The organism is Poriferisphaera corsica (assembly GCF_007747445.1).
GTDB lineage: Bacteria > Planctomycetota > Phycisphaerae > Phycisphaerales > Phycisphaeraceae > Poriferisphaera > Poriferisphaera corsica.
Map to the genome: position 1 here is coordinate 2,537,545 of NZ_CP036425.1, position 57,671 is coordinate 2,595,215.

Consider the following 57,671-nt stretch of genomic DNA (forward strand, 5'->3'; position numbering starts at 1 on the left):
AGCCATGAGTAGCTCTGCGAGTTGTAGGCGCGGCTGGGGATTGTAAGGCATGGTTCGAACGAGTGAAATGAGTGCGGAGCCGAGTTGTTGTGTGGTTGCGCCGAGATCACTAATCAATTGATAGGTAAGAAGAGCGGCATCAGGATTGGATTCATCAAGGCTGGAAGCTTCGCGAAGCCAAAAAAGTGCTTGGCGGCGTTGCCCCATTTCATTCGCAGAACTGGCGGCATAGACAGCAAGTCGGCTGCGTAATGGTTTTGAGAATTGATTGGCAGATTTTGATTTGAGAATATTCTCGATTTTGGCAGAGCGGCCATCAATGGTTTGCTCTTTGTTCACAATCTTGATGATGAGATCGTATTGTGCGGCATCGTCTTGTGGAACGAGTCGAAGATAATTGCGGAGTGCTTTGATCGAAGCATCGGGATTGTTTTCGAGGTTGGCTAGTTCAGCGCGAAGAAGCCAAAGATTTGGGCTGTCGGGGTTGAGTTGTGTTGCGAGGTCAAGGAGGATTCTTGCGCGAATGATTTGATCTTGCCGAACGTCATCTTGACCAAAAAGAACGAAACTCGCGAGCTGCGCATATTGCGAAGCGAGCATTTGTTTCTGGGTTTGCGCGGGGGGGGAGGCGGTTTGTGCGTTGAGAGAAGTCAAGCAGAGGCATGCGAAGAGTGCGACGGAGAGTGTGGCGATACGTTTGCGTGAGAACAATCGAAGGTACACGGATCCAATCCCTTTCAGCGCGAGGTACGCGCGAATCTGAGTGATACTCGGCGTATGGCCGAGATGTTTCTGAAGTATAGCCTCCGTTAAGACATGCACGAAGTGTTGGCTACTCAGGTGGGAAAAGACGGACTGAGAGACAGTGATCGGGCTATATCCCATTGAGGGCGTAGGTGCCGATTGCGGATGCGGTGGCGAGGAGCAGCGTGGTGATGGTGATGAGTTTTGCGGCTGACGTGTATTTTACGTCGGCTAGCGGGCAGAGTTCGTCTGCGACCAATGTCATGGTAATGAATTCGGCGGCAGCAATCATGGCCACGGCGACGAGTTTAATGAGTGGTGAGTTTGCGTGGGCGAAGCAGCTCAGACCAATGACCAAAAGCATGGTCGCCCAGAGAGCTCCGAAGATAATTGAGAGAGAATGTCGTACTGCCTTTGAAACCCGCATCGGCAATCCTCAGCCCCGGCTATTGAGGTGATTGAGGTATTCGACCAATACCAAGGTCGTGACGGGGTTATAACCGTCAGTTTCGCGATACACAGACAGCAGTTACAGCCACTACAGGCTGCAATGTTGACCTATCTTAACATCAGATGTGTGATCAGGTTAAGAGGAAAATGAAATGAATGTGCAAATTGCATGAGGGTGGTTATGGACGCAGGCCGGTTGCTAGCTGGGCGGTAAAGTCTTCAGCAGCTTGTACGACTGCGTCGGAGCCGTTTGCTCGGTTTTCCGAGACGCGCCGAACCAGTGCTGAGCCAACGATGGCGGCGTCGGCGACGTCAACGACGGTGCGTACTTGTTTGGCGCTGGATATGCCGAAGCCTACTGCGATGGGAAGATCGGTCACTTTGCGTAGCGCGGAGATACGTTCAGGCAACTCTGGCGGCAAATCAGTAGATTCGCCGGTGATGCCAGCACGTGACATAAGGTAGACGAAGCCGCTGGAGAGCTTGGCGATTTCCTGAGCTCGCTCGATCGGCGTATTGGGTGAAATGAGCATGCTGATGATCAGGCCGGCGTCTTGGACGCGTTTGGCAAGGGTTATGCTCTCCTCAATGGGTGCATCGGGGATGATGAAGCCATCGATACCGGCTCGGGCAGCACGGTCGATAAAAGCTTGATCGCCCCAACGATGAACGATTGAGTATGAGACCATGGCTACGAGGCCGATGTCGAGCTGCGAGCGGCGTTCTTCAACCATCTCGAATATTTGCTCGATTTGGAGATTCCGTGACAGCGCGTAATGCATGGAACTTTCAATGACAGGGCCGTCGGCGATTGGGTCGCTGAAAGGGAAACCGAGCTCGCAGATGGAAGCACCGCCACGCTGAAGTGCGGAAAGAATTTTGCCAGTGGTTGGCAGATCGGGGTCGCCAACGGTCACATAAGGCATCAGGGCGCGGCCTGATGCTGGATCAGTCGTGCGTGATTCGGCCAACTTGCGGAAAATGCTCTCAATTCGATTCATGTGAATAGTCTAAACTGGTGCGGAGATTGATTCAACGCGTCAATCAGGATGGTTTGATCTGAAATTCTTTTTTGAGGCAGCCATCGAAATTGAGGATGTGCTTGAGAGCTATAAATTGAAACATTTGTTACATGAAATCCACATTTACCACTTGCGATCGCAGTAATCACATAAATACTAGCTGGGTCACAACGGTGCGATTACAATAGATTGTGGGGAAAGTGACAGTCGGGATTCTATAAGATTAAGCATGTATTAAAGAGCATGTTCCGGGACATCTCAATGCAGGTCAAGTGTGGTGTGAACATCTCTATATTAGAGAAATGGTTTTGTAATGATCACGTCAAGGAAATTTAAATCGAAAGCTACGTTGCTTCTTCGTTCGTGCCAATCGATTGTGATTACTTCGTTTGAAGATTTTGAACATCGTTCTGTACTGATTGCTGATTTGGAAAATAAACGGCAGTTGAGTATTTGGGATAGGCTCATGTTTATCGCGGCGACTGCGACAGCACTGCTGCAACTTGAATCACGGATGAAGGCAAAGGACTTTCAAGGGTTTTTCAAGGTGCTGTGCGAACAGCTTCGTAAAGTGGATCCGAAGGGTGACGAGATGCTCACGCATTTGGTGATGTTTATTCATCAGCGGGCAGAATATGGGGTGCCATTTGAGACCTCAATTGGGAGCTGGGTGATCTCGAATATTAAAGGGGCAGCCCCTACTGAAGCTGAATTGATTGTGGCACCTCAAATTGGCGAATATTTGGCAGATTCACTTAATTCATGGTGGACAAGAATTTAGTCCTTCATTGCGTGTTAAGTGTTGGGCGAGCAGTTTTACAAACATCTCTAAAAAGCTTCACACCTGAGCAGTTTTTTCGCGTATAGTCTTGATCATGCGAGAGCGATTACTCAAGCAAACACCGACGCTGATTGCAGCGTATTTCTTGTTGGGATGCCTAGCACGGCTTGCATCCTCACCAACACTTGAAATGGATGAGGCTGAACAGGTTTTGCTTTCGCAACTGCCGATGCGATGGGTCTATGGTTCACAACCACCTTTATACACATGGCTACAAAAAATAGTGATGGCCATGTTCGGCCAATCATTGTTTTCATTGATTGTTCTAAAAAATGCATTATTAGCGTCAACGTTCTTGCTGACCTGGGCAACGATCAAACGACTCACACAATCGCATCTTTACGCTGCAATTGGCGCGTTGATGCTGATGCTTGTGCCGCAATATATATGGGAATCGCAACGAGATTTAACGCATTCTGTACTGGTGACAACGTGTACCGCATGGACAGTTTATCTGGTCGTTCGCATCTACCAAACGCAATCACTGAGTAGTTACATGATGCTTGGTATTGCGATTGCGGCAGGAATGTTGTCTAAATACAACTTCGTCTTTCCTGTCGTAGGGTTAATGGTGGCAGCCTTATTTTTCAAGAACACTCGTGAATGCATCTTTAACTACAAAGCGATCAGCACGGTAGGTATTGCCGCCCTTGTAATCGGGCTGCAGGTCTATTTTATCTTAGACGCAAGAACTGAAGTACAAACGAATATTTCAGATTTCGCAATCTCTGGTATCTCTGTGAGTAGTATTTCGAAAGGCATCTATTCGTTTATTAGTGATTCCTTTGCTTTTACGATCTTACTGTTCGGGGTTAGCTTGGGCGTCTTGTATGGCACGACAGAACATGAGGAACTTGATGAGGATTCATTTGAGATAAGACGTTATTTTGGGATGTCTTTAATCGTAATTGTGCTGCTACTGGTGATCGCGTTTGCTGTGACAGGTGGTACGGATATTAAAGATCGCTGGTTGCAACCGTTGTATTATTTGCTGCCACTGTATCTTTGCTTGCGTTTGGCGCCGTATTACGATGAACATCGCCAGAATGTTGTGCTGCTCATACCGACGGGTATTGCGTTGATCATCTTTATCGTATTACCACTGCAGCCATTAATTTCAGCAGCAACGGGTAAACCATCACGCAGGAACGCGCCCTATCGCGAATTGGCTGAACAGTTGATTCGTAAAGGTGATAATAAACCCCAGATCTTGGCAGCCGACCGGAAGATTGGTGGGAATTTGAAGTTGATTATGCCGGGGGCGACCGTGATTTCGGCTGATTTACCGTCGTTAGATATGTCGATCAATCCCTCGTTGCCGACACTTGTGATATGGGAAAAGAAGGATACGGGGATGGCTCCGCAGCGATTGTTTGATCTTGTGAGTCAAGGGTTGCAGGTTACGTTGCCAGACGTACCACTTGATGCGGTTATGGCGGATCAGTATTACACTTCAAAGCATCAGATGACGTTGAATTATGACGTGATTGACCCGCAATGATACTGAATCACTTCTCAATATTCGGGTTACATGAATAGTTAGATTGTATGAATGCGAAATGATCAGCTTTTGATTGTATGGAGAAGGTATGCGCTGATCGGAAGATTGATAATAACGGGTAGCCAAGCGGCGCTGGCAGGCCCGAGATAGCTGCTTCCGGCTTGAAGGACGAGAATACCACCAGCCCACGCACCGACACATGCACCGGCGGCTTTGAGACCTTGCTTGAGCATGTTGCCAGGGATACGAGTGAGGAAGTATGGGAGGCCGATGACTAAGACGATGACGTTGAGGATAACGAGACTGAATCGGCTCCAAATGATTCGAGTTATGCCTTCGGCCGCATTGCCACTTAGTGCAGGGTTGCTGCGCATGGACTGCAGATTACCGATGGACAGAAGGTTGCGATAAAAGCTGGTTTGCCGCAGTTTCAGAACCGTGGGAGAAAGGTCCGTTTTGAAGAAATCAATCGCTTCTGGCGGCGAAATTTCCATCGGATTGTCGGGTGTCACAAAGGCGACACCTTGGACAAGCTTCCAACCGCCACGGTTGTCATCCCACGAGGCCTGCGACGCGCGGATCTGCTGAAGCGTGAGTCCACTGTCATCACGAACCAGAATACTGATGCCTTTATCAAATTGCTCTTCGTCTTTGAGGAAGTTCGCACCACTGATGAGATTCCCTTCGCCATCGCGTGCAAAAACGATGGGGATATCACGGGTTTTGTTTCGCTTAAGGTCGAGTTTATCGCGGGTGATGCGTTCGGCCATCGCGGGGATAGCGTATTCTTGAAGCGGCAGATTAATGATACTAAGAACACCACCCACAAGAACGATTGGCATGGCAATGCGATACAGGCTAATACCACTTGCGATAATCGCAGTGAGTTCGCGCGCGCGGATCATGGCTGAGAAAGTGAACCCCATGGCTGCGGTGACGATGAGCCCCGAGAAGAAGATGTATATCAAAAGCATAATGGGCGTGTAGTAATCAATAATGTAATACATCACGCCGATAAAACTCATAAAGCTGCCGGGCTGAATGGCATGTTTAATTTGCGAAACCTGATTGACATTTAGATCGAGCTCACTGGCAATCAGTGGATTGCTTGCCCCATCATCAAGTAATTCTGTGAGCAGTTCGCCTGAGACGTTGTATTCGCTGGCAACCGAAGTCACATTCTGCATCTTTGCCCAGTTACCACCGGCTTTGACAAAGTCATCCATATTGATGGTCAAGTCAACCAGAATAAACAGCAGCATCAACACCGAGAGCAGGATCACGAAGTTAACGAGGAAGTTCTTAATGATGTAAAGACTCAGTGTCTTCATTGATTGTTATCTCATGGCTCATCCGAGCAGTCATTCGTCCATCCGTTAATTTCGAGCCAAACGGCAATAGCTCACGCTAATCACAGCCAAAAGAATGAGGTTACCTGTCCATAACAGGCCAAGACTCATCGCAAGCGGTACTTCGACACGACCAGCCATATTCTGTCCAGAGTTCATGACGATAATGCTCAGTATGGCGAGCATGAAACTCCAGAAGTAAACGACCAGAGGCATTTGGTGTTTGAAGAGCAAACTGAGGATCGCACCGAGCAGCAAAAGGAGACTACAGGCGACTGCGGATGCGGCTCGTTCGTGGAGGTGGCCACGTATTCTGTGTGACAGCTTTTTCAGGCCGTCCGTCATACGGGCATAAGCGTTAACGACAGTACTGGATCGTTGGTACTGCGTGGCACCGGCTTCAACACGGTGCATCACATCGCTGACTTTCATATCTTTGGCAGGCATATCCAAGAGCGAATCACCGGCCCAGATAATTTTGGGCAGATCAAAGCTTTTTCGTTCGCCTGATCCGCTGTCGTTGGCGACCTGAACACCATCACCATCATCACCTAACTTGAGTGTCAGATATGGAAGGCCTGGCATCTTATCATTCACATTGACTTTAACTTCTGCTCGCTCGGCCATGAACATACTGCTGGGGTAACTTTGGCCTTCCAGACGCTCAGCAACAATGACTTTATCATCACCCATTGAGCGTAACATCAGCTTGTTATCAAAAACGACTGCTGAGGGTGCGCTGACTTCATAGAGTTTGTTTTCATCGTAACCAATACCTCTGAAGAGCAGTGGTTGCCCTCCCGGTACAGCGCTATCTTTGATTCGCTGCTCCAGATCTTCCGCTGCTAGTGCTTTAATGAGGTTTTGTTTTCGGTTGCCGATATCTTCGAATCGTTCGGGATTGCGTTCAAGTTCGAAAAGCTCAGGAAGGGATTGAAACTTCGGTTTATCACGGAAAAAACTTTGCTGCACCAGTGGCGGGAGCTCTTTCCAACCTTCCATTTCTGTCCTTACAGAGCCGGGATCATTGTAGTACGCATCAACCAGTACGACTTGTACGGTTGATTGATCTTGCTCATTATCGTGACGCATGTACAACCATGCTTCACGCGCACTGCCATCGTTATTCATCTGCCCATCTCGATCCATTTGAGCGACGGCGACGCCTTTCAAACGGATAATCTTAGTGAGCATTGGATCTTCGGTGAGCGTTTTATCTGTGATGGGTATTTGATCAGCAGAATTGGCATATATCGCAAAACCATTTTGAACGTACGGTTGGCCCTCGTTGAGACTTGTCACCAAACCGGTAATGAGGTCTTGCTGTATGGTTTTTTCAGCCTGCTTAAAGAAGGCTGGAATGACAAAATTGGAAAGCCCAAAGAGGCCCATCGTGAGTACAACCCCAAGCACGATCACAGGCATGAGAATCGCTCGGTAACTCATACCGCTAGCGCTACACGCGGTAATTTCGTTATCTTGCACCATGCGTATAAAAACGAGCGTACTGGCAAAAGCACCCGCGAACGGCAAAGCGAAGCCAAGCATCGTGGGAGCGGTAAGGATCACAAATTTTGCAAATAAAAGAGGAGTAAGCTGACCGTCACTGAGCGGCTTGATTGCTGCGGCAAAACTGATGACGAGCATCAATGTCAACACAGAAGCTGCTAGTAGCTTCAACAACTCACGCAGGATGTATTTATAAAATGTCCAAGGCATATCAAGCTTGATCCACCAGATTCTCGCTGACCTCTGATCACTTTCCTGTTGTTCACCCCGATCAAGCTGTTGCCTGACCCGATGATTGAACCTTACCTAAGCTCACCCCATCCTTAGTTGAATGATTCGGCTGACTGTAGGCCACGGTCATAATTAAGACCAGTTTACCCGCTCATATTTCTTTATGCAGCTTTTATCCCCGCCGCGACTTATTTCCCACATTGTCTATGCAGACAAATGGCAGCCCCTCCAAACGGGCCTGCTGATCATACGAACACCCTTCTTCACGAGTTCGAAAAAGATTCATATCCTCTTACAAACCAATAAATTATGATTTCAATGCCGCCTTTTGGACCTTAATGAGCTTCTTGATACCCTTTTCTGCCAAATCCATCATCTCATCGAGCTCAGCTCGGCTAAAGACACCAGCCTCTCCCGTCCCCTGTACCTCAACGAATTGCCCCTTGTGGTTCATCGCGACATTCATGTCCACCTCTGCACGCACATCAAGTTCATAATCTAAATCGAGGAAAGCCTGCCCGTCGATGATACCAACGCTAATAGCTGCCATGGGACCTTTGATAGGGTTCTTTTCAATCAATCCCTCTGACATCGCCCATTGGACAGCTTTGCTCAGCGCGATCCAAGCCCCAGTAATCGAAGCGGTACGCGTACCACCGTCAGCTTTAATGACATCACAATCACAAGTGATCGCAACACCCGGCATTTTTTTCAGATCCACAGCGGCTCGCAGAGCGCGGCCAATCAACCGTTGAATTTCTGTTCCACGCGAATCATTTCCACGCCGCTTACGGTCTGGCGTACTGCCGGGAAGCATATTGTATTCTGCCGTCACCCAACCCTTGACGAAATTCCCCTCTTCATCCTTAGGCAACCAACGCGGCGGATCACTAGCCACACTCGCAGTACAGATGATTTTTGTTTCTCCCATCTCGATCAAGATACTGCCGGGAGCAGCTCCTGGAAATTGACTGACCTTAACATCTCTTAGTGCATTTGCACGCCGTTTTTTCTGTGTGGTTGTTGCCATGCATCACATTGTCACGAATCAGAACACATCTGCAACCCCTGCCCTGATACCCAACATGAACGATCACTCAATAAATTCGATATCTTCGGGAATCTTCATTTCAAAAAACGATTTATCTTTCATCTCAAAACTTATGGGATCAATTACAGCTTTAAACTGTTCACGCGAGCTCATATTGTTCACGGCATACTCTGTAATCAACCACGATTGATCGGGACGCCGTACTTGATTTCGAATCATAATATCCATCTCTGGCACAGATTTTCCTTCAGCAACACCCATTAAGAAAATCACTCGCTGAGGCACAATTGGGTTTACTGCCGGATCAATCCAATACTTAAACACATCATCCGAATCAAATTGCGTTAATACAATGATTCGCCTGCCATCATGCTTCAGTTCCTCAACCTCAAATCGATCACCCGATTCGAGTAAACTTCCCAGCCCATTAGCCCCCAGTTTCTCAATTTCTGGTAACAAACCACTCGGCAAAATCTCAAGATCCTGTGGTACCATTCGTTTACCCCTCTTCTCTTGCTGGCTGAACATATAGCCATTTTCCCCATCCCATATCACATTGAGATCTATAATCATGCTTCCTATTCTTTTATACATTACAGATTTTTTATACCGCCAAAGAAGTGATTTTTCTTGGCGATGAATAACGATTTCTTCAACAGTAGCTGAGTACGGCTTCTTGATACCGATCCAACTGTCTTCGCCAATCACATCAATAATCTCGGTATGATTGTTATGAAAACTAATACTCTCATGACGTACATGTGCATGTAAAGGTAAATCAGATTCCATTGACTTAGCCATCAATTCAGCTAATTTTTTTGCGTCTGAATAATCGTATTGGATTGACTGCTTTTCTCGCTTCTCATCCGAATCTTCAGCATACAGCAATGCTGAATAAAATCCCAAAGAAAGGCTAAATATACACACAAAAAAACAATTGATCTTCATCATATTTTCTCGAATTCAGGATGATCTCAATTATAAATTAATTGCATATTAAGAACTTTGCGTGTTCGCTAAACTTTTCGTCTCTGCTACCTCTGGCACGCTGTCCCATATTGCACACAAGACTGCATCCTTCTTTACACCGCCCCATAAGCCTCGCTCATTGCCTGATCGTAACCCTTTAAACAACTGAATCATCTGCTGCACTTGTTCGTCCTCTGGGCTCTCCATGCCCCAAACCCGAATACTTTCATGCGGTGTTTGCCCCATCATCTCACCATCATAAGCTAACTCTTCAAACAACTTCTCGCCTGGCCTCGCCCCTGTCACATCAATCTTCACATCAACATCTGGCTCGAAACCCATTGCGATGACAAACCGTTTCGCCATATCCATAATTCGAATCGGCTGCCCCATGTCTAGCAAAAACACTTCGCCACCCTCAGCATACGCCCCCGCCTGAAGCACTAACCCTGCGGCTTCAGGTATCGTCATGAAGTACCGCGTCATACGATCATCCGTCACCGTCACCGGCCCGCCTCTGCCTAACTGCTCACTCCAGATCGGCAACACGCTACACGCACTACCCAAAACATTACCAAAGCGAACCATTGTAAAGATCGTTTCGCTCTGACTATTCATCCATTGCACATAAAGCTCTGCCAACCGTTTCGTCGCCCCCATCACACTCGACGGATTCACCGCTTTATCCGATGAGATCATCACCATCCGCTCAACACCCCACTTAGCCGCAGCGTCCGCCACATTCTTCGTGCCAAAATAATTATTCTCGACCGCCTCACTCGGATGCCCCTCCATCATGGGCACGTGTTTATGAGCAGCCGCATGGAAAATCACATCCGGCTTCTCCGCCCCAACTAAATCACTGGTTCGCTCACGCTTGGTAATATCACCCAACACCGTCCGCACTTCCACCTCACCGTATACCCGCCGCAGTTCACGATCAATCTCGAATAAGCTGTTCTCCGATCGATCCATCAACACCAACTTACTCGGCCTGAACCTGCAGACAATCCGCGCAATCTCACTGCCGATTGAACCACCCGCCCCTGTAATCAACACCGTCTTACTGCTAATAATGCTTTCAATCGGTTTCTCATCCAACGGTCGCGGCTGCCGATCAATCAGCTTTGCCACATCCAGCGGCTCGCGGCTATTCAGTGACACCTTCCCACCACCCAGATGCAGATGCTCCGCCCCACGCACATCGCTGCGACCATTGAGCTGATCACTCAGCGTTGGCATATAACACCAATTCACCCCGATTCTATCTAAATCTCTGGTCACACCCCGTAATTCTTCCCCCATGCTCATCGGCAAACTCACCAAAACTAACCCCACACCCGACTTCTCAAGCACCTCTCTAAGCCGCTCTAAACCGCCTAGTAAACGCATCCCCAACTCAGCCTCTTCCCCCGCTCCGCGAACCGTCAAACAGCCCAATAACACGGGGCAATCATCAACCACTTTTAAGCAATGCGATAACTGCCCCACACTCAACGCTGTCCCCACGACCAATGCAACCCGCCCACGCCCCCCATAACCACTCATTTTCACGTTTACTGGCTCTTCCATGCAATATTTATCGGCCTCCCCACCCCGTATCCTCCACCCACCAAACACCCTTCTAAAAAAAGTCCATAATTTTCCGCTTTTTTCGCCTGTAACGTCTAAACCGATTACCAGTTCTTGTCGATACCAAAACTATCAGGCCATAATCTGATACACGTCATTGAAATATTGGTGATATCTGTAATCTCTCTCGTTTGCCAGATTCATCCATTTCCGGCGCAAATATACGGACGAGATTTTGTGGATCCAGGACGATCCAGGAGTATTGAATCATGCCATTAACTTTAGGCCCACAAGCCCAGCACGAAGGACGCGAACACCCACGCATCCCCCTTCCCGCTATGTACACCCTCCTTCGACTGCGAAAGCTTGACGCTCCTCATTTTGACAGGACAGGCCACATCTACGACATCTCAATGTCTGGCATACGATTCGAACTCGACTTCCCACTCGAGCCCGGCGAACAGGTAGAAGTCAAAATCATGCTACCCGGCTCATCACAGCTGACCTTCTCCGCGTCCGGCACCATCATCAGAATGCACACCGACGACGAATGCGGCCCCGTACGCATGGGACTCGCATTCAACGAGTTCGGCTCCATCAATGAACGCATCAAGTTACAACAATACATCAACTACCGCGGCTTCCTCCCTGAAGACGCTCCATCACGGGCCGCCTAAACAAACCGAACCAAGCCATCACTCAAAAACGCTGCCATATGGCAGCGTTTTTTCTGTCGTATCTATAGCCTACACGCCATACACCCCAAACCAATCATGTGGCTTTTGAATACACTAAATTTTTTGCTTGTCATGCAGTACTTTATTCAAGTCAAAAAATCGTTCAGCATTTGCATCAACAGATAATATGAAATTATCAATTGATATACCTCGTCTTTTTGCTAAAAACGCCGCTGTATGCACCACGTACTTCGGTTCATTAGTTCTAATCTTGCGATAGGGCACAGGTGTCAAATACGGTGAATCCGTTTCAATAAACATTCGATCTAATGGCACGAGATCACTGGCCTCCGCAATCTCAACCGCATTCTTAAAAGTAACAATCCCAGTAAAGCCGACCATTGCTCCCAAATCCAGAATCTTTTTCACGTCCACCACATCCCCAGTAAAACAGTGAAAAACAAAACGCTTCCCATCAATCCCAGCTTCTCGAATCATACCGATCACATCATCCGTCGCCTTCCGATTATGAATCACAATCGGCAACCCACAATATTCCTGCTCTTTCGCTAATTCCAACTGCCATGCAAAAGCACGTCGCTGATCTTCTGCAGGTGGGTCAGGATAATGCCAATCCAATCCCATCTCCCCTAGCGCAACAACCTTCTTGGCTTGCCAATTGTCCAGAACAGATCGTAAACCCGTCTTAAATGCCGCTTCATCCTCAGAGCCCTCAGCATAATGCGGATGCACACCCACCGTTGCAAAGACACACGAATGCCGCTTCGCAACTTCAATCGCTTTCGCCGCATCCGCTGCAGTCGTCCCAACGCTAATCATCCGATCAACACCAGCCGAATTCGCATCCGCAACAACTTCCACTTCGCGTTCAGCCAATCCGTCATACGTCAAATGGCAATGTGTATCTATCACGTGTTCACAACCTCTCAGCCCCCATCTTTCACTTTAAATCAATTAGTCGTTGCACCGGCCCCATACATTGATTATCTCTACACAACTGATATTGTAAAACCGCACTTTCTAAAAGCCCCTCTCCACCACAGCTAATCTCCAATTCAACCACAACTTCCCCTTCATAAACCTCAATCTCCATCATCGTCGCCCCATCCCCTATCCGTTTCGGATGCGTCGGAGGATAGTTCACACCCACCGCCCAACCGCGTTCAATATCATCCTTTGACAATGTCACATCTAACCCAATAAAGCCACTCTCCTCTGCTTGAGAGCCGTAAATATATCCACCCTCGGGCAAGTTTAGCCGAAGCTCATATTTTCTTTCATTCTGCTTTCGAACACCAACCATAACCTGCCATGCGTCCGTTTCATCTTTTGTTTCCACTGAATTTGAAGTATGCATCAATTGATCCAAGAAATTTGATGGTAGGATTTGTTGACTTCTAATCAGCGATTGGATTAATCCCATAACACCCGAGCCGTATCCATGAATTTCTTCACTGTATCGTCGCAAATCTTTCACGACGCGATTCGCATACTGATCCTCTCCTGTTAAACCAAATAAATCCAAACCATTTAGCACCATCATACCGACCCCACTAGGCATCGCTCCATCACTTACGGATTGGCATCGCACAAACAATCCACCATCATCCTCAACATCGTAATACCCACCATTCGCTTCATCCTCAAATTTTCTTAATACCTGCTCATGCAAATCTTGCAGCATAGTCTGATATTGCTCTTTAGATTCAACATCAGCTCTGATCAACCTAATCAATCCATGCATTAGCGTTGCGTAATCTTCAAGCATCGCCTTTCCGCTCACACACTCACCATTCTTAATCCGATTCAACTGGCCATCAACAACCATATACTTCATCAAAGCACCAATGCATTTTTTTGCAGCATCGACATATTTAGCCTCACCCAAAACCCGCCCAGCATCAGCGAGCCCACCTGCAATAAGGCCATTCCAACTCACAATCACTTTCTCATCGCTCATAGCCTGCTTACGTTGATCTCTAGCTATCTTCATCAATCGTACAATTTCTGCATAATCAACCTCATCAATCTCTTCATAACCGCCATCTCTCAAATCAACGCGTACAAGCACATTCGTAGCCTGAGCCTCAGGATGATGTGGATCATTAAAGTTCGCACCAGATCGAAAACCAAAGAAGCTCAGTGCCACTTTCTCTAAACGCTCATCTCCAATCGCCTCATGAACCTCTTCCTTTGTCCAAACATAATTTTTTCCTTCCCAACCATTAACTTCAGCATCCTCAGCACTAAAAAACAAACCATTCACGTCTTGCATCTGCTCTATCAAATACAAACACGTCCCATGCATCACACGGCTATATTCACGCTTTGCGTTTTCATTTTCTTCAATCTCAAATGCCCGCGCATATAAACTCAGCAATTGCCCCTGATCATATCCCATCTTCTCAAAATGCGGCACCACCCACGCTCTATCCACTGAATAGCGATGGAACCCGCCACCCAAATGATCGTATATCCCACCACTGGCCATCATCAATAGTGTTTCTCGCACCATCTCCCACATCTCACCTTTCACACCCTCATCTTCCTCCCAACCCCACGCCTCAATCAGTCCCTCTAATATCACGGGTTGCGGAAATTTCGGGCCGCCCCCTCCTTGACCACTCCCACCATCAAACCCACACCACTCCGTATCGTATCGCCTCATCAATCCTCGTATTGCCTGAACAATCACGCCATCATCCAAACCCCTGCCCTGCATCCCACGGCCACGCATCGCCTTCTTCACCGCATCCGCTAGTTTTACCGCCTGGTCTTCCACATCTATCTTTCGATTAGCCCATGCATCACTCATCCCCAGTACCACATCGCCAAAGCCCGGTTTTCCCCATTTCCCCTCAGGCGGAAAATAAGTCCCACAATAAAACGGTCTCAATTCATGATCTAAAAACACATTCATCGGCCACCCCCCACTCCCCGTCATCAACTGCGTTGCCATCATATACACCCCATCCACATCCCCTCTTTCTTCCCGGTCGACTTTCACACAAACCAGTCGCTCATTCATCAACTCTGCAATACGTTCATTCTCAAATACCTCTCGCTCCATCACATGACACCAATAACAAGTCGAATACCCCACACTCACAAAAAGTGGCACATCTCGTCGCTTCGCCTCCTCAACAGCCTCCTCACCCCATGCCCACCAATGCACTGGATTCTCCGCATGCTGGCGTAAATACAAACTTCCCTCTTGACCAAGCCTGTTCTGACCTTTATGCCTATTCATAAGTTAGAATCCTAGAATTCTGAGATTAGTTTAAATTACCGTACATGCAGCAGTGTTATACTCTACCTGACAAAGGAGATAATGGCCGACTGATGACAAGCAACACGACTACTAAAAACCCTTACCTCTACCCTTTATATCTGCCCACATCACACCACGCTCTGACTCAATCAATTCCTCTAAGCTATCCTCAATCTCATGTAAAAAATCCAATCCTGTCATCGCCTCCACCTCATCAATACTCACCACATACCTCTGCAAATCTATACCACTCACATTACTTCCCTTCTGAGGCAGGTAGAACGCCAGTACTTCTATGCCTCCATCCTTACTTCCTCTGACCAAGACCTTATAAAACCCATCAGGCCCCCAAACCTTTCGGCCACTCAAAAATGCGCGACCAATCGTCTTTCCTTCACCCTCAAACACAGGCCCCGTCAAAACCCAAACCACACCATAATCACGTGCATATTCCGTACAGACCTCTTCTAATCTCAACCATGCCCGCTGATTTAGCACTCCCAACTGTGGCCAGACATTACTCGTATAAAACGAATCCCGAGCACTTGCTTCCCCCCATCCACGCGAATCATCAAACGAAACCATATGCCCTCTATCCCAAACCCGCTTCCCCTTCTCATTATTATAATCCTTATGTTGACTAACCTGATACCCCTGTTTTTCTAGCCAACTATCCTTTTTAAAACGCCAGCCCTTTCGGCTAATCTCGCCCCCGCGATCCACCATCTCAGCGGTCAATTTAATCCCTGTCCATCGTGACCCCAAAGCTCTACCATCATAATAGACTGAAAATCCATGATATTTCCTGACTCGCGTCACACCCTCAAGATGCCCCCTATACCCCGGCTCGCCAAACACCACATGCGGATACTCTAAACCTTGATCAAAGCTACCATCACCCCAATCAACCTGCTTTTTGATCACCTCTTCAGTTATACCATCACGATCCTGATTCAAGCTTGGCGCCTCTACAAGCTTTTCAACTGAAACCGAGGCCCTACGATGATCCTGATTCTTTGAAACACGCTCATAATCTATCCGCGTGTTAGTACCTTCAAATGCACATCCGCTTAAAGTGAAAATAAAAATGGTTACCAGACACATCCATACTTTTTGCGATCGTTTCATCCGAATATCCCTTAATGAATACAGCCTCTGATTTCCCTCAGTAATTCAGAGTTTAACCCATTTTACGCGAGACCGTCCGTTAATATCGATGAAATTAATATCCTCCTCCAAACCCATCGAATCAACTCCATCTTTAACGCAAGTTGTCTACACACACTTCAATCCCAAAGCTACAATTCACCATGAGATTGATAAATACAGATTGGTCTAGCGGAAGATCCACCATGAAGCCAACCAATGTCTCGCCATGCGTCATAACCGATAAGCTAAATGAGTGCCGTAAGTTCTATACCAAGCACTTCGGTGCGACTATTACTTTCGATTGCGATTGGCTGATCAATCTGACCTTGAATACCTCAGATCGAGACGTCACCTCAATTCAATTCATGTCCCCTCGCTCCCCCCGGCAATCCCTCTTCCAGGGAAATGGATTAGCCTTCAACATCGACGTCCCATCCTCAGATGAATTTCACAAAAAACTTATCATACAAGCCGGACTTGAAATTGTCATGCCATTAGAAGATCATCCATGGGGCGATCGCGGCTTCTCCGTCAAAGATCCCGCAGGAATTCACATCTACATATATCACCTCATTGAACCTTCAGATGAATACAAGCAATTCTTTACTGAGCCTGAAGAAACAACCTCATAGCCACTTGAGTATCCCTTTCACACTCACACATACAAACAACCTCAAAACCACTCTTAATCGCATTTAAATCGACACTATCTATCGATTAGATATTATCGTCTACGCATCTACATAAATGGTCATTTCTATACGCCAACCATCAATCTTCTAGTCAACCCGATATACCCTTATAGAAGATAAAGAAATATTAATATTGCCTTAATTGTCTATTGCTTCAGCACCTTAACAATGGATATTCTGCACACATACAAATAACAGTTTGAATGTATGAGTGACGACAGGCGACTCACCCTCTTGTTCACGGCGATCCCGCGCCAGTCCACAATCACACTCAATAATTTCTTTTACTTTCCTACAAGAGGACACTCAAATGAGAAGTACCCAACTGCATAAACTCGCATACCTAACGATCGCAACCATCACACTCCTTGCAATAACGACAAAATCACATGCCGGTTTTATGTTCGAATTCGACTACATCAATCAAGACGTCAATGCCACCGTCGCTAATGTCGGCGATGGAACACAAAAAGTCTACGCATACTGGAAAGATAACACGCCTGATCTCAACCAACTCATGGGCACAAACAGCATGCGTGCCAGTCTTTGGCGTACTGACAAAAACGGTGATATCTCCAAACACTACGCCAGTGTCGTCGCCGACTTCGGCCACTCACTCGACAATACATTCATGGACGGGTTCGCTCGCATGACACTCGCCCGTGACACCCGTCGCGGCATCTACCAGAATTTTGATTTCACTGACGCAGTTGCACCACTGAAAAAAATCGACGAGAAACTCGAATACATCTTCTCCAAATACATGAAGCAAAACGGCAAAGGTTTCCTCGGCTGGTCTGAAAATATGGTACTCGGCGGCGTCTGGGCCATCCTCAAAAAAGCCATCCCCCAACTTGAAATCGCCGCACCCATCATCGACCCTCTCGCATCCGGTGCTGGCTGGGATGCCTACATCCCAAGCTTCGACGCACTCTACGACAACTACGATATTACCGGCCCACCACTCAATATCATGCCCGAACGAACCTTCGTAGAGCTGCCTAACACACCAACCCCCGCAGTCCCCGAACCCGCATCCGCCACACTCATACTCCTCGGCTTCTCTGCCCTCATCACACGCCCTCGCCGATCATCTCGCCTCGCAGCATAGACGCTCTCTCTCAAATCTCTTCGCACATAAGAGCCACTTCTCGTGGCTCTTTATCATTGAAAGTAACAAATTAAAAACCCGCTCATTGCAAACAATGAACGGGCCTTATATTCGCTATTAAATTAGAACAATTTTCGCTCTAACCTTAGCTCGCAATTTACATCTCAACGGGATCGAGCCAAGGCATCATGCTGCGAAGCTCTTTGCCAACCTGCTCGACAGGATGATTGCGATCTTTTTCTTTCTGCTGTTTAAACCAAGGGAAGCCCTTTTCATAGTCATCGCGGAACGCTTTCGCAAAGCCGCCATCCTGAATATGCTTCAGTGCATCAGCCATACGCTTCTTCGTATCAGCATCAACAATCTTCGGACCGGTGTAGTAGTCACCGAATTCCGCCGTGTTTGAGATCGAATAACGCATGTAGTTCAAACCACCGCGTTTGATCAAGTTGATAATCAACTCAAGTTCATGACAAACTTCAAAGTATGCCATCTCTGGTGGGTAACCAGCTTCAGTCAAAACTTCAAAGCCATTCTTGATCATCTCACTTAAGCCGCCGCACAGAACAACCTGCTCGCCGAACAAGTCAGTCTCGCACTCGTCCTTAAAGCTAGTGACCATGATGCCGCCCTTGCCGCCGCCAACGCCAATAGCCCAAGCCATCGCAACATCTTTCGCCTTGCCGTCTGCATCCTGATGGATCGACATCAAGCTAGGCACGCCGCCGCCTTTTTCAAATTCCCAGCGAACCGTGTGACCCGGGCCCTTTGGAGCAACCATCACAACATTGACATTCTTAGGGGGCTCAATTGTCGTGAAGTGAATATTGAAGCCGTGCGTAAAGCCAAGCGTCATGCCGTCCTTCAAGTGTGGAACAACTGACTTCTCATAAACTTCAGGCTGAACTTCATCCGGAAGCGTAAAGATCACAACATCAGCCTGCTTCACAGCCTCATCGACTGGCAGCGGATCAAAGCCATGCTCGATCGCTAGCTTACCGTTAGCCGACTCGCGGCGGTTCGCGACGATGACCTTAACGCCTGAATCACGAAGGTTTTGCGCGTGAGCGTGGCCCTGACTGCCATAGCCGAGTACAGCCACAGTCTTGCCAGCCAGCCCGTCCAGAGAGCCGTCTTTGTCATACAGTGTTTCGATTGCCATTTTGGTAATTCTCCGTAGTCTGATCCCTGCCCCATCCATTTGAGTCACACAATCTATACTTGATACGCCATTTAGACAAATCAGCCGCTCACTTTTCCCAATTCAAGACTACCTCTCATACCCCAAAATCATACCCAATTCATACCCTCAATCGTGCCATAAGTGTTTGCCGGTCATCAACATGAGGCAAGCTCGACATACAATATTTATCGCTCTCACTCCCCCTGCCACCATCCATTTACCTACTCGCCCAACAGTGCCGGATGATCCACATACCAGACCAGCTCACCGAGCTCAGGCTTAATCCCCGAAATCGGCACATTATGCACGTCCTGATGCCCCAATTGATTCAATGTCGCGACACGCTCTAGCGCATCAAATTTTTTCTTCCCCGTCACCAGCACAGCCAAATATCGCGCAGCATTCAATAACGGAAACGTCATCGTCACCCGATCCGGCGGCGTCACATTCGCCCCCTCATTGATCACAATCAGTCGATCCGTCTCATCAATTGCCCCTGAATTCGGAAACAGCGACGCCGTATGACAATCATCACCCATTCCGAGCACCACAAAATCCAAACGCAACTCCCCTACCTCACCATCAGCTTCACCAAACACCTTCCGCAATTCAATCTCATAATCATCATCCGCATGATCCGCCGCCGCATGCATCGAATGGATCTGCTCATCCGGAATTGGCACGTGAGCCACCAATGACTCCCTAATCATCTTGATATTCGACTTATCATCATGCTCATCCACCCGTCGTTCATCCACAATCCACACATGCGTCTGCTCCCACGGTATCCCACGGTACCTCGGATCAATAATCAAATCCGTATAAAACGGCTCAGGCGTCGACCCACCCGACAACGCTAAATGAAACACACCACGATCCTTTATCGCCTTCTGCGAATGCGCAATCAGTGCAATCGCCAATTCATGATAAAGATCATCTTTCTCTTTTGTGTGAACGATTTTTCCTGGAAGTTTCAGCATGTTCTTAATTTCTGCAATCTATGCCTTAGCAAGCTTGTCGCCTGCTTCTTTCATCTCAATACTCAACCTAATCAACGATTAGTTAATAGTTATGCCAATACCGGTTATCTCTCGCCATCATAATATCTGCTGCCGATGGCCCCCATGTCCCTGCATTATAATTCGGCAAATCATCCTGCGGATTATCCTTCCAATAATCCAACACCGGCTGCACAGCATTCCATGAAATCTCAATCTCATCACGATGCTTAAACAGCATCTGATCACCACGCAGCACATCATTCAGCAAAATCGCATAACCATCCGATGGCTTCACCTGCCACTGCTTAATGTAATCAAAATCCATCACCACGTCTTTAATATTCATCCCAAGCCCTGGCACTTTCCCCTCAAACCTCAGCCGGATCCCCTCATTCGGATGCACATTGATAATGATCTGATTCGCCTTCAACTTCTTCGTCTGTTCCTTAAACAAGCAGTGCGGCGTCGGTTTAAAGTAAATCACAATCTCCGTCTTCTTCTCAGCCATCGCCTTCCCCGACCTCAAATAAAACGGCACACCACCCCACCGCCACGTATCAATATACAACTGCAACGCCGCAAACGTATCCGTCTGCGATTCCTCATCAACACCCTTCTCATCCCGATACCCAATCACAGGCTCCCCACCAATCTGTCCCTGCCCATACTGACCCCGCACCGCAATCTGTGGCACATCGTCATACTTCGGAATCCGAAGCGCCTTAAATATCTTGTTCTTTTCCGTCCTGATATCATCCGCTTCAAACGCCACCGGCGGCTCCATCGCCATAAACGACAACACCTGCAATAAATGCGACTGAATCATATCGCGCATCGCCCCACCAGCAGGTGAATCGTAATACGCACCCCTGCCCTCAACACCCACCGTCTCTGTCGCCGTAATCTGAACATGATCAATATACTCACGGTTCCAGAGTGGCTCGAACAGTGAATTCGCAAACCTCACCACCAACAAATTCTGTACCAATTCCTTACCCAGGTAATGATCTATCCGATAGATAGACTCTTCATCAAATACCGCCGCTAACGTCTGATTCAACTTCACAGCCGACGCGGGATCAGACCCAAACGGCTTCTCAACCACAATCCGCTGCCATGGCACATCATCCGACAAGGAACAGAACCGTCGCCCCTCCGTCACCAACTCCGCCTTCCCAATATTCGTAATGATCGGCTCAAAAAATTGTGGGCCAACCGACAAGTAAAATATCCGGTTATCACCTAAATCATGCTTCTTCGCCAGATCGCACATATACCCCTTGATATCGCCCCAATCAGCCTCCGCCGTCGAGTCCCCCGCGTGATAATAAAGATGCTTCGAAAACTCACCCCACTTCGCCTTGTCGTAACTCCCCTCTGAAAACTCATACAGCTCGTCACGATACTTCTCATCCGAGTATGCTGTGCGCGCAATACCCAAGATCGCAAAATTGGCCGGCAACTGATTCGTATCCCACAACGAATACAGCGCAGGAATCAACTTCCGCTTCGTCAAGTCACCCGACGCTCCAAATATCACAATCAAACAATTCGATCGCGGCTTCGTATTCTGATTAGGCATAAATTTTCTCGCGTTTCTTTTACTGCGTTCCCGCGTGGATCATAAACCCCTGTGACCAGTCCGACAAGGCAAGCCGACTTTTGCGCACGTTATAGGCCCTCACCATCAGGATCATTACACTGATGACTTCTTTTCTATCGGTTTTATTTCAATCACTCGTAAAGAACCAAGAAATGCCCCATTCCCTCACTCACTTCAAGCCCATGACCGCCGGCCATTGGATGTCGTACAACCAACACCCCCTCCCGTCAAAGCCAATCCCAATCAACCTCAAACCCACGCCCCCATGCACTTCCAATCCCAAGCGTTTCTCGCACTAGCACTAACAACTAGCACTTCCTTCAAACCCGCGCAAGCGCCACTGAAACCACCATCAAGTCCGCCGGCGTCACACCCGCCAACCGCGCCGCCTGCCCCAATGTCGCTGGAGCAAACTTATTCAGCGTCTGCGCAGCCTCATTCCGCAACCCCGTAATATCCGTGTAATCCAAATCCATCGGAATCGGCATCGCTTCCTGTGCCGCCAACTTATCAATCTGACGCTTATGCCGACCGATATAACCCGCATATTGCAAATCAGCCAACACCGTCGTCACCAAATCCTCATTCAGCGACGCATCACCTAACCCATGTTCCATCCCACCCAGCTTCGCAAGAAACTCACCACAGCTAAGCTGCGGCCTGCTCGCAGACCGCATTAGCGTATCACCATCTAATCGCGTGTTAGTCATATACGCTTCCAAAGCCTCACGCGCCTTCCTCTTTCGTTCAAAATGCTCATACCGCGTATCATCCACCAACCCCAACTCCCTCCCCAACGGCGTCAGTCTGAAGTCTGTATTATCCGCACGAAGCAACAAGCGATACTCCGCCCGTGATGTAAACATCCGGTACGGCTCCCTGGGTATCTTCGTCACCAAATCATCCATCAACACACCCAAATACGCCTGATCGCGTGTAAACCGCACCAAATCATCACCACCATTAAACCTCACCGCATTCATCCCCGCCAACATCCCCTGCGCCCCCGCCTCTTCATACCCTGACGTCCCATTGATCTGCCCCGCCAAAAACAGCCCCGGCGCAGTCTTCACCATCGTCGTCGCATCAATCTGATGCGGCCACACCATGTCATACTCAATCGCATAACCATGACGCAAAATCACCGCCCGCTCACACCCCGGCATCGCATTCACAACCTGCTGCTGAATATCCGCTGGCAGCGACGTCGAAATCCCATTGCAATAAATCTCGTCCGTCGACAATGACTCAGGCTCTAAAAACACATGATGCGAATGCCGATCCGCAAACCGCACAACCTTGTCCTCAATCGAAGGACAATACCGCGGCCCAGCCGTCTCAATCTGACCGTTATACATCGGCGCACGATCCAAATTCGCCCGGATCAGTTCATGCGACTTCTCACACGTATGCGTAATCCAACAATCCACCTGCTTCTGTTTCGGAAACCCGCTCCGTTCCGTCAAATCTGAAAACGGCACAGGATTCTCATCACCCGGCTGACGTTCCAATGACGAAAAATCAATCGTCTTCACATCAATCCGTGGCGGAGTCCCCGTCTTCAACCGCCCCAACTCCAACCCCAACTTCTGTAATGCGCCTGAAATCGGATACGCAGCCGCCTCACCCACTCTTCCCCCTTTCGTCTGACTTTCACCCGTATGCATCAGCCCCCGCATAAACGTCCCCGTCGTCAAAATCAACGACTTCGTTCGCAGCGTCACGTTCTTCCCACCACTCGAATACGTCACCCCTTCAATCCGTTTCGTCACCGCATCAAAATGGATGTCGTCAATCGTCCCCGCAATGATGTCCAGATTCTCCCGCGTCCCCAATAACCGTTGCACCTCGGCTGCATACAAATATTTATCCGCCTGCGCTCGCGGCCCACGCACCGCCGGCCCCTTCGATAAATTCAAAATCCGAAACTGAATCCCCGTCCGATCAATCGCCAACCCCATCAAGCCCCCCAGCGCATCAATCTCCCGAACCATCTGCCCCTTCGCCAAACCACCAATCGCCGGATTACAAGACATCACCCCAATCGTCCCCGGATCGATCGTAATCAGCGCAACTCTCCCCCCCTGCTCTCTCGTCAGGTTCGCCGCAGCCCACGCAGCCTCCGCCCCCGCATGCCCGCCACCAACGACGATCACGTCATAACTGTCCAGTTGTTTCTGATTATTAGTCATGGGTGAGGGATTATACAGAGGATCTGCCCCCAAGAAAATCAATCCCCCCGCATTCCCACCACAAGCCCGTCACCGCCGGTGGCGGGGTGTTCTCCCAAACATCTTCCTATCCCCTGCAACTCCACAAAACTCCCGACATTCCCCACCCGCCTATCATTCCCCGCCGATTCTGCCGATCAGACCCATACAGCGGTTCAATCTCTCTCAATATGAAGGAAAAGGTGAATGGGGCCAGATATTCTCGATCAACCAATCAGCACGTACATGCATGAACCCCAAACGGTTGTCTGTGCCAATGAAACCGTCCGCGACGCCATCCAAACACTCCGTCAATCCAAAGTCGAACAAACCATCACCTACCTCTACGTCGTAGACAACCACGAAAAAAGCCGCCTCGTCGGCGTCCTACCAACCCGTAGACTACTCCTCGCAGACTCCGACGACACCCTCCTCGGCGACATCATGCTCACAGATGTCCAACAACTCGACGAAAACACCACGATGGGCGAAGCACTCCGTATGTTTGACGCCCACAAGTACCTCGCCCTCCCAGTCATCAACCACAATGGCCGACTCCTCGGCGTCATCGACGTCGGCGTTTTCATGGACGAAGTCGGCGACCTCGACCACATGGAACGACTCCAGGAATCATTCCAAATCATCGGTATGCGTGTTCAGCAAGTCGAGCAAGGCAACGCCCTCCGAGGCTACGCACTCCGCATGCCCTGGCTCTTCGTCAACATCGCCGGCGGCCTCATCTGTGCCGCCATCGCCACCGCATTCTCCGAAGTCCTCGACAAAGTCGTCGTCCTCGCCGCATTCATCCCCCTCGTCCTCGCCCTCAACGAATCCATCTCCATCCAATCCCTTTCCATCTCACTCCAGCAAATCGGCACCATGCGCGAAACCATACAGCGCCTGATTAGAGAATTCATCAAAGAATCCAAAACCGCCGCAATGCTCGCACTCACCAGCTGCCTCGTCGTCGGCATCGCCTCCATCTTCTGGCCCGGCAACCACTGGCCCCCCATCGTCATCGCCTTCAGCATCCTCCTCAGCATGGTCGTCACCGCGCTCTACGGCCTGCTCATCCCCAAACTACTTCACGCACTCAACCTCGACCCCAAAGTCGCCGCCGGCCCCGTCGTCCTCATGATGGCCGACGTCACAACCCTCATCGTCTACCTCGGCATCGGCACAGCCATCCTCCTCTAAATCCCCCCTCTAATCAAACACTACAACCCCACCGACACATCCAGCACCAACGGATAAATGATCCGCATCGGGTTCTTGTAAAACGTAATCCGCATCTCCATAATCTGTGGCCGCTCCCGCAACGCAAACTCCTGCTGAGTCGTATCCAATAACGCCGTATACGCCGTCCGCGAAACCGTAATATCCTCACCCGCCTCATTCATAAACCTGATTTCCGCAATCTCATCCGACACATCCAGCGGCACAGTCAACGCCACAACCACATCCGCACCCGTTAATGACGCCGGCCGTATTGACGCAACCCGTATCCCATACTGATTCAAATCAAAAATCGGCCCCGGCTTCAACGGCAACCCCTTAAACAATTCCTCCCTTTCACCCTCTGCAACCTTCAGCGACAGCAACGCAGTAATCTTCATCCCGCGCGCACCCTTCATCGACAACTCCCGTCCATGAAATTCCAACACCATACGCCGTCCATCTTCCGACATCCCCCCCTTCGTACGCATCACTTCCTTCAACAACATCCCAGTCATACTCCCCGCTTCACTCGCAGCATTCTTTTTCACACCAATCAGATCTTTCCCCCCTGAATCCCTGAAATCCAACAGCTTCGAGTTCTCTGGCTCAAGCTGAATTAGCTGGTACCCTTCATTCACAACCGACAACACCGCAGTCACCGTCGTACCCACTTCACCATCAACCACAACCTCATCAAATCCTAACCCCTCTGTCGATTTCACCACCGATAAACCAACCACCTCTGCCTCAAACAATACCGGATTCGCCCGTTCATTGCCTAAATCCTCATCATCATTCTGTGCACTGATTATCAGTGGTAAGCTCACCACAATCACAAGCGACAATACAATCGGCCACTTCCGCAATTTCATAGCAAATCCTCATTTATTTACGATCACAAACAGATCCTCATACCATCCATCGGAACAAACCCCATCTCCCCCTATTCGGACATCACCCCACATTATTGGCCACACCCGAAAACCCATAAAAAAAGCCCAGATCTTTCGACCTGAGCTTTAAAATTTCTATCAACTAATCAACGATTAGCTTGGGCGAGTCATCTTATCTGGATCGAGAAGTTCTGCGAGCTTCGCTGGCTCAACAAGCTTCTGCTCAGTCGCGAGCTGACGGATGGTCTTGCCTTCTTTGAATGCCTGCTTCGCAAGAGCTGCTGCTGGGTCGTAACCGATCTCAGGTGCAAGTGAAGTACACATCATCAGTGACTGATCGATCAACTCGGTACAACGCTCTTCGTTCACTTCAAGACCCTTGAGGAGCTTGTCAACGAACACGTTGGAAACGTTAGCAAGCAGTGTAACTGACTGCAGGAACGCATCAATCATCACAGGCATTGCAACGTTAAGCTCGAAGATCGAACCCACACCGCCGAGTGCTGAAGCGTTAACAGCTGCATCATTACCGATCACGCGGCAAGCAACCTGCATCATCGACTCACAGATAACTGGGTTCACCTTACCAGGCATGATTGATGAGCCCGGCTGAATCGCTGGCAACGAAAGTTCAAAGATTGAACAACGTGGGCCTGAGCCGAGGTGGCGAATATCGTTTGCAATCTTCGTGAATGAAGTTGCGATTGTTTTCAGGTGACCGTGAGCAGAAACGAATGCATCCTTCGCTGCTTGCGCTTCACAGTGATCTTCTGCTTCGAGGAATTCAACACCGAGCTTAGCGGAAAGTGCGGCACAAACCTTCTTCGCAAAATCAGGGTGAGTGTTGATACCAGTACCAACAGCTGTACCACCGATTGGCATGTTCACGAGCATTTCCTTCAACGCCCATGTTGCACGATCAATACCAAGTTCTACTTGGCGAGCATAACCAGCAAAGACCTGACCCACACGAATCGGTGTCGCGTCCATCAAGTGTGTGCGGCCAATCTTCACAATCCCGTCCCATGCCTTCGCCTTGGCAGCCAACTCAGCATGAAGATACTTCAATCCAGGAATCAAGTTTTGGCTGATTGTCAAAGCACCCGCAATATGCATACCCGTTGGGAATGTGTCGTTCGATGACTGCCCCATGTTGACATGGTCGTTCGGGTGTACAGCACCTTCTTGACCCTTAGCACCAACACCGAAGCCGAGCTTGTCGTTCGCAATATTTGCGATCACTTCGTTGCCGTTCATGTTCGTTGAGGTACCAGAACCGGTCTGATAAATGTCAACCGGGAAGTGCTCGTCATATTTACCTTCAGCAACTTCGTTCGCTGACTCGATGATCACATCAGCAATCTTCGCATCAAGGCGGCCCAATTCTTTATTCGCCTGAGCACAAGCAGCCTTCAAGTGACCAAATGCATGGATCACGTCCGCTGGTACAGGCAAGTTAGCGATGGGGAAGTTGTCAACAGCACGAGCCGTCGATGCACCATAAAGCGCATCCGCTGGCACCGTCATTTCGCCCATAGAATCTTTTTCAATACGTGTTTCACTCATGACTGAGATCACCTTGAATAGAGGTTTCAATAAATTTCACCACATACCACTAAAGATATCTTGGTATGTATATGGTAGGAAGGTACAAAACAAGGCCCCAGAACGCAAAATTCGGGGCCTCGATTCATTTTCTGTAAAATTCTACGCCACACTCACGCAGCCTTCTCCACCCCTTCTTCACCCGCTTTTTCCTCCCCTGACGCCGCTTCCGTCTCAGCAGACGAAACGCCCGTTTCGCAAGCCGGTTTTATCGCAGGTTTTGGCGTGTGAACAATTATCTGCTGTGAATCCTCGTCCCCGCCTTCCACCGGCACAATCCGTGCCGCCAGATCCACATCATCCAGATCCTCAATCGTCTCCGCCGCCGCCCCGCTGCTCACCTCGTCCAGTTCTTGCTCACTGCCTTGCTCAGACAAATGCAATCCCGGCTCATCACCCTCAACCTCTGGCGTCGTATGACCCATCCCCGTCAGCTTACCATGCAAGTCATGTGTCGTCGTCGCCACATCGCTACGCATCGGGCTCAAGCTCGTCTCCACCTCACACTGCAACTGATCCAACTGCTTACGCAGCAAGTTCTGTGCCTCATGCACCGCTTCCGTAATCCGTGGCTCCAACTTCGACACGCGTTCCGCAATCTGCTTCTCAATCATATTCATCAACGATTGAGCACCCTGCTGCATCTCAGATACGCGTTCACGCAACTGCTTCTCAGTCTGCTCCAATTGCTTGTTCGCCGTCGGCGTCACCGACTGCAACTTACGTGTAATGTGCTTCTCGACAAGCTCCGTCATCGCTGTGATCGACTTCTTCTGCTCCGCAAGTTTCACCTGCATACGCGTCGCCGCATGATCCGCCGCGTCATCCGCAAGCGTCTGCATACCAGCCAGCTTATTCGCAAGATTTTCCATCACCGGCGAGATCATCTTTTCGGACTGTGTTCTAAAATCTGCCGCAGCTTTCTCAATCCGATCTGCAACCTCACGATTCACTTTCATAATCAGTGAATCAATCTCACCATTCGCCTTGCTGCTGTTCTCCGCAAGCGACTCACGGAACTTTGATTGAATCGTGTCAGTAAAGTTTTCGATCCGCTGATCTGCTTTAGCCAGTTCTTTCTTAAATGAACCTTCCAAATTTTCCAGCTTCTCACTCGCACGGCTCGTTGCCGCATCAGCCTTGTGATCAATCGTCGATTCCAAAATCGAAACCGCCGCCGCAGCATGCTTGTCAGCCTTGCCACGCAGATCTGCCAGCTTTCCTTCCAGATCTGAAGCAAACCGCTTCTGAGTCCGTGTAAAGTGCTTATCAATTTCCTCTTGGCTATGCGTCAAAGCCTTGTCCAGCTTACCTGTCGCATCAGCTAACTGATGATTAGACTTTGTTTCGATCGCTTCACGTAGCATCGTTTCTTTCGCCGCAACAAGCTCATGCAATTCACTTGTCGTCGTCTTGATCGATTCTTCGATCGCACTCGCACGCGTATTAAAGTCGCCCGCATGCTCATCAAATTTCGCTTCAAAATGCGAATCAATCTGCTCAGTAAAGTTATCGACGATCTGCTTCGCATGATCATCAACATGATCATAAGCCGCCTGCAATTTTTCATACACCGGCATCATCAATTCTTCAGCATCCATTTTCGAACGATCAAAAATCGTATCCAGCTCAGCTTTCACCGCGTCAAACATCGGATCCAAACGCTTCGCATAATCTTCAAACTTCGCTTCAAGACGTGCTTCTATCGGGCCCGTCAATTCTTCAACTTGCGACTTCGCCGCATCAAAAGAAGCCTCCAACAACTGGTTATAGTTGTTCAGCGACTCGCCCGTCGTCTCGGTGACAGATTCCTTCGTCTTCGCCATCTCGTCACGCAAGAACGCGACCGCCTGCTCAATCTGAGCATCAACGTTCGCAGTCGAATCTGAAATCTCTGATTTAATATGATCCGCATGCGATTGCGCAGCCATCAGCGTTTTATTCAAGTGTGCATCAATCCCCGCCACAGCAACGGCAACCTCAGTGTTCAACTTCTCAAGCTGATCCGTCAATTGTTCTTCCGTATCACGCAGCTGCGTAATACGGCCATCAATCCTCACATTGATCTTCTCTAATCGCGTACTCGCCTTACCCAAAGCCTTATCCGTCGAAGCGTGAATCTGCTTCGAGATCTTCGCCACATCCTCATCAATATTCTGTGCACGGTCGACCTGATTCTCAACCCGCTTCGCCATATGTGAAATGGACTGTTCCAAACGAGAAATCTGTTCCAGACGTGATTGCTCCCGCGTCTCAGATAGCTGCAACTGTTCAAAGCGTTTATTCACCGCTTCGTCCAGTGCATTGATCCGAACCGCCAACTTCGCGGTGCTGTCCGCAACCGTATTCGGCCCAGACGCAGCGGCTCGCGCCTCACAATCCTTCACCGTCCGGATTAGGCGAAAACGCTCTTCCCGTGCGCGTTCAAGCATTGCATTCAGCTCAGCCATCATCCCCGCCATCGCTTGCTGATCGATATTTGTTTGATTCGTCTGTCTTGCTGTGGAGTTCATCGTTGCCACGTCATCTCTCCGAGTTCGTTGATTGCTGTCTCTGAAATGTGTTGCGCCGCAGATCAATGCTCAATACAGAACACTTTTTTCCAGCATTGCAGAGCCACATCGGGAGCGCACCAGGTAAACTATTTTTCGTGGTCAGTCGCCGGATCCGAATTTTGCCGCGAGCAGCAGCAATCTCATCAGCTAGCGATCTCACCTCATCGACCTACTGGTCAACGCGGCCAACTCCACGTAAAACGCTTATAGCGCTTCCACCGGATGTATCGTCTGTATCAACTGGGCTGATAAGCCCGTTTGTAACTTTTTCTCAACCCCATTTTTATCCGGACCTTATCCCCCTGTTACGTCCCTTTCAACTTACACATCCGCCTCTGATTCGGCGTACATCGGTTATCATCAATAATCAACACATAACAATTCCCTCAAGCCCACACGCTCTGTGTGTGGGGCACCTTGTAACCACCTCCCAACCTAGCACTTCTTCCCCACCACCTCTGCAAAGTCTGATAAACTCATGCCATCTTGAATCAGCACACATCAACCGCTCAGGAGATTCTCCGGTTTGCATAACGCTCTAAATATTTTTGAAATCGGCGCGATCCTCATCAGCCTCGTTGCGATCCTGGCATACCTCAACGCAAAAATCCTCAAACTCCCCGCAACCATCGGCCTCATGCTCCTCGCCCTGCTCTTCTCATTCGGTCTGTTCGCCTACGAAAAATTCGGGCCCGCCGGCCACGATCTCGAACTCTGGATCTCAAACCTCCTCAGCGCCATCGACTTCAATAAAACACTCCTGCAAGGCATGCTCGGCTACCTGCTCTTCGCGGGCGCGCTGCACGTCAATCTCGGCGACCTCAAACAACAGCGCTGGGTCATCGCCCTGCTCGCCACCGTCGGCGTCCTCACCACCACCGGCATCGTCGGCGCAGTCATGTACTACGTCACAGGCCTCATGGGCCTTGAAATCAAATTCGTCTACTGCCTGCTCTTCGGTGCGCTCATCGCGCCAACCGATCCGATCGCGGTGCTGTCAATCCTCAAGTCACTTGGCGCACCCAAAACACTTGAAACCAAAATCACTGGCGAATCGCTTTTCAACGACGGCGTCGGTGTTGTCGTCTTCCTCGCCATCCTCGGCTTTGCGATCCCAACCGGCGGACATGAAGTGGGCGGCAAAGAAATCGCGATTCTCTTCTTCAAAGAAACCGGCGGCGGCGCACTCTTTGGTTTACTGCTCGGTTTAGTAGGCTACGTCATGATGCGCAGCCTAGATGAATACAAAACTGAGATCCTCATCTCACTCGCAATGGTGACCGGCGGTTATGCGCTATGTACTGCATTACATATCAGCGGACCGATCGCGATGGTGGTGGCTGGGTTGTTTATCGGGAATCATGGCCGCGCGTTTGCGATGAGCGATACGACTCGCGAGAACCTCGATTTATTCTGGGAATTGGTTGATGAGATTCTGAATGCAGTTTTGTTCGTGCTGATCGGGATTGAAGTATTGATTGTGAAACTGACAGGGCAATACGTGTTGGCAGGTTTGATTGCGATCCCGATCGTGTTGGCTGCCCGCTTCATCAGCGTGAGCGGAACGGTGAAAGTGGTGAAAACTGTTCGTCAACGCGAGTTTACGAATCACGCGGTGAAGGTGATGACCTGGGCAGGATTGCGAGGCGGAATCTCAGTTGCGTTGGCGTTGTCGCTGCAAAACATGCTCAAAGCAAACAGCGGCGCGTTTGATCTGCGCGGCGATGCGGCAGCGGGTGATCTGATCGTCACGATGACGTATGTCGTGGTCGTGTTCTCGATTCTGGTGCAAGGTTTAACGGTGGGAGGGATGATGCGCAGGTTGGGATTGAGCAGCGGGGCGCGCACAAAAACGCATTAGTGATAGGCAGATTTAGGGTTGGAAAATGAAACTGCGGATGGATGGTTTAGTGAAGTTGATGATTGATTATGTGAAATGGGATTTGGGGGTGCGGGTTTAAAAGATGTGAGTGAGGGTGGTGGGAAATGGCTGAGCGCGATTTGTCGCACGATTTGTGCACGGGTTGTGTTTTGATATGAAAAAATGGCTTAAAATGAAGTGGTTTTGAAGAAAAGTGACTTGGTTTGGTCGAGAAATGATTCGTTTTGCTGCTGTTTGAGGGTGTTATAGCATACGAAATGCGCGTTTGTGCGCGCGTTTTGATTCGTGTGTTTTGTTGTGTGCGGTGCATGACTGTACAACGATGACTATCGTATGAAGCTGAAATGAGATAATGGGTATATTGCGTTGGTGGACGCATAAAAATCGTTGGCTAAAAAATAAAACATGATGTAGCGCTTTAGATGACTTGGCGATGACTTTGAGCGGTTGTATTGAGAGTCAGGCTAACTTGATGACGTTATATTCATGGACAATTCTTGGTTAATTCACCAAACATTAAAAACTCACGGATAGATTTCATTTCTATAAATCGATGAACTTATTTGGATAAGCAAGAATCAATCTTGCCTGGCGTTGCGTGTGCAACCTTGGTTTCTGATGTAGGCAGAAACAAGCGGAAAGACTTGTGCTGAAATTGGGAACATGTCCTGTTGTTGAATGTTGTAGGAGATGAAAGCGTATGAGGAAGAGATCAATATTATTGTGCGCCATGCTAGCTGTTGTTGGTTTAGTTGGCCCTGCGCAGGCAGATATTATTGCGGGTTTTACAGTGGATACGAGTGCGACGGGGTGGAAGCCGGGCGATTTCCCATTGGATGCTGAGTACGGATCGGGGAGTTTTACCGTTAGTCATTTCGACCAAACGTTACAATCTAACGGCGATTATTATGCGATCGATCATTTCTCTGGCACTACTTTAAATCGTCTAGAGGGAACGGGATCTTCAAGAGGCATGTACATTCGGGGTACATCCAACGGCGCTCAAGCGATCTGGTCTGTGTCGACTGATGGGTATGAAGATATTCAGGTATCTTGGGCTCAGAAAGGTACTTCCACGGGTTTTGATAGCCGCGTAATTGAGTACTCGGCGGATGGTGGTAATCAATGGACACATGTCGAGACACAATCGGGAACGTTGAGCGGTACCTGGGCAGCATACAGTTTGGATTTAAGCAGCATTACGCAAGTAGACAATAATGCGGACTTCCAATTCCGCATTACTTATGACGGTGCTACTGCGGATACTGGAAGAAACCGCTGGGACAATTTCTTCGTGCAGGGCGCGGTTGCGGCGATTCCAGAACCTGCATCATTGATGCTGATGGGCCTTGGCTCGCTTGCGCTTGTGAGACGTAAAAAGAAGTAATAAAAACCAGTGAGATGTGCAGATTCAAAGCCACCTCTATGCAGGTGGCTTTTTCGTTGGCTGTATCTGGGAAGGGGCGTATGAATGAGGGAGGAAGTTTCCAGCGATCAGTCAGGTCGCGGCTATTGGAGTTGAAGGAATTGAATTGTGTGTTGTAGGTAACCCACACGCAGAGCGTATGGGCTTGAGATAACGTAGAAATTATCTTGTTGCAGGCAATTGAAAAGTTTAGGGGGTAACACCCCGCCACCGGCGGTGGCGGGCTTGAGGTTAATGAAATGGATGAATGAGGATGAGTAGGGACAGGGAGGGGGTGATGGGGGGGGTGATGGGGGGGATGGATCAAAAAAGCACACGATGGATCGTGTGCTTTTGAAAGTTTGTTCTGGTTTTTATTATTGGATGATAATCAGGACACTCGGCGGCGAAGGAGCAGCAAAGCGGGCAAGCTCATTAATAGCATTGATGCGGGCTCGGGTACTGAGGACACATTTAATGTGAGGCCATAGTTGCTTAGATTTGAAGCGGGGGTGTTGATGTTGCCTGAGATATCGGATGTCATGGTCATGTACAAACGGTAGGTGTGGCCTGCGGTTAAGGTTCCGGAGTAATCGAGTGTGCCGTCGTAGCTGGCCTGCTCGGTTAGGTTTAATGGCAGGTATCGCTGATGGGTTGTTATATTGTTAAACAGAATTGCTGAGGTTGTATCGCCTGATGATGCATCGAATGAGCCTGATAAATCAAACGTTGCATCCTGTGCGCCAAGTGTGAAGGAAACGTCGAAAGAACTGACCTGCTTAGAGGTTGCGGTCGCGGGGGTTGCGGTGACGATGGTCGTGGCAGCGGCGGCTCTTGATGCGGACAGTGTGAGTTGTGATCCGCTGCCTGTCAGCGAGACGTTGTCAGTGACATGAATATTGCCGGTGGATTCGGCGGCCCCACCTAATGAGAAAGGCGAGGTTGGTGTGACGATTTTTGTATCGAAAAGATTGAATCCAAACGCGCCGGCCAGAGCGGTTGTGGCATCGTTTTCGTCGAGTAGGCCGGAGGCGCCGCCAGAGCCGGCGTGAACACGCAGGCGGCCATAACTAGAACGGCTGTCCACGGTGATATTCGCGGCCAACAAATCGGTCGCGGCCATCGACAGACCGATAGCGATCACAGTACTACAAAGCTTTATATTCATCTTTAACCCTCTCCTATGACTCAAAGAATATGAGTCCAAAAGTAATCTCTCCAAGAGCGACTCGGTCGCTTCACGTTTCGTGACCTTAACACATGCCGCACTATTTCGCTACGCATTCACTCAAAACGAGCATTTCATTCTATTGATGAAATATGGGGGGCTGCTTGTTCACCTTACTCACATGGAAGATGCTGATCCATGCACACTTGCGTTGCAAACACCCCCGCACCGGCGGTGCGGGGGTTGAGGAATGCGAATAGTAAGCGGGAGTGTGGGGCGTATGGGGCATGAGAGAGATAATGGGGGATGAGGGGGATCGAGGGGGGAATCGGGGGAGAATGAGTGGGGATGGGAATGGTAGTAAGATAGAAATTTGTGCGGTATATTGCGCGCTGATTTGCGATTTGGGGCTATGATTGGTACAAACTGCAGTCCCTGAAGTTGGAATGATGTCGGCATTGCGCTATGAATGTGCTTGCTGACGGTAGATTTTAAAACTGATTATCTATTTATAGGTATATGAACATGTCAAAAGAATTGGAAAGCGGCCACTACCTGTTTACAAGCGAATCTGTGTCCATGGGACACCCAGACAAGGTTTCAGATGCTGTATCTGATGCGGTGTTGGATAGTTTGCTTGCTGTTGACCCACAGGCGCGTGTTGCTTGTGAAACACTATGTACAACGGGTTTGGTCGTAGTGGCTGGTGAAGTGACGGTTCACAACGATAAAGCTGTTGCGGCGCTGAACAATATTGAAGATACGGTTCGCAAGACCGTGAAGCGTATTGGTTACACGGATCCTCGCATGAAGTTTGACAGCGAGAGTTGTGCGGTGCTTCGCACGATCCACGGTCAGTCGGATGACATCAGCATGGGTGTGACTGAGGGCGAAGGTCTTCATAAAGAACAAGGTGCTGGCGACCAGGGTTTGATGTTTGGTTTTGCTTGTAAGGAAACTGAAGATCTGATGCCTTTGGCAATTGATCTTTCGCATAAATTGATGGAGAAACACGTTGCAGTTCGCGAAAGCAACAAGGTGAAGTTCTTGCGTCCAGATGCGAAAAGCCAGGTGACAGTTGAGTACAACAAATACAACAAGCCAGTGCGTGTTGATACGGTTGTGATCTCGACGCAACACGGCCCTGAGTGGAACGGCGATGACAAGCAGGCAGAGCTTCGGAAAGAAATTATTAAGCATGTGATTGAACCTTGCATGCCTAAGGATCTGTTCGATGCGAATGACGTAACGATTCACGTGAACCCAACGGGTCAGTTTGAAATTGGCGGGCCTCACGGTGATACCGGTTTGACAGGTCGTAAGATTATTGTTGATACGTACGGTGGTCGCGGTCGTCACGGCGGTGGCGCGTTCTCGGGTAAAGACCCGTCGAAGGTTGACCGTTCGGCAGCTTACATGGCGCGTTACATTGCAAAGAATCTGGTTGCTGCTGATTTGTGTGATGTTTGTGAAGTTCAGCTTTCATACGCGATCGGCGTACCTGAGCCCACATCGGTTTGTGTGGATACTTATAGCTCGAACAAGATTCCTGAAGATGTGATCGGTCAGATCGTTCGTGAAGTGTTCCCACTGACACCGGGCGGGATCATCAAGACTTTGGATCTGAAGAAGCCGATTTTCGAAGCGACGGCTGCTCATGGCCACTTTGGTCGCAAGCCAGGCAAGAACGGCGAATTCAGCTGGGAAAAACTGGATAAGGTTGCGGCTTTGAAAGAAGCAGCGGCAGCGAAAGCCTGATTTTGCCCCCCCGGAAGTTGGCCCACCCGGAAGTTGGGCTAGCGGAACACCCCACCACCGGCGGTGGTGGGCTTGAAAATTGGGGGTGAGGGGGGATCCAATGAGTTATTGGTCAATTTAGATATACACAATGCGTGAGGCTTAGGGCGGGCCCCTGAAAAGGACGATACAATAGTCGTATCTCCAATGGGGCTGAGTCCTGAGCCTCACGTTTTATATTTAGAATTCTCAGTACGTTTTTCAGTCAGACAAGACGTATTGCCATACAGATCGATAAATGTAAAGGTTTTCTGGGCATAAGCTTACTGGCTAGTGTAGAATGCCAAGAACAATCTATTTTTAGGAAGATTAAGTTACGAGACAGGCAAGAACTAGAGAGATGATGCAGATCAAGAGAGGCATACCAGTTTCGCCAGGCGTCGCGATTTTTACGGCGTTTGTTCTGGATGCTGAGGATCAGCCTGTTCCGAGGCGGTTGATTTCACTGGGTAAGGTTGATGACGAGATTGTGCGGTTACAGAAGGCGGTGGGAGATTCGATTAGTGAGATTGAGGGATTGCGAGAGCAGACGGCGAGCACGTTAGGTGAGGAGCTGTCGAAGATTTTCAGTTTTCATGTGGGTGTGCTGGCAGATCAGGCGCTGATCAAGCAGATTGAGCAGACGATCACGACGACGCGCGTATCGGCGGAATATGCGGTTTATGTGACGCTGCGGAAGCTGGCGAGCACGTTTGCGGCACATGATAGTCAATTGGTACGTAAGACGGTGACGGACGTTCGAGACTTGGAACGCCGAATCTTGAAGCACTTGATCGGGAGCAATCGGGAAGAGCTGAAGAATCTGCGTGGCGCTGCGATTGTGGTGGCGCATGACTTGACGCCAAGCCAGACGGTGACGTTGGACAAAAAAAAGATTAAGGCGCTGGTGACGGATGCTGGGGGGCGGACGAGTCACACGGCGATTTTGGCGCATGCATTGGGGATTCCAGCGATTGTGGGCTTAGAGGATATCACGGCGGATGTGTCGACGGGTGACACGATTGTGGTGGATGGTAATCGTGGCTTGGTGGTGATTGAGCCTGATGCGGCGAAGCTGATGGAGTATCGCGCTGAGGCGAAGAAAATGGCTCAGCAGGCGAAAATTCTGCGAGAGCTGCATGATAAACCGGCAGTAACGAAGGATGGGACGGAGATTGGATTACAGGCGAATATTGAGTTCCCGGAGGAAATTCATCATGCGCTGAGTAATGGTGCGGTGGGGATTGGGTTGTATCGAACGGAATTTTTGTATCTAGCGGCTGAGAGTGTTCCTACGGAGCAGCAGCAGTATGAGACGTATGTCCAGGCGATTCAGGGGCTGGAGGGAAGGCCGCTGACGATACGTACGCTGGATTTGGGTGCGGATAAGGTGGTGGAGGATTTGACGCCATCGAGTTTGTGGAATGAGCGGAACCCGTTTTTGGGTTGTCGGTCGATCAGGCTTTGCTTGCAGAATTTACCGCTGTTTAAGACGCAGTTAAGGGCGATTTTGAGGGCGAGCGTTGAGGGGCCGGTGAAGATTATGTTCCCGTTGATCAGTAATGTGATGGAGTTGCGTCAGGCGAAGATGATTTTGTCTGATGTGAAGGAGGATTTGGAAGATCAGGGGATAGGGTATCGGGAAGACATTCCGGTGGGTATGATGATAGAGGTGCCGAGCGCGGCCTTGCAGGCGTTGACGTTTGCTCATGAGGTCGATTTTTTCAGTATTGGCACGAATGACTTGATTCAATACACGGTCGCAGTAGACCGTGGAAATGAGCGGATCGCGAGTTTGTACTCGGCTGCACATCCGGCGGTAATCACATTAATTAAGGAAGTGATCCGTGCGGCGCAGCGAGCGAAGATTGATGTCAGTCTTTGCGGCGAGATGGCGAGTGATCCGGAGTTCACGATGTTGTTGATTGGCTTGGGATTGAGGAATTTCTCGATCACGCCGCCAGCACTGCCAGAGATCAAACAGTTGATTAGATCGGTGAGTGTAGATCAATGCAGACGGGTTGCCCGGAAAGTAAGCGGGTTTGACTCGAATCGTGAGGTACTCAACTACCTTAAAGGTGAAGCAGGAAAAATTATGCCTGAAGTCGTCGGTGGACGTTCCATCGGATATTAGCTTTGGGTGAAAAGTAAAACGTGAACGCGATGCTCGCTGAGATGATTGAGGAATTGTACCCTTGGGATCCGGCTAGAAGCGACGCGACACATAAAAGTAAGGAATGCCCGGCGTTTGAAGGATAAAACGCAGGCAAGCAGGATGCTTAATATCGAGAGCACGATCAGAAAATGATTGCAATGTTCATGAAATAAGCGATGTTTGCGTATGCGTTGTCATTGGAACAGCGGGCTGTGACGCACTGTGTCAAAATCAGAAATGTTGATTAATAATGTTCCCGGCGAAGAATGCAGGATTGCAATCGCTGTGGACGGGAAGCTGGACGAGTTCTATCAGGAAAGGTCTAGCGCCGAGTCGCATGTCGGTAATATTTACAAAGGACGTGTGACGAATGTAGAGGCTTCGATTCAGGCTGCATTTATCGATTTCGGTCTGGAAAGAAACGGGTTTTTGCATATCTCGGATCTTCATCCGAAGTATTTTCCAGGAAAAGATAAAGAAGAATTTGAACAGGTAGGAAGTAAGACGCCACGGCGTGATCGTCCGCCTATTCAGAAGTGCTTGAAGCGTGGACAAGAGATCACGGTACAGGTTCTGAAGGAAGGGATTGGGACGAAGGGCCCTACCCTGACGAGTTATCTGTCGATCCCGGGTCGGTTTATTGTGATGATGCCTGACATGCAAAGGTTGGGCGTGTCACGGAAGGTGGAGGATGAAGATGCGCGTCGTTCGATGAAGAAGATTTTGAATGATCTTAAGCCGCCATCCGGTTTTGGATTCATTGTTCGTACGGCGGGGATTGGGCAAACAAAGACAGATTTGAAGCGGGACCTTGCGTATCTTGCGCGGCTATGGAAGTCGATCGAGAAACGTAAGAAGGCGATCAAGACGGTGGGCGAATTGTATGCAGAATCGGACTTGGTCATCAGGACGATTCGTGATGTGTTCCGTAATGACATTAGTCGGATTTTGATTGATGATGTAACGGCGGCGAAGCGTGCAAGGGACTTCTTGGCGGTGTCGAACCCGCGAACAAAAACGAAAGTTGTTTACTACAACGATCTGGTCCCGATCTACCACCGGTTTGGGATTGAAGATCAGATTGATCAGATCAATGCGAGAGAAGTGCCGCTGCCATCGGGTGGCGCGTTGGTGTTTGACCAGGCTGAGGCATTGGTTGCGATTGATGTGAACTCGGGCAAGAGTCGTGATGCACAAGATGCGGAATCGAATGCGTTTAATACGAACATGGAAGCTGTGGATGAGATTTGTCGACAGTTGAAGTTGCGCGACCTTGGCGGGTTGGTGGTTAATGACCTGATTGATATGCGTGAATCGCGGCATCGTCGCAAGATCGAGTCACGGTTCCGTCAGAATTTAAAGAACGACCGTGCGCGGTCGCGGATCAATCCGATCAGTCAGTTTGGGATGCTGGAGATGACGCGTCAGCGGATGCGGCCGTCGTTGAAGAAGTCGATTTACAATGAATGTGTTCATTGTGCGGGGACGGGTCATGTGAAGACGGCGGAGACGGTGGTGCTTGAGGTGATGCGTAAGCTGGCGATGGTGATGCATCATCGTAAGGTTGCGCATTTGGAGCTGGTGATCAGCCCGGATGTTGCGTTCCATTTGTTAAACCGGAAGCGTGCGCAGTTGGTGAGTTTGGAGCGTAAGCATGGCAAGCCGGTGATGGTGCGCGTGGGCGGTGAACAGATTGATTTCCTTGAAATTAAGGCTTATGACGAGCGAAAGACGCCGCTGAATATTGAGAATTTGATGAGCGGCAAGCAGATTCCGAAGCCGATTGATGCTGCGTATATTGATTTGGCGATTGACGAAATTCCTATGGTTCAGGAACCGGAAGAAGCGTTGGAAGGAAACGAAGTTGAGGCTGAGATCAGTCAGCTCGTCGAAGAAAATGCGGCGCGTGAAGCAGCGGCAGAGGAAGAAGAACAGAAGAAGCGTCGCAGAAGACGGCGTGGAAGCCGTGGTGGTAAGAAGCTGCATGACGAATCTGAAGATGGGGAGATGGCTAAAGAAGAGCAACAAGAAGAACAGAAAGATTCACGTCGCCGCCGGGGTACGGATAGTCGAAGGCGTCGTAGTTCGGATAGTTCAAGACAGCGAGAAGGCTCGGATGAGGGCGGGAATGAATCAGGTGAGAAGCATGAACGTTCTTCGAGCCGCGAACGATCATCGGATCGTCGACGGTCATCGGATCGTGATCGTGAACGACCATCTGGGCGTGAGAGATCGTCAAGCCGCGAGCGGACTTCGGATCGTGAAAGATCTTCTGAACGTGGGCGATCATCGGATCGCAGCAGGCGTAGAGGTGGTAAGGATGAGAAGCGTGAAGATGTGAAGGTTGAACCGCGGAAAGCTGAGGATGTTGCTGAACAGTATAAAGCGGCGAAATCGGATGAGAAGAAAAGTAGTACACGCAAGAAAACCGTGAGGAAGAAACGTGCGACGACTTCGAAGAAGAAGTCAGTACGAACATCGAGCGTTGATAAGCCGCGTAAGGTTTCACCGGAACAGGTTGGCAATGTTCTGGAAGAAGCTCGGGAAGTTAAAGCTGAAGTGAATGGCAATGTTGCGGATCATTTGGCTGAAGAGAAGAAGCCGATTCGCAAGAAACGTTATACCACACGTCGTGTAAGTAGTGACGATGTGGCGGGCCATCAAGCAGCACCGAAACCCAGGACGAAAGTTCGTAAGAAGCGTGCTTCGACAAGCCGCGCGGAAACGGGCAATCAGACTAGCAATGCTGATGCTGGGAATGAAAAGAAGGTTGAAGGACGTACGGGAAGTAAGGTTGTGCGTCGCAAGAAGCGTTCGAGTAAGAGCGTGAAGAAAGTCGAAACAAAAAGCGTTACGAGCAGCGGCTACAGTAACAGGATGCTGAAGAAGTAAATGATCGTGTTTCGTGTTGCAGTTTGTGTGTGACAGAACCGTCAGACAGAAGGGAACTTGTTTGAAGGCAAATCGTCAAGGGAATGCAGGGAAACGCAAGCTGATTGTGTTGGGCTCGTCGGGTTCGATCGGTGAGAACACGCTAAAGGTTGTGGAGCATTTGAATGCGCACGATCTAGCGGATATTGATGTGGTGGGACTGGCGGTGGGGAGGCGTGTTGATGTACTGATCGAACAAGCGAAGCGATTTGGCGTGAAGCATGTTGCGGTGGGGGATGAGTCCCAGGTTGAGGCGGTGAAGGATGCGCTGCCTGGGATACAGGTTTTTGGTGGGGAGTTTGCGACGAAGGATTTGGTGGAGGCGGTTGAAGCGACGGATCTTGCGGCGGCTGTTGTTGGGTCGGCGGGCTTGCCGGCAACGATGGCGGCGATTGAGCGCGGGATGCGGATCAGCCTAGCGAATAAGGAAACACTGGTTGCGGCAGGTGAGTTGGTTTCGCCGTTGGTGCGGGAGCATGGCGCGGAATTGTTGCCGGTGGATTCGGAACATAGCGCAATTTTTCAATGTTTGCACGATCATCCGAACCGGATGGTCAAACGGATTGTATTAACTGCATCGGGTGGGCCGTTCCGTACGTGGGAAAAGGAAACGATTGAGGCGGCGACGGTTGAGCAAGCGCTTAAGCATCCGACATGGGAGATGGGACAGAAGATCACGATAGATTCGGCGTCGATGATGAATAAGGCGTTAGAAATTATTGAGGCTCACTGGCTGTTTGACTTGCCGGGCGAGCAGATAGATGTGATTGTTCATCCGCAGAGTGTGATTCATAGCTTTGTGGAGTTTGTTGACAATTCGGTGCTGGCTCAATTGGGGCCTCCGGACATGAAGACGCCGATCCAGTATGCCTTGACGTATCCTGAGCGTGGATTGGGCGGTAGTGAGAAGATGGATTGGCGGACGTTGTCACAATTGACGTTTGAAGGGCCGGACGTTGAGCGATTTGGATCGCTGAAACTGGCGTACTCGGTAATCGAGGCTGGGGGAACGGCTGGAGCGATTTTTAACGCGGCGAATGAGGCGGCGGTGGCGGCGTTCTTGGGGAGACAGATCCCGTTTGGCCAGATTACGCGGCTGGTGACTGAGGCGCTGAGTGCGATTGAGTCGAAGCCTGTGGATAGTCTGGAGACGGTGATGGAGGCGGATCAGAAGGCGCGGGCGTATGTTGATCAGCAGATTGGTCAATATGACGCGAATGGGGTTTTGTGAGGAAATGAGTCGGGTTTGAATGTTGGTGGGAGGGATGAGCCGACGAAATAAGGGTGCGATAATTGGGGGATGGTAGAATTTGGAGCGCTGTAAGAGCGAAAGCTTGAGAAGGCGAAATGAGTGAGCATTGCGAGATGCTGGAAATGAAATGATGCGGCGAGAGCTGCTGAGATATATTTGGAGCGATTGAAGCCGATGGCTGTATTCTCTTTTATCAAGTTTCTGATTGGTTTTGGTTTTCTGATATTCGTCCATGAGTTAGGACACTTTCTGGTTGCGAAGTGGGTGGGTATCAAGTGCCCTCAGTTTGCGATTGGATTTGGTACGGCGATGGTGTCGTGGCGTAAAGGGATTGGTTTGAAATTTGGCTCGACTGAGCCGGAGTATGAGAAGCAGATCTTGGCGCGGCTGCTTTCCGAGGGGAAGGTTGAGCCGGGCACGAAATTTGAGGATATCGATAACCAGCTGAAGGATGATGCTGCGGAAGCGATTGGGTTGGGCGAAACCGAGTACAGGCTGAACTATCTGCCGTTAGGCGGGTATGTGAAGATGCTAGGGCAAGAGGATATGGATCCGAAGGCTCGGAGCGTTGACCCAAGGTCGTTTAATAACAAGCCGATCTGGGCGAGAGCTTGCGTGATTTCGGCGGGTGTTGTGATGAATGTTATTTTTGGATTTTTGTTCTTCATTCTGGCGTTCCAAATTGGCGTGAAGTTCCCACCAGCGATTGTTGGTGGTGTGTTGCCGGGGATGCCTGCGGCGACGACGTATGCTGAAGGACATGAGGACGCGGCGGGTTATCAAGGCTTGAAGGCTGGTGACAAGATTGTGTCGGTGGATGGGAAATCGATCAGCGAGATGTCGGATCTGAAGGTGGCAAGTGCGCTGAGTGATGGCGAGACGCCGCTGGTATTGAAGATTGATCGACCCGGTGAGAAAAATGAATTAACTTACAAGATTAAGCCCAAGCCAAACTTTGCGATGGAAGGCTTACTAGGAATCGGAGTGGAAGATCCACGTACGACGACGGTCGGTTCGATTTTGCAGACAAGCTCTGCGTATGAGCAGGGTGTGCGTGCGGATATGGATTTGGTGGCGGTGAATGGGAAGCCGATTGAGAATTATGGGCAGCTTGTTTTGGCGCTCAATGCGTTAAAGGGGCAGCCGGGCGAGTTTGGGTTTAAGAGTGAGGATGGGAAAGAAGTCGTTGCTAAACTGCAAGGATCGCCGCGGCTTGAGTATGGTGGCGACGGGCTGGATCAGAATTTGGCGGGATTGATGCCAGCACTGATGGTGGGTGGGTTTAGTGAGAAAAATAGTGCGTTGAAAGAAGCGAAGGCTGAGGAAGGCGATTTGATCGCGAATGTGGGTGGTGTGGAATGGCCAACGCTGATGATGCTGCAGGCGAAATTGAAAGAGGTGGGTGACAAGCCGGTACAAGTGACGGTGATGCGAGATGGTGATTTGGTGGATCTGGGTGCGATCACGCCTCGGAAGGGCCTATTGGGCTTCCTGCCTGACTTGTATTTAGAGAAACCACTTGTAGCGCAGACATTGCCAAACACACCTGCGGCTGATCTGCAGCTAAGCAGCGGGTCGTCGCTGGTTTCGATTGGGGGACAGAAGGTTGGGAGCTGGGGTGATATTCAAAGGCTCTTGTCTGAGGTGAAGGTTGGCGAGAATGGCGAAGCAAGTGTTGATGTGTCGTTCATGCTGAATGTTGCGGGGCAACCGATTGAGAATAAGCAAATGGTACTTGATACGGCTGCAGCTCGCGGATTAGCGAATGCTGGCTGGCGGATCACGAATCAGATGTTCTTTGACACGCTGATGTTGCCGGTGATTGCGAAGAATCCGATTGAGGCGGGCAAACTGGGGATGGTGAAGACGTGGCAGTTTACGGTGCAGACGTATCAGACGCTGGCTGGTCTGGCGCGAGGGACGGTTGGGATCAGTAATCTGCGTGGGCCGGTGGGGATTCTGGAAGTAGGCACGAAGACGGCATCAAGAGGCTACTCTTGGTTGTTCTTCTTCCTTGGGCTGATCAGTATCAACTTAGCAGTGCTGAACTTCTTGCCGATCCCGATTGTGGACGGCGGGCATATTGTGTTCCTGATTATTGAGAAGATCAAGGGATCACCGGCGAGTCCGGCGGTGCAGATGGCGGCGTTGTACGTTGGCTTGGCACTGATCGGGATGGTGTTTGTGATCGTGACTTATCAGGATATCGTGAGAATTGCCAGCAGCATCTTTTGATGCGTCATTCTGATACATCACCTATACCGATTTTCGGAAGATTTCGCATAACTTGCATATAGTTCGACACTTGGTTCTGAGTGGCTGCTCATGACGTAAAAATGGCGGATGTATGGTGAAATGACAAGTATTGGGCTTTGCAAACAGCACTGGCCATAATATTGATGAAACGAAGGGCTGATACGTATGTTCGCGAGAAAACGTATTGGCCTTTATACTAGACGTTTTAAAGCGTCTTTCGTAATGAAGCCTAGGCTTTGCTGTGGGTTGATTACTTGACATCAGATGATATGACGAGTCAGCGGTATCGAGCTTTTTAGTTCGAATTTTGTGAATCATTACACACCTGACTCTGAGTGTTTAATCCCGTTTAAGGATAGAGGGAATCGATGAGGATTTTGGTACCCATAATTGCAGTCCTGTTGGGCTTGCTGTTCGCGGCAGCGTTTCTTTTCCAAGGCGCTGAAGATGAAGCTTTGGTGCAGGAACAGACTACAGCAATTGAGCAGCGTGAACAGGCAGAGGCGAAGGCTGTTGAGCAAATAAAGCGTGAGGTGGATGAGGTTAAGGCCGAGCCGCAGGTTGAAACGCCAATCGTGACAGAAGTTGCACCGATCGAAGGGTTGAAAGTACGCCAAGCAGCGATCTCTGAATCACAGACACTGGGTTCTGATGACACTAAAAGCGGATACAAACTTAAGGTTGAACTGTATCGCTGGGGTAGCGGCGTCAAGCGATTTACGCTGGCGGATTATGACCGCGTGACGGGGCCAACGGGTGTGCCTTACAGTGTTGAAGGCGAGCTGAAGACAAAAACTGGGCGTGATCAAGAGCTTAATGTGTTCCCATACACAGCGAACTCGATTCGTGTCAATGGGCAGGTGATTGAACTGTTCAATAAGGCTTGGGAATCTTCAGAAGTGAAGATGATCACTGATGGCGAGCAAGTGACATATAGTCTTGTGATTGAGGATGGGGATGGAAATGACGTTGTTGAGGTGGTCAGAACGTACGTGCTGCCGAAGGATAGCTATAGCATTGAGCTGAAACAGCAGGTTGTTAATCTGAGCGGCAAACCGATTGATGTGCAATACGATCAGTATGCTCAAGGTGATGTGATTGATGATGGTGCGGCTTATCTTGGTGATAAGCGTCAGTTTTTGACGGCTTACTTTCCCAAGTCTGATCCATTACGTACACGGATTGTGACATATGACGGAATCCAGGATCGCCGTGCACTGTTGGAAGATTTTAAAAGTGCGGCTCAGAATGGTGATTCATCTCCAGCTGGGATTTGGCCAAACATTGACAATATTGAGTACGGGTCTGTGTTGGCGTGGTTTGCTGCGGAAAACCGATATTTTTCGGTTGTGACGTCTGCAGATGTGTCGAAGGATGTCACGAAGCCAAGTGATGTGACGCCAATTCAAGAAGTATTCCCAGAGATCAAGACGCATGTTGTGCCTTCGTTTAAGCAAGATATGCAGACAGAGCATCCGGGGCGCATTGTGATCTTTGGGATGGAATCTCAGAAAACACAGTTGCAACCGGGTGAGGTTGATGATTTAAGTATTTCGATTTTTGCGGGGCCACGGCTTTCATCACTGTTCAACCAGGCACCTTACGAGGCAATGGCTTTTGATGATATGGTGCGTTATGTGTTGGGCTGCACGTGGTGTACTTTCCAGCCTTTGGCGCGTGCGTTGCTTTGGTTCCTGACAGTGATTCATGCAATCGTGATGGACTGGGGTATCGCGATTATTATCCTCGTACTGATTGTCCGATTGGTGCTTCATCCGATCACGCGTCGCTCGCAAATCAACATGATGAAGATGGGTAAGCAGATGCAGGCAATTCAGCCTGAGATGGAAAAACTGAAAAAGAAATATGCGGATGACAGTAGTAAACTCCAGCCGGAGATGATGAAACTTTATAAAGAGAAACACATCAATCCGTTTAATATGCTGGGCTGTTTGCCGATGTTCTTGCAGATGCCGATCTGGGTGGCATTGTATGCGATGCTTTATTACGCAATCGAATTACGTGGACAGCCCGCGTTTTACAATGTGTTTAACAGCATTAGTCAAATGTTTGGAGGGGATTGGCAGTTCTTGACGAGTTTGTCGAGCCCTGACCGGTTTATCTCGTTGTTTGCAGACCAGAAACCAATTCAGTTGATCTTTATCACACTGGATTATTCTTCGATCAATATTTTGCCTTTGTTGATGGGTGTAGTATTTTTCGTTCAACAGAAATTCACCACTCCGCCAGCAACGACGGATCAAGCACGCCAACAACAGAAGATGATGAAGTTTATGGTGTTGTTGTTCCCACTGTTTTTGTATTCAGCACCGTCAGGTTTAACGCTCTATATTCTTGCGTCGACTTCAGCAGGTATTGTTGATAGTTACTTTGTGCGGAAACATGTGCGTGAGCTTGAAGAACGTGGTGAATTATTTACGCCGCGGAAAACGAAACCTAAAAAATCTGGTGGGTTTATGGATCGCATGCAGAAAGTTCTGGAAGAAAAACAGAAGAAGATGCAGCAACCAGACCAAGGCAATCGTAAGCCACCAAAGCGTAAATAAATGCTGATGTGATATGAGAGAAAGTCACTCAAATCTAAATTCCAATGCCAGTGCTCGCAGTCACCATGCGAGCACTGGTTGTTCATTGAATGATATAGGCAAACTCAATCGCTCTGAAACTATTGTTGCAGTGAGTTCAGCTCCGGGACAATCCGCTAGAGGTTTGGTCAGGCTATCTGGTAATGACGCGGTAAAAATTGCTTTGAAGTTATGCGATTTTGATAGCGAATTGAAAGAACGAACGATATGTGTGGGCAAACTCAAAGACTTGGGTTTTGCGTGTGCAGTTACATTTTTACCGGGGCCAGGCAGCTATACCGGTGATGACACGATCGAAGTGCAATTGCCAAGTCATCCTGCATTGTTGGAATTCATCATGCAGCGCTCGATTGGATTGGGAGCAAGGCTTGCGGAGCCAGGTGAATTTACGTTTCGAGCGTTTGCTTGTGGCAAACTTGATTTGACTCAGGCGGAAGGTATTGCGGCAACAATATCAGCAGCATCGGATGGACAACTGCATGCTGCAGAAATGCTAAAAAATGGCAAGTTGGGTTCCTTTGCATTTGAGATTGTGAACCATCTTTCTATTCAGCTCGCCCTAGTCGAAGCTGGGATTGATTTTGTTGATCAGGAAGATGTTATTCCAATCAAACCGAATCAACTCGAAAGCAATCTCAATAAAATTTGGCATCAATTGCAGGAACTCTTAAAAGCAAGTCGATCTTGGGGTGCGGTTGAATCTATGCCACGCGTTGTGCTAGTTGGTGAGCCTAGTGTGGGTAAGAGCACTCTTTTTAATGCGATGCTTGGTAAACCGCGAGCTGTGATTAGTGCGATGCCAGGCACCACGAGAGATATTCTCGCAGAACCTACAATGATTCATTCATCACTTGAAGTGATGCTGATCGATATTGCGGGTTTGGATCATGTTGACAGTTCGATTGATGAGCACGCACAAGAAGCTGCTCAGCAAGCTATTGATGGAGCGGATCTGGTGCTCTGTGTAAGCGATCCATCCTGTAAGCAATCGTTCTTTGATCATATCGCTCCCCGAACACCTAAGCTCTATGTACAGAATAAAAGCGATTTATTTGAGACTAGTCGCCACACAATTAACAACGATCAAATGATACAGATCAGCGCATTAGAGCATACAGGGCTTGAGCATCTAAGAAAGAAAATCACGGCTCATCTTCGAAATCGCGCGACTAGTGCTCATGCGGAACAGCTAACCTTGCAGCCTCGCCATGAAGCAGCTATTCGGAGTACAATTGCATGCCTTCAAGAAGCGATTGATTTATTAGAAAACCAGATCAATGAATCTAGGATTTTTGATATTGAATTGATCGCAAGCGCAATGAGAGAAGCATTGGATGAAATGGCAGCGTTGGGTGGTGAAATGACACCTGATGATGTCATTGGACACGTATTTTCGAGTTTCTGTGTCGGAAAATAGGTGTATGATGTAAGGCAAAAGTATTTTAATTTGAGATAAGTGATGGCAAAAAAGCATAAAAAGAAACATAAAAACGAAAGTCAAACACGGCGAATTGTCAATCGTCGTGCGTACCATGACTACCATATCAGTGATAAACTGGAATGTGGGATTTCGTTGCAGGGTTCTGAAGTAAAGTCGATTCGTGATGGCCAAGCATCCATCGCAGAGGGTTATGCGACAGTCGATGAAAAAGAATTGCTGCTAAAGCTCGTTAATTGTGAAATATCGAAATATCCTCACGCTGGTGTCCATCAACATGAACCTAAGCGTGTGCGAACTCTTTTAGCACATAAAAAACAGATCAAGCAGTTAGCAAATAAGACACGCGAGAAAGGTGTTACGATTGTGCCTTTGGCGATGTATTTCACAAGTCGCGGCATTGTAAAAATCGAGATTGGATTAGGACGTGGTAAAAGAGCTCATGATAAACGGCATGATATAAAGGAGCGTGATGCTGATCGCTCTATTCGACGCGCCATGACGAAGAGACATTTATAGCAATGTTTCACACGAACCCAAAACAACATATATTTTTTATTGCTTTCACGGAAAGCTTAGCTGCGATTTTTTTAGAACGTGGCTTTTATTTTTATGCGAGTGATGTACTTGCATACTCCTCACTGAACAATCTTTGGTTGGCATTTTGTTTTGGCATCGTGTACGCGATAGGCGCTCTGTTCAGCCATGGTATAACCAAAAAGATTGATGAACGCAGTGTATTATTGATCTCATTCACTGGATTGATCTTTTTTACGATCATGCTCGCATTTACATCAAGCATGCTAGGAATATTCTTGTGTTTTTCGATGATTGGCTTGTTTACAGGGATAAAGTGGCCGGTTGTTGAAGCGTATGTTGGCGCGGGTAACTCGGGCAAGGAGATGTTTAAAACTGTTGGGCATTTTAATATAACATGGGCAGCGGCTGCGCCGATTGCATTGATCCTGACTGGCTTTTTAGTCGGTTCAAGTAGTCCTTTGCTATTTTTCGTAGCGGCAATCGTGACGCATTTTATCTCTATTATTTTTTGCTTGAAGCTTGTAAATAAGCCGCGACAACTTTCTGTTGAAATACACGAGACAACTATCAAGAATCGTGTAGAGCGGTACACATTGTTATTACGGGCTAGTCGCGCATCCATGATACTAAGCTACATCTTACTATTTTTGCTAGCACCATTGCTGCCTAGTGTATTTTTACGATTGGGGTATTCGGTCGAGTTTAGTGCAGGTATGTCAGGCTTTTTAGATATTACACGCGTTGTTTCTTTTGTAATCCTCGGCGGGCTAACAATCTGGCATGGACGCTCATCTCCTCTATTTTTGATGATCATTATATTGCCCGTTGGATTTTTACTTATCTTGATGAGCGATAATCTCATGATGATCATATTGGGTGAAATTCTATTTGGGCTAGCATCAGGGTTAATATATTTTGGTGCATTGTATTATGCATTATCGATAAAAAATGCTGCGGTAGATGCTGGTGGCGCACATGAAAGTATTATTGGGGCTGGATTCGCGATAGGCCCATTAGTTGGCATTATTGGTAGAAATTTATCTTCTAGCAATGATGACAATACCGGCATCATTTTATGCATCATACCAATCATTATTATCTCGACGTGCATCGCAATGTTCTATCTTTATCGTTTGCACAAAATGAATATACGGTAAATGATTACGCATTTTACTTCAAAGAGTACAATGCCTTTAAGGCTCGTTCTCGTGCAATCTTGTGATCAATAATTGGTTTGGGATAATTTATACCCAACTCTACACCTGCTTTTTTCAGAGTGTGCTCTGGGGCATTCCATGGCTGATGAATGAATTTATCTGGCATATTTTTAAGCTCAGGTAACCATGTACGTACGTACTCACCAGCTTTATCAAACTTTTCGCCCTGCGTAATTGGATTGAAAATGCGAAAATATGGGGCGGCATCTGCGCCGCAACCTGCGACCCATTGCCATCCAAGTGTGTTATTTGCATCGTCAGCGTCGAGTAATGTTTCTTCAAACCAATGTGCCCCTTCATGCCAATGGATTAACAGATCTTTGACTAAAAAAGATCCAACAATCATTCGCAATCTGTTATGCATGAAGCCTGTATGCCATAGTTGCCGCATACCTGCATCTACAATTGGATATCCAGTTTTACCAGTCTGCCAAGCTTTGAGTTCTTCCTGATTTTGTTTCCAAGGGAATGCGGAATATTTATCATAGAGAGGTTTATCTAACGTGTGTGGGAAATGCCATAGGATGTAGTATGCAAATTCGCGCCATACCAGTTGCTTTAGATAAGCTTCTACCTCTGAATACTGCTTGGTTTTATTGAACTTTGATACGACTTTTGCCCAGATATACTTTGAACTTATGTCGCCATTGGCTAAGAAAACTGACATTTTTGAGGTAGCATCGACAGATGGGAAATCGCGTTTTTCCGAATAATCTAAGATGGCATTTTTGATAAATATATTCAGTTGCTTCTTAGCCTGCAGTTCACCTGGAGACCAAATTTTGGGCCAATGATCGGACCAATTTTCTTCGGGTAACAAATGGAGTTCATTGATCTTTAAACTTTTTGGCCATCGTGTAATTGGCTTAAGTGATGTGGGAACAGGCTTGATATCCAGTTGCACGATATCATGCAAACATGCTTTCCGATAATGTGTGTAGACCTTATACGGATTGTTCTGCTGATTAAGAATTTGATCTGGCTTAAACAACATATCTGGTGGGTATTGGTTGACTGTAATCTTCTGTTTTTCACATTCGCGTATAAGATTCTGATATTTTTTTATCTTCAATGGATGAAGTGTTTGATGTAGATACAGCTTACTACATCGTACGTCATTAAGAAGATTTAGGAGTTCTTTTGATAAATCACCCTGCCTGATAATTAAGCGAGATTTCTTTTCATGAAGATTCTCATTCAAAGAGATAAGTGAGTAATGGTGCCACCATTTCTTGGCTGACCCCAATCGAATGCTGGGATGATGTACATAAACAGGTATGACCACATCGTGATGCTTACATGCATCGTAAAGTGCATGATGATCATGAATACGGAGTATTTCATCGAACAGAACAACTGCACTATCAATCTTTTCAACCATGACAACTCAACCCATAAAGGCATGTATTTTCAAGTTAATACTACTGCGGCTTGTTCTGTATATCATTTAAACGCCAATCGTATGGAATCCATTGTATTTCTGGCTCTTCGCCATTATTCAGCAAAGTGGCAATCTCAGGTCTATATTGCGCGATGAAATAGAGTATACCTTGAACATTAATCTCGAAATCTGTAGCGTACCATTCATACAACTTGGTAAGCATGACTTTTTTCTGATTTGCGTCATATTGATACCAGCGTTTATGATCGTGAACATATTGAGCTTGAGAATTGAGTTGATCCTCGATCATGGTACTATCATAAACTTCATTACGAAGCGGGGGACAGCTATATGCGGCACATACAAGTGCGAAATGGATGCGGGGCTCATTAAAAACTGGCCGAATCAATGTATGTTCAATTTGATTTAAGCTATATGTATTCGCACCAACTTGCCAGCGAACATCATCCCATCGCCTGTTTTCTGGAATATCAAAAATTGATTGTAACTTACCGTTGTCCCAATATTCCAAGATTAACATGAGCGTAAAAGCGTTATATGCATTGATGTATGTGGCTAACTGATGATCGCGATCTAATGCACTCATATCAATATTTGCCAATGAGGAGATATAATCACGAAGCTTGTCCTGCTCCTCTTGTATCCCCGAGTAATTTATCCAGCCATCTTTGTCGACATTCCCTTCCAATAAATCGTTGTAGCCATCAAGTGCAGATTGATACTGCTCATTAACCTGCAAATCACTCATGGACGACTGATCTCGAACTGACATGGCTTGTGTGCCCACCTGTGTCGCATCTACTGGGTTATAAACAAATAGGCTGGCCGATAATAGGAAAAATGCTATCAATTTTGTCACGCTAGTCATATCAATGCCCTGCCTTTCTACCCATGTCAATACTGTAGATTTAACACCAATCAATACTACGATGTAAATCTTGTTACCTTATCGTACAATATTCATATGAAGGAAAAGAATGAATTTCGACTTGTTAGCGAGAACATCCCACGTGGGGATCAACCTGAGGCTATTAACCAATTGGTAGATGGCATCGAATCTGGCAAAAAATACCAAACCCTCCTTGGGGCAACAGGGACTGGTAAAACATTTACCATGGCTCAGACCATCGCAAGGCTAAACAAACCTGCTTTGGTTATTTCACACAACAAAACGCTAGCAGCGCAGTTGTATGAAGAATTCAAAGAACTTTTCCCCGATAATGCTGTGTCTTATTTTGTGTCTTACTATGACTACTATCAACCCGAAGCATATATTCCACAAAGAGATATCTATATCGAGAAGGATGCTTCTAGGAATGATGATCTTGATCGGTTAAGATTAGCGGCCACGACCAATCTGATCACGCGAAATGATGTGATTATTGTTGCATCCGTCTCATGTATTTATGGACTTGGATCACCTGATGCATATAAGAAATCTGTGATTACATTATCGGTTGGCCAGTTCATTAATCGTCGTGATCTATTGTCTGCGTTGTCTGATTTGCAATATGAACGCACTGATATTGAGCTTGTACGCGGGAAGTATCGTGTGCGTGGTGATGTTATAGAGGTGTACCCTGCTTCTGAGGAATTTGCATACAGGATTGAGTTATTTGGGGATGAGATCGAAGGTATACAGTTCATCAACCCCTTAACTGGCGAGATCTTGGCAGATGAAACATCCGTGTATATTTTCCCAGCTGTGCACTATGTTTTGCCTGAAAATCAACTGATTGATTCAATCGATGGTATTCGAGATGAAATGGTTAAACGTGCCGGCCAGCTACGTACTGAAGGTAAATTGCTCGAAGCACAGCGACTCACTGCACGAACTCAGTATGATTTAGAAATGATGCAAGAAGTTGGGTACTGCTCGGGTGTTGAAAATTATTCAAGACATCTTGATGGTCGGCCAGCGGGAAGCAAGCCATATACACTGTTGGACTATTTTCCCGATGCAATAACTGATCAATTAAATGCTGGGAATACAAATCAAAACGGCGAGAAAGATTGGGTGGTATTTGTCGATGAATCCCATGTTACATTACCTCAGATACGAGCAATGTATAACGGCGATCAAGCACGTAAACGCGTTTTAGTTGATCATGGATTTCGGCTACCATCAGCGATGGATAATAGGCCCTTAAAGTTTGATGAAGTTGAAAATGTCTGGCAACAGGTTATTTTTGTTTCAGCAACGCCCGGCCCTTATGAATTAGAGGAATGCCAGGGCGAGATCGTTGAGCAGATTATTCGCCCCACTGGCTTAGTCGATCCACCCATTGAAGTTCGACCGGCTACTGGTCAAGTGAACGATGTCATTGAGGAAGCTCAAAAGTGTATCAAGAAGGGCCAAAGAGCACTTATTACCGCGTTAACTAAAAGACTGTCAGAAGATTTAGCGTCATTCATGGCTGATCAAGGTATTCGCTGCCGATATTTACATTCTGAAATTGATACATTAGATCGCATACAAATTTTGCGTGAATTACGGGAAGGCGAATTTGATGTATTGATCGGCGTCAATCTATTACGAGAAGGATTGGATCTACCTGAAGTAGCATTTGTTGCGATTCTGGATTCAGATAAAGCCGGATTTTTACGAAGCACAACGAGTATGATTCAACAAATTGGACGTGCTGCACGTAATGTTGATTCTTACGTCGTGTTGTATGCAGATAGCATCACCCCGGCCATGCAGGAAGCTATGGATGAAACGAATCGACGCCGTGAGATACAATTAAAATACAATCAAGATCATGGGATCACGCCAAAAACGATTAAAAAAGCAATTCGAACTGGGATTGAATCAGAACTTCGGGCAAGAAAAATTGCTCGAGAGGCATTGAATACGACAGAACAAGAATATGATCGTACTGAGCGTATACATGAATTAGATGAGCAGATGCTTGAAGCAGCCAAACTTTTAGAGTTTGAAAAGGCTGCAATGCTTCGTGACCGTATTAAAGAAATAAAAGCTGCGCCCGATATGGGAAAATTAATCGAAAAATCTGGTGGCCAAAGAAAAACACAAAAACCCGGAACACCTGGAACCAAAGTAATCAAGAAACGGAAGAAGAAGTCGTCATAACTTCATTTTGATTCTTAATCTCATCAATATTTGATAATTGGCTACTCTGTCTGCCCTCTTGTAGCTCCTGCATATTCTGCCGAATACATCGATAACATTTTGGGATTAAGAAAATCAAAACTGATACCGTCACTATTGGAGGTAACCAATAGGTTCTACCGGGCGTAATATTTTTCAAAATTTCATAATTCAGAGCAATTATCAGTCCCGCAATGATGACAGAAATAACTAAACTCAATTGTTGCTGAGATATCCCAAAGCACATCACCAAAGCAATTACAATAGAGAACATACTAAAAGTATTAATTTCAGTCCGCGGATTGAAAAGCATAATATAACTGATGCACATAATCAGGATAGTACAAGCTGAAACGACGCGACTAAATCTATTCGCAACACTCAAACACAGCAACCATGTAATAAGAGCGAATGAGATACGATGAAAAAGCTGGAGCTCACCGTTAATATGTACACCCCAAGCTTTTAACGCACCAAATACGTCGCTAAACCGACCTTCATTTAACAATTCTGTGGTTGCCGAAACCACGGACTGTAAATAGAATCCATGATATTGATCTATCGTATAGGTCGGCCCGGATTGGAACATTGGTATTGCTAAAAATACGCAAAGACCAATCATAATCCGCCACATAGTTTTCGGATAGATACCCGCAATAAGTAAAATCATAACAATCATTAATGGCTTAATAACCAACCCAATTATTAGCCAAAACACCATGCGACTATATCGCGATTCAATCAAATCACTTACTGACATCAGCATCATCGCAACAAGCATCAAAGTCATTTGACCATTACGTGCGCTATCCAAAATCATTGGAATACATGCAAGCGACATCCAAAGAAACCATCTTCGCTGCGTATAGCGCATAAGAATATCAGTAAATGTATACAAACCTGATGCAAAGCAGAATATTGAGGTAACACGCCAAAGATTTTCACCGATCCACTCCGGAAGTACTGCAAACGGAGAATAGAAAATCGCTGATTGTGGTAAATACAGGAAACCATGCATACTGTAGTCATATAGATCTTGCTGGAGTAACCATCGCAAAGAGCCGTCAATATAAGCACCGGTAACTGTGTGTTGATAGTTACTCCACACACTGACAAGCAGTATGCCAACAGTAACAAGGCACCATATGGCCCAGGTGGCTTTCGTTTCGCATTGTAAATCAATCTTCATCATAAAAAACATACATCCTACAACCTGATGCAAATACGCTGTTAGATTTCATAATCTTTCATATATATAAACTCACCATGCTGCTTCAGCAATCTGATATACCAATCTAAACGGTCAAGCATCATCTCGCCGCAACGTGATGTAACGTACTTTGGCAAATGATACTTTTCAATATCTTCAAACTCCCATGGGTGAAAAAAAATATTGAGATAACCATCACTCTTCAGTACTTGCCGACTGGCGTAATGGATAAGCCATAACGGGAAATTCTTGATCGCTAGCCAAAACAGTGGTATTCGCAATGTAGGTGTCGCAGAAATTGGAATATTCAGCAGATCCTGCTCAATATATGCCGTTCTATTTCCAAAAAAATTGTTATATCGGCCCGGCATCCATATTGGGTTTTCGGATGAGTTATAGCGATACCCGGCTTCAAAAATCATATTTTGAGGCGTATATGCAAATCTTGCACGTCTAAATCCGTATACTTGTTGACCAGAAATCTCTTCTAAAACATCTTTTGATCGCTTAAGATCATCGATTTCAAAACGACTATGCCAATATCCATGGGAAGCAATCTCACAATCTTTAGACATCGTCTTAACAAGACTTTTTTGATGGATAGCAAAGTTAGCTGTCGTAAAGCAAGTTGATTTTATTTGATGTGATTTTAGAAGCTGAAGAATTTTCTGCGTACCTGAAGCTGACACAGAAATTTGCTCTGCTTCGTCAATCGATTGCCCGTACTCGATCGGTATATCGAACTCTTCGACATCGAAACTCAGCATTATTTGCATGCAAATACTTCCCCAAAATACTATTAAGCCTAATCTGCAAAATGGCTTTGAGCATAATAAGAGGCTCTAACCATAAATTCATTTTAGACACTTTGTAAGAATGCGATTTTGAAACAC

General features: G+C 47.9%; 42 protein-coding genes (2 of these 42 only partly in view). 18 read left to right on the top strand and 24 right to left on the bottom strand.

The genetic code is table 11. The features are described 5' to 3' along the window. The 3 genes from KS4_RS10465 to trpA all read right to left on the bottom strand — a co-directional run. On the bottom strand, positions 1-723 hold the 5' portion of the coding sequence (locus tag KS4_RS10465; protein ID WP_145077738.1) for a tetratricopeptide repeat protein. Its footprint begins 1,728 nt before the window's first position; the window shows 723 of its 2,451 coding nt (coding positions 1-723); it begins with the start codon at positions 721-723; the stop codon falls past the left edge of the window. Positions 724-874: 151 nt separating this feature from the next. Further along, positions 875-1,171: a hypothetical protein gene (locus KS4_RS10470; RefSeq protein ID WP_145077740.1), complete on the bottom strand. Its 297-nt coding sequence runs from the start codon at positions 1,169-1,171 to the stop codon at positions 875-877. A gap of 202 nt (positions 1,172-1,373) precedes the next feature. Beyond that, positions 1,374-2,195, bottom strand: a complete 822-nt coding sequence (gene trpA / locus KS4_RS10475) for a tryptophan synthase subunit alpha (protein ID WP_145077742.1) — start codon at positions 2,193-2,195, stop codon at positions 1,374-1,376. Between the two features lie 448 nt (positions 2,196-2,643). On the opposite strand from trpA, the gene KS4_RS10480 reads away from it, so the two are divergent. Both KS4_RS10480 and KS4_RS10485 read left to right on the top strand, forming a co-directional pair. Further along, entirely contained in the window at positions 2,644-2,997 is a 354-nt protein-coding gene (locus KS4_RS10480) for a hypothetical protein (RefSeq protein WP_145077744.1), read from the top strand. A 94-nt stretch (positions 2,998-3,091) separates the two neighbouring features. Then, a complete protein-coding gene (locus tag KS4_RS10485) occupies positions 3,092-4,558 on the top strand; it encodes an ArnT family glycosyltransferase (RefSeq protein WP_145077746.1) in 1,467 nt (488 codons plus the stop codon). Positions 4,559-4,620: 62 nt separating this feature from the next. Here the strand turns inward: KS4_RS10485 and KS4_RS10490 are convergent, their stop codons facing one another. The 5 genes from KS4_RS10490 to KS4_RS10510 all read right to left on the bottom strand — a co-directional run bounded on the left by KS4_RS10490 (position 4,621) and on the right by KS4_RS10510 (position 11,239). Beyond that, the gene (locus tag KS4_RS10490; RefSeq protein ID WP_145077748.1) at positions 4,621-5,889 is read right to left on the bottom strand and encodes an LptF/LptG family permease; all 1,269 of its coding nucleotides are present in this window, start codon (positions 5,887-5,889) and stop codon (positions 4,621-4,623) included. 45 nt (positions 5,890-5,934) lie between these two features. After that, positions 5,935-7,626: an LptF/LptG family permease gene (locus KS4_RS10495; RefSeq protein ID WP_145077750.1), complete on the bottom strand. Its 1,692-nt coding sequence runs from the start codon at positions 7,624-7,626 to the stop codon at positions 5,935-5,937. 328 nt (positions 7,627-7,954) lie between these two features. Further along, on the bottom strand, positions 7,955-8,677 hold the full coding sequence (gene rph, locus KS4_RS10500; protein WP_145077752.1) for a ribonuclease PH: 723 nt from the start codon (positions 8,675-8,677) through the stop codon (positions 7,955-7,957). A gap of 63 nt (positions 8,678-8,740) precedes the next feature. Beyond that, on the bottom strand, positions 8,741-9,649 hold the full coding sequence (locus KS4_RS10505; protein WP_145077754.1) for a hypothetical protein: 909 nt from the start codon (positions 9,647-9,649) through the stop codon (positions 8,741-8,743). 45 nt (positions 9,650-9,694) lie between these two features. Next, on the bottom strand, positions 9,695-11,239 hold the full coding sequence (locus KS4_RS10510; RefSeq protein WP_145077756.1) for a polysaccharide biosynthesis protein: 1,545 nt from the start codon (positions 11,237-11,239) through the stop codon (positions 9,695-9,697). Between the two features lie 269 nt (positions 11,240-11,508). Here KS4_RS10510 and KS4_RS10515 point away from each other — a divergent pair, with 269 nt between their 5' ends. Then, positions 11,509-11,916 carry a PilZ domain-containing protein gene (locus KS4_RS10515; protein ID WP_145077758.1) on the top strand — a complete coding sequence of 136 codons (408 nt, stop codon included), beginning with the start codon at positions 11,509-11,511 and terminating at the stop codon, positions 11,914-11,916. Between the two features lie 114 nt (positions 11,917-12,030). Here the strand turns inward: KS4_RS10515 and KS4_RS10520 are convergent, their stop codons facing one another. The 3 genes from KS4_RS10520 to KS4_RS10530 form a co-directional block, all read right to left on the bottom strand. Next, positions 12,031-12,849, bottom strand: a complete 819-nt coding sequence (locus KS4_RS10520; RefSeq protein WP_200761160.1) for a TatD family hydrolase — start codon at positions 12,847-12,849, stop codon at positions 12,031-12,033. A 28-nt stretch (positions 12,850-12,877) separates the two neighbouring features. Next, complete coding sequence (locus KS4_RS10525) at positions 12,878-15,187, bottom strand: thioredoxin domain-containing protein (RefSeq protein ID WP_145077762.1); 2,310 nt, start codon at positions 15,185-15,187, stop codon at positions 12,878-12,880. A gap of 111 nt (positions 15,188-15,298) precedes the next feature. Then, entirely contained in the window at positions 15,299-16,165 is an 867-nt protein-coding gene (locus KS4_RS10530) for a DNA/RNA non-specific endonuclease (RefSeq protein ID WP_200761161.1), read from the bottom strand. Between the two features lie 395 nt (positions 16,166-16,560). Between KS4_RS10530 and KS4_RS10535 the strand changes: the two genes are divergently transcribed. Both KS4_RS10535 and KS4_RS10540 read left to right on the top strand, forming a co-directional pair. Further along, the gene (locus KS4_RS10535) at positions 16,561-16,989 is read left to right on the top strand and encodes a VOC family protein (protein WP_145077766.1); all 429 of its coding nucleotides are present in this window, start codon (positions 16,561-16,563) and stop codon (positions 16,987-16,989) included. Between the two features lie 370 nt (positions 16,990-17,359). Beyond that, positions 17,360-18,160: a hypothetical protein gene (locus tag KS4_RS10540; protein WP_145077768.1), complete on the top strand. Its 801-nt coding sequence runs from the start codon at positions 17,360-17,362 to the stop codon at positions 18,158-18,160. Between the two features lie 157 nt (positions 18,161-18,317). On the opposite strand, the gene ilvC is transcribed toward KS4_RS10540, so the two are convergent. From ilvC to mnmG, 4 genes are all read right to left on the bottom strand, one after another. Further along, a complete protein-coding gene (gene ilvC / locus KS4_RS10545) occupies positions 18,318-19,322 on the bottom strand; it encodes a ketol-acid reductoisomerase (RefSeq protein WP_234698790.1) in 1,005 nt (334 codons plus the stop codon). A 242-nt stretch (positions 19,323-19,564) separates the two neighbouring features. After that, on the bottom strand, positions 19,565-20,323 hold the full coding sequence (gene pgl, locus KS4_RS10550; RefSeq protein ID WP_145077770.1) for a 6-phosphogluconolactonase: 759 nt from the start codon (positions 20,321-20,323) through the stop codon (positions 19,565-19,567). A gap of 82 nt (positions 20,324-20,405) precedes the next feature. Further along, positions 20,406-21,926 carry a glucose-6-phosphate dehydrogenase gene (gene zwf / locus KS4_RS10555; protein ID WP_145077771.1) on the bottom strand — a complete coding sequence of 507 codons (1,521 nt, stop codon included), beginning with the start codon at positions 21,924-21,926 and terminating at the stop codon, positions 20,406-20,408. A gap of 341 nt (positions 21,927-22,267) precedes the next feature. After that, positions 22,268-24,139 carry a tRNA uridine-5-carboxymethylaminomethyl(34) synthesis enzyme MnmG gene (mnmG, locus tag KS4_RS10560; protein ID WP_145077773.1) on the bottom strand — a complete coding sequence of 624 codons (1,872 nt, stop codon included), beginning with the start codon at positions 24,137-24,139 and terminating at the stop codon, positions 22,268-22,270. 225 nt (positions 24,140-24,364) lie between these two features. Between mnmG and KS4_RS10565 the strand changes: the two genes are divergently transcribed. Next, positions 24,365-25,354, top strand: a complete 990-nt coding sequence (locus tag KS4_RS10565; RefSeq protein ID WP_145077775.1) for a CBS domain-containing protein — start codon at positions 24,365-24,367, stop codon at positions 25,352-25,354. Between the two features lie 20 nt (positions 25,355-25,374). On the opposite strand, the gene KS4_RS10570 is transcribed toward KS4_RS10565, so the two are convergent. The 3 genes from KS4_RS10570 to KS4_RS10580 all read right to left on the bottom strand — a co-directional run bounded on the left by KS4_RS10570 (position 25,375) and on the right by KS4_RS10580 (position 30,395). Then, on the bottom strand, positions 25,375-26,247 hold the full coding sequence (locus KS4_RS10570; protein WP_145077776.1) for a hypothetical protein: 873 nt from the start codon (positions 26,245-26,247) through the stop codon (positions 25,375-25,377). Between the two features lie 174 nt (positions 26,248-26,421). After that, the gene (locus KS4_RS10575; protein WP_145077778.1) at positions 26,422-27,834 is read right to left on the bottom strand and encodes a class II fumarate hydratase; all 1,413 of its coding nucleotides are present in this window, start codon (positions 27,832-27,834) and stop codon (positions 26,422-26,424) included. 152 nt (positions 27,835-27,986) lie between these two features. After that, a complete protein-coding gene (locus KS4_RS10580; protein ID WP_145077780.1) occupies positions 27,987-30,395 on the bottom strand; it encodes a hypothetical protein in 2,409 nt (802 codons plus the stop codon). Between the two features lie 559 nt (positions 30,396-30,954). Here KS4_RS10580 and KS4_RS10585 point away from each other — a divergent pair. Together KS4_RS10585 and KS4_RS10590 are read left to right on the top strand one after the other, a co-directional pair. Then, positions 30,955-32,289 carry a cation:proton antiporter gene (locus KS4_RS10585; RefSeq protein ID WP_200761162.1) on the top strand — a complete coding sequence of 445 codons (1,335 nt, stop codon included), beginning with the start codon at positions 30,955-30,957 and terminating at the stop codon, positions 32,287-32,289. 721 nt (positions 32,290-33,010) lie between these two features. Further along, positions 33,011-33,697, top strand: a complete 687-nt coding sequence (locus tag KS4_RS10590; RefSeq protein ID WP_145077782.1) for a PEP-CTERM sorting domain-containing protein — start codon at positions 33,011-33,013, stop codon at positions 33,695-33,697. Between the two features lie 409 nt (positions 33,698-34,106). On the opposite strand, the gene KS4_RS10595 is transcribed toward KS4_RS10590, so the two are convergent. Then, a complete protein-coding gene (locus KS4_RS10595) occupies positions 34,107-34,883 on the bottom strand; it encodes a hypothetical protein (protein ID WP_145077784.1) in 777 nt (258 codons plus the stop codon). Between the two features lie 537 nt (positions 34,884-35,420). Between KS4_RS10595 and metK the strand changes: the two genes are divergently transcribed. From metK to KS4_RS10640, 9 genes are all read left to right on the top strand, one after another. Further along, positions 35,421-36,641: a methionine adenosyltransferase gene (gene metK / locus KS4_RS10600; protein ID WP_390620477.1), complete on the top strand. Its 1,221-nt coding sequence runs from the start codon at positions 35,421-35,423 to the stop codon at positions 36,639-36,641. Between the two features lie 379 nt (positions 36,642-37,020). Then, complete coding sequence (gene ptsP / locus KS4_RS10605) at positions 37,021-38,793, top strand: phosphoenolpyruvate--protein phosphotransferase (protein ID WP_145077788.1); 1,773 nt, start codon at positions 37,021-37,023, stop codon at positions 38,791-38,793. A gap of 243 nt (positions 38,794-39,036) precedes the next feature. Then, a complete protein-coding gene (locus KS4_RS10610; protein WP_145077790.1) occupies positions 39,037-41,706 on the top strand; it encodes an Rne/Rng family ribonuclease in 2,670 nt (889 codons plus the stop codon). 61 nt (positions 41,707-41,767) lie between these two features. Continuing rightward, positions 41,768-42,976: a 1-deoxy-D-xylulose-5-phosphate reductoisomerase gene (dxr, locus tag KS4_RS10615; protein ID WP_145077792.1), complete on the top strand. Its 1,209-nt coding sequence runs from the start codon at positions 41,768-41,770 to the stop codon at positions 42,974-42,976. Between the two features lie 195 nt (positions 42,977-43,171). Further along, the gene (locus KS4_RS10620) at positions 43,172-45,232 is read left to right on the top strand and encodes a site-2 protease family protein (RefSeq protein ID WP_145077794.1); all 2,061 of its coding nucleotides are present in this window, start codon (positions 43,172-43,174) and stop codon (positions 45,230-45,232) included. A gap of 389 nt (positions 45,233-45,621) precedes the next feature. Continuing rightward, a complete protein-coding gene (locus tag KS4_RS10625; RefSeq protein WP_145077796.1) occupies positions 45,622-47,820 on the top strand; it encodes a YidC/Oxa1 family insertase periplasmic-domain containing protein in 2,199 nt (732 codons plus the stop codon). A gap of 13 nt (positions 47,821-47,833) precedes the next feature. After that, positions 47,834-49,276: a tRNA modification GTPase gene (locus KS4_RS10630; protein WP_145077797.1), complete on the top strand. Its 1,443-nt coding sequence runs from the start codon at positions 47,834-47,836 to the stop codon at positions 49,274-49,276. Between the two features lie 42 nt (positions 49,277-49,318). Beyond that, positions 49,319-49,816, top strand: a complete 498-nt coding sequence (gene smpB / locus KS4_RS10635) for an SsrA-binding protein SmpB (RefSeq protein WP_145077799.1) — start codon at positions 49,319-49,321, stop codon at positions 49,814-49,816. A gap of 2 nt (positions 49,817-49,818) precedes the next feature. After that, the gene (locus KS4_RS10640; RefSeq protein ID WP_145077801.1) at positions 49,819-50,994 is read left to right on the top strand and encodes an MFS transporter; all 1,176 of its coding nucleotides are present in this window, start codon (positions 49,819-49,821) and stop codon (positions 50,992-50,994) included. Between the two features lie 13 nt (positions 50,995-51,007). On the opposite strand, the gene KS4_RS10645 is transcribed toward KS4_RS10640, so the two are convergent. Then, a complete protein-coding gene (locus KS4_RS10645; protein ID WP_145077803.1) occupies positions 51,008-52,435 on the bottom strand; it encodes a cryptochrome/photolyase family protein in 1,428 nt (475 codons plus the stop codon). 40 nt (positions 52,436-52,475) lie between these two features. Next, complete coding sequence (locus KS4_RS10650) at positions 52,476-53,324, bottom strand: DUF547 domain-containing protein (RefSeq protein ID WP_145077805.1); 849 nt, start codon at positions 53,322-53,324, stop codon at positions 52,476-52,478. Between the two features lie 96 nt (positions 53,325-53,420). Here KS4_RS10650 and uvrB point away from each other — a divergent pair, with 96 nt between their 5' ends. Beyond that, a complete protein-coding gene (gene uvrB, locus KS4_RS10655) occupies positions 53,421-55,550 on the top strand; it encodes an excinuclease ABC subunit UvrB (protein ID WP_145077808.1) in 2,130 nt (709 codons plus the stop codon). Here the strand turns inward: uvrB and KS4_RS10660 are convergent. The 3 genes in view from KS4_RS10660 to KS4_RS10670 are tightly spaced (at most 38 nt apart) and all read right to left on the bottom strand, a layout consistent with a single transcriptional unit that may run on beyond the window. Beyond that, on the bottom strand, positions 55,522-56,760 hold the full coding sequence (locus tag KS4_RS10660; RefSeq protein WP_200761164.1) for a glycosyltransferase family 87 protein: 1,239 nt from the start codon (positions 56,758-56,760) through the stop codon (positions 55,522-55,524). The two genes, uvrB and KS4_RS10660, sit on opposite strands and share 29 nt — an antisense overlap. A gap of 38 nt (positions 56,761-56,798) precedes the next feature. Further along, positions 56,799-57,554 (bottom strand): polysaccharide deacetylase family protein, encoded by a 756-nt coding sequence (locus tag KS4_RS10665; protein WP_145077812.1) that lies wholly within the window; start codon positions 57,552-57,554, stop codon positions 56,799-56,801. After that, positions 57,487-57,671 carry the end of a glycosyltransferase gene (locus KS4_RS10670; RefSeq protein ID WP_145077814.1) on the bottom strand. 613 nt of this gene lie beyond the right edge of the window, so only the last 185 of its 798 coding nucleotides appear in the window; its start codon lies beyond the right edge, outside the window; it ends in the stop codon at positions 57,487-57,489. Before KS4_RS10670 ends, KS4_RS10665 begins: the two co-directional genes overlap by 68 nt.

Excerpts from the sequence above, each read along its gene's own strand:
- KS4_RS10515 (WP_145077758.1), top strand. The coding sequence starts at position 11,509 with ATGCCATTAACTTTAGGCCCACAAGCCCAGCACGAAGGACGCGAACAC.
- pgl (WP_145077770.1), bottom strand. The coding sequence starts at position 20,323 with ATGCTGAAACTTCCAGGAAAAATCGTTCACACAAAAGAGAAAGATGAT.
- KS4_RS10645 (WP_145077803.1), bottom strand. The coding sequence starts at position 52,435 with ATGGTTGAAAAGATTGATAGTGCAGTTGTTCTGTTCGATGAAATACTC.
- KS4_RS10470 (WP_145077740.1), bottom strand. The coding sequence starts at position 1,171 with ATGCGGGTTTCAAAGGCAGTACGACATTCTCTCTCAATTATCTTCGGA.
- KS4_RS10510 (WP_145077756.1), bottom strand. The coding sequence starts at position 11,239 with ATGGAAGAGCCAGTAAACGTGAAAATGAGTGGTTATGGGGGGCGTGGG.
- ilvC (WP_234698790.1), bottom strand. The coding sequence starts at position 19,322 with ATGGCAATCGAAACACTGTATGACAAAGACGGCTCTCTGGACGGGCTG.
- KS4_RS10660 (WP_200761164.1), bottom strand. The coding sequence starts at position 56,760 with ATGATGAAGATTGATTTACAATGCGAAACGAAAGCCACCTGGGCCATA.
- KS4_RS10490 (WP_145077748.1), bottom strand. The coding sequence starts at position 5,889 with ATGAAGACACTGAGTCTTTACATCATTAAGAACTTCCTCGTTAACTTC.
- trpA (WP_145077742.1), bottom strand. The coding sequence starts at position 2,195 with ATGAATCGAATTGAGAGCATTTTCCGCAAGTTGGCCGAATCACGCACG.
- KS4_RS10525 (WP_145077762.1), bottom strand. The coding sequence starts at position 15,187 with ATGAATAGGCATAAAGGTCAGAACAGGCTTGGTCAAGAGGGAAGTTTG.
- ptsP (WP_145077788.1), top strand. The coding sequence starts at position 37,021 with ATGATGCAGATCAAGAGAGGCATACCAGTTTCGCCAGGCGTCGCGATT.
- KS4_RS10570 (WP_145077776.1), bottom strand. The coding sequence starts at position 26,247 with ATGAAATTGCGGAAGTGGCCGATTGTATTGTCGCTTGTGATTGTGGTG.
- KS4_RS10625 (WP_145077796.1), top strand. The coding sequence starts at position 45,622 with ATGAGGATTTTGGTACCCATAATTGCAGTCCTGTTGGGCTTGCTGTTC.
- KS4_RS10640 (WP_145077801.1), top strand. The coding sequence starts at position 49,819 with ATGTTTCACACGAACCCAAAACAACATATATTTTTTATTGCTTTCACG.
- KS4_RS10575 (WP_145077778.1), bottom strand. The coding sequence starts at position 27,834 with ATGAGTGAAACACGTATTGAAAAAGATTCTATGGGCGAAATGACGGTG.
- KS4_RS10620 (WP_145077794.1), top strand. The coding sequence starts at position 43,172 with ATGGCTGTATTCTCTTTTATCAAGTTTCTGATTGGTTTTGGTTTTCTG.
- KS4_RS10665 (WP_145077812.1), bottom strand. The coding sequence starts at position 57,554 with ATGCAAATAATGCTGAGTTTCGATGTCGAAGAGTTCGATATACCGATC.
- KS4_RS10590 (WP_145077782.1), top strand. The coding sequence starts at position 33,011 with ATGAGGAAGAGATCAATATTATTGTGCGCCATGCTAGCTGTTGTTGGT.
- KS4_RS10630 (WP_145077797.1), top strand. The coding sequence starts at position 47,834 with ATGAGAGAAAGTCACTCAAATCTAAATTCCAATGCCAGTGCTCGCAGT.
- zwf (WP_145077771.1), bottom strand. The coding sequence starts at position 21,926 with ATGCCTAATCAGAATACGAAGCCGCGATCGAATTGTTTGATTGTGATA.
- KS4_RS10565 (WP_145077775.1), top strand. The coding sequence starts at position 24,365 with ATGGGGCCAGATATTCTCGATCAACCAATCAGCACGTACATGCATGAA.
- KS4_RS10485 (WP_145077746.1), top strand. The coding sequence starts at position 3,092 with ATGCGAGAGCGATTACTCAAGCAAACACCGACGCTGATTGCAGCGTAT.
- KS4_RS10595 (WP_145077784.1), bottom strand. The coding sequence starts at position 34,883 with ATGAATATAAAGCTTTGTAGTACTGTGATCGCTATCGGTCTGTCGATG.
- smpB (WP_145077799.1), top strand. The coding sequence starts at position 49,319 with ATGGCAAAAAAGCATAAAAAGAAACATAAAAACGAAAGTCAAACACGG.
- KS4_RS10650 (WP_145077805.1), bottom strand. The coding sequence starts at position 53,324 with ATGACTAGCGTGACAAAATTGATAGCATTTTTCCTATTATCGGCCAGC.
- uvrB (WP_145077808.1), top strand. The coding sequence starts at position 53,421 with ATGAAGGAAAAGAATGAATTTCGACTTGTTAGCGAGAACATCCCACGT.
- KS4_RS10495 (WP_145077750.1), bottom strand. The coding sequence starts at position 7,626 with ATGCCTTGGACATTTTATAAATACATCCTGCGTGAGTTGTTGAAGCTA.
- KS4_RS10540 (WP_145077768.1), top strand. The coding sequence starts at position 17,360 with ATGAGAAGTACCCAACTGCATAAACTCGCATACCTAACGATCGCAACC.
- KS4_RS10505 (WP_145077754.1), bottom strand. The coding sequence starts at position 9,649 with ATGATGAAGATCAATTGTTTTTTTGTGTGTATATTTAGCCTTTCTTTG.
- mnmG (WP_145077773.1), bottom strand. The coding sequence starts at position 24,139 with ATGACTAATAATCAGAAACAACTGGACAGTTATGACGTGATCGTCGTT.
- rph (WP_145077752.1), bottom strand. The coding sequence starts at position 8,677 with ATGGCAACAACCACACAGAAAAAACGGCGTGCAAATGCACTAAGAGAT.
- KS4_RS10535 (WP_145077766.1), top strand. The coding sequence starts at position 16,561 with ATGAAGCCAACCAATGTCTCGCCATGCGTCATAACCGATAAGCTAAAT.